This window comes from Tenacibaculum crassostreae, assembly GCF_964512405.1.
Taxonomy (GTDB): domain Bacteria; phylum Bacteroidota; class Bacteroidia; order Flavobacteriales; family Flavobacteriaceae; genus Polaribacter; species Polaribacter crassostreae.
This window is the reverse complement of record NZ_CAZELE010000003.1, coordinates 288,357-345,791: the sequence shown is the minus strand read 5'-3', so window position 1 is coordinate 345,791 and position 57,435 is coordinate 288,357. Positions and strand designations below refer to the sequence as shown.

The following is a 57,435-nucleotide window of genomic DNA, read 5'->3' as shown; positions in this document are numbered from 1 at the left end:
TTATTTGATGTAGAGTAGTTTCGTCTACTGTTTCTTTAAAATGAATACTCCCCAAATTAACCTCATCAAAATTTATCTGGTTTTTAGTTAACTCATCAGTAATAACTTTAATACAGCGAGGACACACCATATTTTTTATGTAAAGAATAGTATTCATTATTTTTGTTGTTTTAGATATCTAATTGATTGCTTCCGAAAATATATTTTAATGTTTTCGGAAGCTATGTTTTCTTAATGATCGTGATTAGAATGGTCATCAGAACTGTTCTCTCCAGATTGATTCATTTGCATACTATGATCATATTTGCAACATCCTGGTAAGCCGTTATATGCTTCTTCATTCCCTGCTACTTTTTCAGTATCATAACCAGATGCGGCAATAGCATTATGAATTGCCATGACGTTAGTCTTTGATTCATCAAAAGACACATCAATTTTCTTTTTGTTTCTATCCCAAACTGCACTAGTAACACCAGCTACTCCATTAGCAGCTTTTTCTATGGTGTTTTTACACATACCACAATTTCCTCTAACTCCAAAACTAGTATTGGTCATTGCAATAGTTTTAACGGCTTCTATTTTAGGCGAATCCTTAGTTTCTTTTTTTGCTTCGTTTTTACAGCTAGTAAATAGTACTGAAACTACTACTGCTACACTTAAAATTACTTTTTTCATTATCTTTATTTTATTAATTATTATTCTATTGTTTCTTTAACTTCTCCACACCTTAACATCGCATCTCCGAAATAGGGGTTTAATACTTTTTCCTCAAGACTTAACCAGTAAGCTCCTTTGTTGTTATTTGCCATAGGGCAGAATTGATGATATATTTTTTGATTAACACCAAATAATTGCACTGCCTTTGTAAGATGTGTCGATAAATGCTTAAAATGATCTCTTTGTTTTTTAATATCTGAAATACTTGAAATGGATTTCGCAGCAGATTTAATTTCTTTCTCCAACGGCATCCAATGACTGTGTGCGCTCTCGTCTTTCAACAATTTCATATCTACTTTGTTTAAACTAGATTGAAGTGTTGTTGCTGATATACTTGAAATATTAGCATCATCTTTTACCAAAGCATCTTTTAATTGAATATAATTCTCGAAAACACTTTTTAGTTGGTTTTGAAATTTGGCAGATACTTCTATTCTTTCAACAGCTTCATTCATACTATGTCCTGCGTGTTCGTCCATTGTATTTTGATTGTTCATCATCGATTTTTTACCTTGTAATTGTGCCGCGGCATCAATAGTAAATGTACCGTTGGTAACAATTTCATCTCCTTTTTTCAAGCCTTTTATCACTTCATAATTTTCTCCAATCTCATTGCCTAATTTTACTTCACGCATTTCAAATACAGGTTGGTCAGAACTTGTTTTCACATATACTACTGAACGTTCACCAGTCCATAAAACAGCGGAAGTAGGAACCGATAGTAATTCTTTCTTATCATGATTTATAACTTCAATTCTCCCTTCAACAAACATTCCTGGTTTAAAAGTATCTTTTGAATTTTTTAAAACAACTCTTAGACTTACCGTTCTGGTTTTGGTATTTAAAACAGGATCTATAAAATCTACTTTGGCTTTAAACTTCTTATTTGGATAAGCATTCGTCGTTATGGTAATTTCCTGTCCTTTATTGAATAAATCGATTTGATTTTCATATACATCAAAATTTGCCCAAACAGTATTTAAGTTAGCTATTTTAAGTAAAGGTTGTCCTTGTTTTATAGCAGCTCCTTCTTCAACCAACTTTTCTGAAACTGTACCTGAAACTGTTGCATATACTGGAAAATTCTCTTTTACCTTTCCTAAATTTTCAATTTGATTGATTTGCTTTTCTGAAAGTTTCCAGAGTTTTAATTTTCTACGTACAGCTTGGTATAACGCAGGTTGTGATTCTTTTAGAGACGCTGCGGTAATTAACTCTTGTTGTGCTGCAAATAATTCAGGAGAATAAATGGTAGCTAGCAACTGTCCTTTACGTACCTCTTCACCTACATAATTAACATTTAATCGTTCAATTCTTCCTGAAAAATAACTGACCTGCACAGCATTCGCTTCTTCATTTTCTACAATCTTTCCTGACAACTTTATGGTATTTCCTTCTGTCTCACTATCTCCTACAACAGAGGTTTGTACGTTTGCCAAAGCCATAGCATTTTTTGACAATTTAAATTCATCTGGACGTAATCCATCTGCTCCAGCTTCAGCAGGAATCAAATCCATACCACATATAGGGCAATCACCAGGTTCTGGTTGCATAATTTGCGGATGCATAGAACAAGTCCATTGCTGATTTGCAGCCGTAGTTTCATCATGATTATGAGTTGTTTTACCTTCAGATGAACCACCAAAAAGTAACCAGCCAAATAGCAAACCAGCTAATAATATTCCTAAATAGATTATGTATTTTTTCATCTTTATTTTTTTATTCGTTTTAATAATTTTCTAACTGATGGTGAAGATGTATACCACAATAAAAATCCACTTAATACGGTTATTAATCCTAAAAGTGAAAAGGCTCTTAATACGAGTGTATTGAAGTTGTCTCTACCTTCATAATCCATTGTGTGTGTCATCCATAAAAAATCGAACCATCTCCAACTTCGATGTCTTACGGTTTGAAACTTTCCATCCTTAACAGATACATATGCTTTTAGCGCTTCATCGGTATCATAAGAAATTACATAAGCAGGTAATAATCGCTCTCTATATTCGTGGTGTTTTCCTGTTTCTTTAATCTTTTCAATCGAAGCTACTTTTAAGCCACCTTTCATGTAGTTTTTAGCTATGTACAAAGCTTCTTCTTCAGAAATATTTTCTTTTAGACTACCATCCAAAGCATTGTATAATTGTTTCTTGTTTATCCAATAAAATGGAACACCATTAATATCTCTTAAAGCAATGGTATTAATTCCTCCAGAAATTTTTAATTCAGAAGGGCTCACGAGATTATTAAATGTTTTAGGCTGATACTCTGAATTCTTGAATTGGTCACCGTGAATATCGTCTATATTTGTCCAACTAAAATAAAGCCCACTGATTGTCCAAAATAGAAACTGAACACCTATAAAAATACCCAAATAACGATGAGTTTTTCTAATTTTTTGTGCTGTGTGTCTGTTAACCATTTTTTATTCTTTTACCTTAAAATCAAAACTTACAGTTACTTTTTCCCAGGCTAGAGAAATACTACCTTCATCATTACTAATCTTGCTAACTTTGTACTCTAAATGTTCTTTTATGTTATCAGAAATAGCGGGTTTAACCTTAAAGCGTAGTATATCATCCTTCTCATCATAATCATCTTTTCCATGTTGGTTCCAATTAGAATTAAAAATGATTGTCCACTCATCTTTCGATGGGATTGTAAAAAAACCATATTTCCCTTTAGGTAGTTCTTGTCCTTGAATAATTAAACCCTTATTGGTTTCTATCCATGTTGCCATATGGGCTCCTGCTTGCCATACTTTATCATAGGCTAATAAACCTCCAAAAATTATTCTATCTCTTACACCAGGTGATGAATAATCGATATGAATATGGGCATCACCAATCATTGCCATAGTAGAAGTATGAGGACTTAATACTTTTTTTGAAGGCTTTGATGAAGTTTCTGTTTTTGGTTGCTCTAAAGTTTCTTTGGTTTTTTTAGTCTCTTTTGCTTCTTGTTTACAAGACACAAAAAGAAACGTGCATAATAATAGGATAAAAAGAATACGTAGTCTCATATGATTTTATTTTTTATTTCTTGAAGAAGAATGTGTTTTGATGATTTTCCATTTGCCATCCATTTTCTTTAGAATGGAAGTTGCTACACCTTTTTTCTTAATAGTTCGAGAATTGCCCTTATCATTTGGATTTAAGGCTATAGTATAGATGTATGTTTCTGTAGTAAATGCATAGGGTGCATCTACTTTCACATCAATTTCATAATCTGAAAAAGTAAAGCTTTTAAAATGCCCTAATTCTGGACCTAGATGATGCTTTATATAATGTGCATAAGAACCTTCTACACCGCCTGACTCAAACACTTCAGAATCTTCAGAAAACAACTCAAACGTACCTTTTGTTGTTAAGTTTTGTAAAGCGTTTTTGTATGACTTCATTACTTCGATAACCTCTTGTTTATCTGTCATATTCTTACTGTTCTGCGCATTAGTAAAATTGACACTTGTTAGCAGAATAGTTACTAGTGTAATTAATTTAAGTATTTTCATAATAATAGTTTTATTCTAATTTTTTTCTTAGTTCTTTCATATAATCAAGAACCAAGGTCTTTTCAGATTTTGATAATTCAGCTTCCTTATGAATCAAAGTGTAAGAATCTAGAGGCATTTTATCACTTTCAATCTGTTTAATAATAGACCTTAGTTTACTTACTTTTCTTCGATTTGAAAGAGAACCCCACTCATTAAAATTTAACTCTGCTTTTCCCTCTTCAACATGATCTTCTATAAACCACGCTATTGGTTGAATTTTATTGTACCAAGGATATTTTGTGTTGTTACTGTGACAATCATAGCATGAGACTTGTAATATTGTTCCAATTTCTTTTGGTGTATTATTTAATATTAAAAAGTCATTTTTGGGTACAATACTACTTTGGTTTAGTTTTGTGGGTACAAATTGTATACCCACAAAACATACCAACAGAATAAGTGCTATGATTTTTACAACTCTCATTTAGTTAATTTCTTTTTGCACCTTTCCGCAGGTTAACATTTTATTACCATAGTAAGGGTTTTTTACATTTTTTTCCATACTTAACCATGCACCACCTCCATCATACATAGGACAAAACTGCTGATATAAAGTATTCTCTGTTCCTGTTATGGCAACCATATCTATAATATCCTTACTCAATACTTTAAAGTGCTCACGTTGATGCCCAATTTCACTTCTGCTAATATGTTCAGCATGTTCGGTAGCATCAGCGATAATATCTTTTAATTCCTTCTGCTGTTCTGCACTATAGTTGTTCACTTTAAATGCTTTTAATGTGTTTTCTAATGTTTTACCAGCTTTGGCTGCCGCAGATTCATTTGTTGCTACTAAAGCATCTTTAAGAGCCATATAAGCAGTTAATACTTTTTGAGCATCAGTTGAGTTTTGAGCATCAGAAACTGTCTTATCAGTAGAAGCATTCATTTCATCATGATTCATCTCAGAATGTTCTGTATTAGTAGCAGTATTTTCTTTTATACCATTCTTACATGACATGGCTGTTAAACTTAAAGATGTCATTAATGTAATTGCTAAGATTAATTTTACTTTTTTCATTGTTGTTTGATTTAAAAATTATGTTTGTCTTTAGTTACTTAAATAGTTAATAATAGTTGTTTGTACGAAGTAGTCTTTTATCGATTCTATTTGATTCATCTGAAACTTTAACTGCAATTCTTGAATGTCTAAAACATCATTAAAATCAATCGTTCCTGTTTCATAGTTTTTAATTAGAATTTCTTCTGCGTCTTTAGCTTGTTTTAGATTTTTTGTCTGCGTATTATAGCTGATTCTCGAAGCAATTCTGTTATTTATCGCTTTAGAAAGTAATGTCTCTAGTTTGTTTAATCGTTCTTGCTTTTGAGACAATAATTCTTCTTGCATTAATTGATGCTGCTTCGTTTTAGATTTGTACTTCTTATTAAATATGGGAATTGACAATGATACCATTGGCATTACAATATCTTTTCCGTTATCAGAAAAATTCATATTCGGACGTTCTGAAACAGCGATATAATCCAAACCAAAACCAATCATCGGGCTGCTTTCTTTTTGGTTTAACAGTTCTGATTGTTCAACAGATTGGTACAGTTTATCGTACTTACTAAGTTCTGGATGTAGTTCCAATTTTTTAACATCAATCTCATTTTTCTCTAAAGGAATATCTAACTCTTTAACGACTTCAACAACAGTAGTACTTTCTCTATTTAAGAGTTTGTTGAGTGCCGTTTGTTCAGCCAAATATTTTTGTGCTAGTACTTGTTTTAACTGCTCCAGTTCATTTTGTCGCATTTGTAATCGCAATACATCTACAGCAGATGCTTTTCCTACTTCTACAGAAGTCAATGCCAAGGTTTCATACGTCTTAAGCAATTCGATATTCTTTGTGAGTACATCTTGTTTTGCCTGAATAGTGTACAATTTATAATACGATTGAGATACATCTGTAATCAATTGACGTTTAGCAATAACAATGTCTTCATATTTAGCATCTGCTAAAGAATTCACATAGTTTTCTCGTGCTGTAATGGAACCAAACCACGGAAGCATTTGTTTTGCGGATATTTTAAAACGTTGTGCTCCAGTTCGTGTTTCTGGTTCGCTTGCAAAATAACCTATACCAAATTGCGTATTGGGTAATGTATTGACTTCGTTTACTTTTTCTGAAGCAATGGCATGTTGCAGTTCAAACTTTTGAATTTTAGGATTGTTCGCCAATGCCTCATTAATAAGTGATTGTAATTCTTGTGCGTTGGAAAAACAACTAAAAACAAGAATAAATAGTACGGATAATATATTTTTAGTTTTCATTATTTTTCTTTCTTTTTAATAAAAATTCTTCTCGCAAACTGTATAACACAGGTAGTAAAAAATAGGATGTAACATCGATTATCATACCTCCAAAAGCAGGAATTGCCATAGGTATCATGATATCACTTCCACGTCCTGTAGATGTTAGTACAGGCAATAATGCTAACACCGTTGTTGCCGTTGTCATTAAACATGGTCTGATACGTTTTTCACCAGCTTCTACAACCGATTTTCGTATATCTAATTTTGTGGTAGGCTGATTTTTACTAAACGTTTGTTTTAAATAGGTTGCCATAACCACTCCGTCATCAGTAGCAATACCAAACAAAGCAATAAAACCTACCCAAACAGCAACACTCAAGTTTATTGGGTGCATTTGGAATAATTCTCGAATGTTTTGTCCAAAAACGCTAAAGTTTAGAAACCACGATTGCCCATAAAGCCACATCATTATAAATCCACCAGCAAAAGCCACAATAATTGCGGTAAATACCATTAAAGAGGTAGTAGTAGAACGAAATTGGAAATATAAAATGATAAAAATGATTAATAATGCTAACGGTACCACCACAGAAAGTGTTTTCTCTGCTCGTATCTGATTTTCATACGTTCCTGTAAACTGGTAATTGATTCCTTTTGGAACTACGAGTTCACCATTATCTATTTTTTCTTGAATAGCTTTTTGTGCATTTTCAACAACGGTTACCTCTGCAAAATCGTTCAATTTATCAAACAATACATAACCTATTAAAAAGGTATCTTCACTTTTAATCACTTGTGCACCTTGCTCGTAGCGAATGGTTGCTAATTCACTTAAAGGCACAGAACTTCCACCGTTAACTGGCACGTAAATTTGCTGTAAATCAGTTGGGCTAGTTCTTAATTCTCTAGGATAACGTACACGTACTCCATAACGTTCTCGTCCCTCAACAGTTTGCGTAAGTGACATACCGCCAACGGCAACTTTTAAGACATCTTGCACCTCTTGAATAGAAATGCCATAACGTGCTATTTTTTCTCTGTCAATATCAATTAATAAATAGGGTTTTCCTACAATCCTATCGGCAAAGACAGCTTCTTTTTTAACCCCTGTAACATCTTTTAAAATGTCTTCCAGTTGTACACCAAAGGCTTCAATTTCTTTTAAATTTTGTCCTTTTACTTTTATCCCCATGGGTGCACGCATCCCTGTTTGCAACATTACCAATCGGGTCTCTATAGGTTGTAATTTTGGGGCAGAAGTAACACCTGGTATTTTAGTAGCTTTTACGATTTCATTCCAAATATCATCGGTAGATTTAATGTTAGGTCGCCAGTTTCGGTAAAACTCACCGTCATTATCTTCTATTAATTCATCAGTAGAAACATCAGAAAATATAATCTTAGAAGTAGCATCTGTTGAATTTGGATTTGCAACCGTTTCTCCATTTTTCAACATAAACAATCCGTCGTTATTTACTTTATAGCGTTGACGTTCTCCATTGCTGTTAAGTGCATATTCGGGTTTGTAAATAATTACATTTTCATACATTGAAAGTGGAGCAGGGTCTAATGCAGAATCGGTTCGTCCTGCTTTACCAACTACTGTTTTTATTTCAGGAATACTAGCAACACCCATATCTAACTGCTGTAAAACACGTTTGTTTTCTTCAACTCCAGAATGTGGCATTGAGGTTGGCATTAGTAAAAATGATCCTTCATTTAACGAAGGCATAAACTCTTTACCTGTGTTTTTGAATATTAAAAATCCAAGAATGGTAATCGTTGTTGGTATTGCTAAAAAGAGCATTTTGTTTGCTAGTGCCCATTGTAAAATTTGAGCATAGTATTTTCTTAATAACGAAAACGCACCCAGCAATCCGAAACAAATAATGGCTACAAACAATAGGTTTAACAATAAACTTTTGCCTACGCCTAAAGGTCTCCAATGTTCCGCTAATAAAAATACAATTGCCGCCGATGCAATAACAATATTGATAAGGTTTACTTGTTTGTCAGAAACTTTTTCTTGTAGTTTTAAAATTCCTGTAATTCCAAAAGCGATTAAAAGCATTCCTAACCAATACCCAAAGAAAATAGATAAAACACCCAAGATTATTAGTGCTGCATTAATGACATAAGAGAGTTTTTTAGTAGTACTTCTTCTTTTAAAAATGATAGTTGCAAATGGCGGAATTAGAAACAGCGCTACCACTAATGCCATAATAAGTGCAAAAGTTTTGGTAAAAGCCAACGGACTAAATAATTTACCTTCAGCACCAACCATAGTAAATACGGGTAAAAAACTAATAATAGTAGTCATTACTGCGGTAACGATTGCGCCAGAAACTTCGGCAGTGGCATTGTAAACCACGGTATTAATTGGGAGATTATTTCTGCTTTTTTCTAAATGATTTAAAATATTTTCGGATAGAATTACCCCCACATCTACCATAGTTCCAATAGCAATAGCTATTCCAGATAAGGCTACAATGTTTGCATCAATACCAAAGGTTTTCATCGCTATAAAAACCATTAAAACTGCTACAGGTAATAAACTGGAAATTAATATGGAAGCTCTTAAATTATATACCATTACAATAATTACTAAAATGGTAATGAGTATTTCTAAAGTCAGAGCTTCGTTAAGTGTTCCTAGTGTTTCTTGTATAAGTTCTGAGCGATCGTAAAAAGGCACAATGGTTAACTGCGAAGTGGTTCCATCTGCCAATACTTTTGAAGGCAAACCTGCGCTTAACTCTTTTATTTTTTCTTTGGTGTTATTAATTACCTCTAACGGATTTGCACCATAACGAGCCACTACAACACCTCCTACAACTTCTGCACCCTCTTTATCTAAAATCCCTCTACGTGTTTTTGCTCCAAGGGAAACTTTAGCTATATCTTTAATTTTTATTGGTGTATAATTGGCAGATGAAACCACTGCATTTTCTATATCTTTTATAGATTTTACATACCCCAAACCACGCACTAAATATTCTACCTGATTAATTTCTATGGTTTGCGCTCCAATATCTTGATTACTCTGTTTTACAGCTTGTACAACATGATGTAAACCAATATTGTATTGTCGCATTAATTCAGGGTTAACGTCAATTTGATATTCTTGAACATATCCTCCAATTGATGATACTTCTGAAACACCACTTGCCGATGATAAAGCGTATTTTACATAGTAATCTTGTATACTTCGTAGTTCGTGTAAATCCCAACCACCTGTTACGTTTCCGTCTTCATCTCTACCTTCTAAAGTATACCAATATACTTGCCCTAAACCTGTGGCATCGGGTCCTAAAGTTGGACTTACACCATCGGGTAATAAGTTACTTGGTAGCGAGTTGAGTTTTTCGAGAATACGTGAACGACTCCAGTAAAACTCAACATCTTCTTCAAAAATGATATAGATACTAGAAAAACCAAGCATAGAAGAGCTACGGATAGTTTTAACACCTGGTATTCCTAACAATGATGTGGTTAACGGGTAAGTAACTTGGTCTTCTATATCTTGTGGAGAACGACCAGTCCATTTAGTAAAAACTATTTGTTGATTTTCTCCAATATCTGGAATAGCATCAACGGCTACAGGATTACTTGGTAAAAAACCAGTATCCCAGTTAAAAGGTGCATTTACAGTTCCCCATCCTAAAAACAGAATGAGAAGTAATATGGCTACGAGTTTGTTTTCTATTAGAAATTTTATGCTTTTGTTTAGCATTGCTTTAATTTTTAAACTTTAGACATTGATATTTAGAAAATATCACATACAGAAAAGTACCCTAATGAATAGTATTCACAGGATAGTGCAGTCTATTGTTTAAAAATCAAATTAAATAAGTCTCGTCAAGTTTATAGATTTCCTTGACGACTAAAGGAGGTTTATAAAGTCTATAAAGCGTTTTATCTTCTTCTACACTTTCAAATAAATTGATGTAAGTATATACAAAAGAAGCAATAAAAACTTGCTGGTCAAATGAAAGAGAAGAATGAGATACTTTTAATTCATCCTGACCATCAATTGTAACTTGTTTATCGGTACAACAATTTTTCTTTGTAACAGAGCACTCTGAGTTTGAATTTGAAGTAGATGCTTTCATATTCATTCCGCAATTTTTTGCTTTTTTGAAAATGGCAGTATCTACCAAAGTATCACCGCAATAATGCATATCTATGGTAAAAGAAACCGTAGAAAGTAAGACCATTATAGCCATTACAAAAGATATTATTTTATGAAATACTTGTTTCATTCTATATGCAAAGTTATGAAAATCAATTAGAACTTCGTGTAAACTTAGTATATCATAAGCATTTCACTAGTTCAAACAATCATTATAAAGTACAAATTTATGACAACAACAGAAGTAAGTTGTGCATAATTTTGATTAAGATTTATCACAAAAATTATATAGTTCAAAGGTTTTTGAAACCTGAATAACTACCAAAAAACGTTAAAATATGTTAAATTTTATGAATTTGAGAAAAGTGTGCACAAAGTGTGCATTTTTAGAAACAAGAAAGGCTTCCAGTTTCCTGAAAGCCTTATTATTCCTGTGATCGCGACAGGATTCGAACCTGTGACCGTCTGCTTAGAAGGCAGATGCTCTATCCAGCTGAGCTACGCGACCATTATTCGTCGGGGTGGCAGGATTCGAACCTGCGACCTCCTGCTCCCAAAGCAGGCGCGATGACCGGGCTACGCTACACCCCGATAAATGGGTCATCTGCAATTTTTTGCGGAGAGACCGGGATTCGAACCCGGGCATCGAAAAACGATGACAGCTTAGCAGGCTGCTGCATTACCACTCTGCCACCTCTCCTTAATTCTTACCGAAGCGTGAATTAAAAATTGCGAGTGCAAATGTATAACTATAAATACGTTTCTACAAACTTTTTATTGAAAAAAATTAGCTATTCTGGATACTCAACTCGTAAGTGATAGATATTCATTAACTTATTCTTAATAATTTTTTTAATTTTTTCTATCTCTCTAAACGTAATATCAGAATTGATAAACTGATTTTCGTTTTTTTGCTTGTCAATTATCTTATCAATCAACTCATCGATTGATTGTGCTGTTGGAGTTTTTAAACTTTTCGAAGCTGCTTCTGCAGCATCACACATCATTAAAATTGCGGTTTCTTTTGAAAACGGAATAGGTCCTTGATATTGAAACTTCTTTACATCAACATCAGGATTGTTTTCTTTTTCTCTTTTATAGAAATAATACGTTACACTTGTACCATGGTGCGTTCGTATAAAATCAATAATTCTATCTGGTAACTTATGTTTTTTTGCTATTTCTATCCCGTTAATTACATGATCTAGAATAATACGAGCGCTATCTTCAGGTAATAAATCGTTATGTGGATTAACTCCTGTAGATTGATTCTCTGTGAAATACATCGGATTCACCATTTTTCCAATATCATGATACAACGCCCCAGTTCTAACTAACATGGAGTTCGCTCCTATTTCGTTAGCTGCCGCCTCTGCTAAATTTGCTACCTGCATAGAATGTTGAAAAGTTCCAGGAGCTTTCTCGTTCAAATCTCTCAGTAATTTTGAGTTGGTGTTTGACAGTTCTAACAAAGTAACATCAGAAACCAATCCGAATAACTTTTCATAAAAATAAATAAAGAAAACTGCTAAGAAAGATAGCAATCCGTTTGCTGCAAACAATCCGAAGTACAACCAATTAATCTTATCTGCATTTCCTTCTTTTAAAATAGAAAATGCAAAATAAGTTAACATGTATATTAGAGTAATTTGACCTATTGAGATAAATAGGCTCGCTCTTTTATACAGCTCAGAAACCGTTAAAATAGTTACAATTCCTGCAATAATATGTAAGTAAATAAATTCAAAACTATTCGGTACAATAAACCCTAATAGCAACACAGTTAACACATGTGTAAACAAACCTAAACGAGCATCAAAAAAAGCTTTTAAAACGATTGGCAAAATACTTAAAGGAACCACATATAAATAATCTGAATTGTATTTAATCACCATAGTTTGCACAAAAATCATTAAAAAAACATTGAAGAAAATGAACGTTACTTTGTTATTATCATTAAAAATTTCGAGTCTATATCTTTCTAAAAAAAGCAGTAACATCAATAAAGCAAAAGCTACCAAAATAGTGTACCCAAAAACAATCCAGTTATAATTGGATTTTGTCCAAATTTGTGAACTTGAGGCAACTTCATACGATTTTAATACATTGTATTTTCTTCCTTCAACAATATCGCCTTTTAAAATAATTAGCTCTCCTTTCGATACTTTTCCTTTTGCGTAAGAAATACTTTGTAGGTTTTCGTTCAACTCTTTTTCACTGTACTTAAAATCATAGGTAACATTAGGTTTTAAATTACTCGACAAGTAGTTTAAAAGCAATCGCTGTTTATAATATTCCTGATTTTGTGTATTCAATCGTAAAAATCCTAAAACATCTTTAGATTGTATTAATTTTGAAAACGGGACATCGTCTATCGAATTCCCATTTCTTAAAACAACAACTTCTTCCCTACTGGCTTTATCTGTACTTGCATCATCAAGAAAACCGTAGGTGTAAACTTTATCAATAATAGCTTCACCCTCTTTTAATAAATTTTTTATTGAGTTTATTGACAAGGAGTCTAACGAACTTACTTCTTTAACAAAAGAATTAAGCACTTCGTTTTTCACAGAAGCATCAACTTCAAAATATTTTTTTGAACTTGACGCTAACTCTTTTTTTTCAGCAGCAATTTCTTCAGAAGTTTTTTGAATAGCAAAATCGAAAGGAGCATATAAATTATCGTATTGCCAAGGTTTTCCTTGCGGAAAATCATATTTAAATTGTCCTCCTTTTGGAAACAAATACACAATAGCTACCACAGTTATTAAAAACAAAAGTACTTTGTAAATTATCGTATTGTTTTTATACAACCTGTTGATTAAATCGTTCATTTTATATGTTTATAAAATGTAAATATAACCTTTCTCTATTATTTGAGTACTTGTTATAAAATGGTTATTTTCGCAAGACAAATCTTAACACAATATATTCTTAAATCTAAAACCTTAGATTAAATAGGTTTATAAAAAGAATAAAATTAACAATATAACACATGAAAGAAGTAGTAATAGTATCTGTAGCTAGAACACCAATTGGTAGTTTTTTAGGAACTTTATCAACTATACCTGCACCAAAATTAGGTGCTGTAGCTATAAAAGGAGCTTTAGATAAAATCAATCTAAAACCAGAAATGGTTGAAGAAGTTTTTATGGGGAATGTAGTTTCGGCAGGTTTAGGTCAAGCACCAGCACGTCAAGCAGCTATTTTTGCGGGAATTCCTGATACAGTACCTTGTACTACTGTAAACAAGGTTTGCTCTTCTGGAATGAAATCTATTATGTTAGCAGCCCAAACAATCTCTTTAGGTGATGCCGAAATCGTAGTAGCTGGTGGTATGGAAAACATGAGTATGATTCCTCATTACCAACACGCCAGAACTGGTTCTAAATTTGGTCCTATCAAAATGGAAGACGGAATGCAAAAAGACGGATTAGTTGATGCTTATGAGCAAGTAGCTATGGGTGTTTGTGCTGATGAATGTGCTGTTGAATATGAGTTCTCAAGAGAAGACCAAGACGCTTTTGCTGTTGAATCATACAACCGTTCTGCTAAAGCTTGGAGTGAAGGTAAATTTGCTGATGAAATTGTTCCTGTTGAAATTCCTCAACGTCGTGGTGAGCCTATTATCTTTTCTGAAGATGAAGAATATAAAAACGTAAAAATGGATAAAATTCCTGCTTTACGTCCTGCTTTTACAAAAGAAGGAACTGTAACTGCTGCTAATGCTTCAACAATTAATGATGGTGGAGCTGCTTTAGTATTAATGTCTGCCGACAAAGCTGCTGAATTAGGCTTAACTCCGTTAGTAAAAATTAAAGGATATGCTGATGCTGCTCACGAGCCAAAATGGTTTACTACTGCACCAGCAAAAGCTTTACCAAAAGCATTAGCAAAAGCTGGAGTTTCTATTGATGATGTAGATTATTTTGAGTTAAACGAAGCTTTCTCTGTTGTTGGACTAGCAAACATGAAAATTTTAGGTTTATCTACTGATAAAGTAAATGTAAACGGTGGGGCTGTTTCACTTGGGCATCCATTAGGAGTTTCAGGAGCTAGAATTATCATCGCTTTAACTTCTATTTTAAAACAAAATAACGCTAAAATTGGTGCTGCTGGTATTTGTAACGGTGGTGGTGGTGCTAGTGCAATGGTTATAGAAAGAATTTAATTTACTTAAAAACCTCAACTAGTAGATGTCTTTCGGAATTTGTAATTTAAGTATTGTTCCTCTTCGATTAGAACCTTCTGATGCTTCAGAAATGGTAAATCAAGTGCTGTTTGGTGAGCACTTTGAAATTATAGAAAAATCTAAAAAATGGAGTAAAATTCGTTTAGATTTTGATAATTATGAAGGGTATATAGATAACAAACAATACGAAGAAATATCTGAAAACATTCACACACTTTTATCAAAAGAGAAAAAGCATTACGCTCGTGAATTAATCGATTTTATCACAGATAATAATAACAATCTGACAACAATTCCAATGGGAGCACAACTTCCATTTTTTAAGGATAATAAAATCAGTATTAATAACACTTCTTTTTCTTATGATGGCAAAGTAAGTGACAGTAAATTAGATAAATCTGCTATTATTGAAACTGCCTTTTTGTTTTTAAATGTTCCGTATTTATGGGGAGGAAAATCTCCATTTGGAATAGATTGCTCAGGATTTACACAAACAGTATATAAATTGTGCGGTTATAATTTACTTCGTGACGCAAAACAGCAAGCAACTCAAGGTGAAGTTTTAAGTTTTATTGAAGAAAGTGAACCTGGTGACTTGGCTTTTTTTGATAACGATGAAGGGATTATTACTCACGTTGGAATTATTATGAATGACTATAACATTATTCACGCTCACGGTAAAGTTCGTATTGATAAATTAGACCATAGCGGCATTTATAATGTAGACACACATCAACATACGCATAAACTAAGAGTTATCAAACGTTTAATTGATTAACACTTAAACTAAGAACATAAAAAAACCGAAACTTTAAAGTTTCGGTTTTTTTATTTATTAAGATTTCTCTTATTATTTCATTGACTGATATAAATCTCTGTACTCAGTAGCTTTATCACTCATTTCTAAAACTTCATATAAATTCATTAAAGTTTTAACAGTGTCAATACTTCTACTTAAACCATCAGCTTTTTCTAAAAATGGTAACGCTTCTTTATAAACTTCTTTTTGTTTTAAAGCTAACTCATCGTACTTCTTAAAATTAGATAAGTTCTTGTTCATTTCTTCGACAATAGCTTTCTCTTGATCTAAAATAGCTACCGCTAAGTTCATATAAGCATCAGCATAATCTGGCTTTAACTCAATTGCTTTGTTGTAGTATTTTTTAGCATCATCCATTCTACCTTGGTTGAAATTTACAACCCCTAAGTTAAAGTATAATGTAGGATTTTCTGGATCTAAAGCAACTGCTTCACTCATTAATTCACCGAATTTATCCATTTTACCCATATCGACATATAACTGAGCTTCATTTAAAATTAAATTTAAATCCTTTGGATTAGATTCACGAGCTTCTTTAAACGCAGCAATAGCTTCGTCAGTTTTACCTTGCTCTTTTAAAATTAAAGCAATGTTTTTAACGATAGTAGCAGATTTTGATTCTGAAGTTTTAGTTTCAGGTTTAACATAGCTACCTGACTTAACCATTAAATCTCTTCTTGCTTTATCGTTACCAAAACTTTCTACTTTACCTGTGGCTTTATCAATAGCTACATATTGTTTTTCAACACCTGTATATCCAACTTTTTGTAATTCTTTATAATACTTCATAGCTTTGTCATAATCTTGAGCTTGAGTTGCAGAAATCGCAGCATTATAAGCAAACGAAGTGTCTGTTGGACTTAACACATACGTTAAATAAAAATTATCCGCTGCGTTTTTATAGTCTTTTTTGTTATTATATAAATCTACTGCTTTGTTAGACACCTCTTGAATCATTTGATTTAAAATAGGCTGAGCTTCGCCAGCATATTTATTTTCCTTCATTGCTAATAAAGCATTTAAAGATTCCGCTGCTCCTTTATAGTTTTTTTGAGCTGCTAATGCTTTACCTTTTAAGAAATAAAACTTAGACTTATACTTATCTTCTCCACTCATCATTACAGAACCTTCTACAGCATTAAGAGTACTTAAAGCCGATGTAAAATCCTGTTTTTTTATTGCCTTCTCCGCGTCTTTTAATTCTGATTTTTGGGCTACAGCTCCCAACGACATTAATCCTAAAGAAAGAGCTAAAATTTGTTTTTTCATTGTAAGTTATGATTTTATTTATTGTTGTTCTTGACTTTCGTTTGTACCATTTTCAATTTCCGTGCCATTTTCTTCTTCGTCTTTTTCATGCATAACTTTTGCCACTGCAGCAATATCGTCGTTATCTTTAATATTGATTAACCTAACTCCTTGAGTTGCACGTCCCATAACACGTAAATCTTCAACAGCCATACGAATGGTTAATCCAGATTTATTGATAATCATTAAATCATTGGTATCATCAACATTTTTGATAGCCACTAAATTACCTGTTTTTTCTGAGATATTCAACGTCTTAACCCCTTTACCTCCACGGTTAGTGATACGATAATCTTCTAAACTAGAACGTTTACCATATCCTTTTTCAGAAACTACTAAAATATCACTCTCAGTATCATTTACAGCAACCATACCAATCACCTCATCATTATCATGTGCTAAAGTAATACCACGAACTCCAGAAGCTGTTCTTCCCATTGGTCGTGTTTTTTCTTCTTCGAAACGAATTGCTTTTCCTGACTTTAACGCTAGCATTACTTGGCTATCTCCTGTAGTTAATTTAGCTTCTAATAACTCATCACCTTCTTTAATAGTAATAGCATTAATACCATTTGCCCTAGGGCGAGAATATTGCTCTAAAGGTGTTTTCTTAACTTGACCTTTTTTAGTAGCCATAATAACATAATGATTATTGATGTAATCTTCATCTTTTAAATCACCTGTTACTAAGAATGCTTTTACTTTATCGTCTTGCTCAATATTAATTAAGTTCTGAATCGCTCTCCCTTTGGTATTCTTTCCTCCTTCGGGAACTTCGTAAACACGCATCCAGAATACTTTTCCTTTTTGAGTGAAGAACAACATATATTGATGGTTTGTACCTACAAATAAGTGTTCTAAGAAATCTTCATTACGGGTAGTTGCTCCTTTTTGTCCGCGACCTCCTCTATTCTGAACTTTGTATTCATCTAAATTGGTACGTTTAACATATCCAGCATGTGAAATAGTAACCACCACTTTAGAGTTCGGAATCATATCTTCAATACGCATATCACCTCCAGCATATTCAATTACCGAACGACGCTCATCTCCGTATTTATCTCTGATTTGAATTAACTCTTCTTTGATAATATCGTAACGTCTTGGTTCGTTTGCTAAAATATCTTTTAAGTCTGCGATTGTCTTAATGATTTCGTCGTACTCAGCACGTAACTTATCTTGCTCTAGTCCTGTTAACTGACGTAAACGCATTTCAACAATAGCACGTGCTTGAATTTCAGTCAACTCAAAACGCTCTATTAATTTTTCGCGAGCTTCATCTGCATTTGCAGAAGCACGGATAATCGCAATTACCTCATCAATATTATCCGAAGCAATAATTAATCCTTCTAAAATGTGTGCACGAGCCTCCGCTTTCTTTAATTCAAACTCTGTTCTACGAACAATTACTTCGTGTCTGTGCTCAACAAAATAATGAATTAACTGCTTTAAGTTTAATTGCTCAGGACGTCCTTTTACTAAGGCAATATTGTTAACACTAAACGATGTTTGTAACTGTGTATACTTGAATAATTTGTTTAGAACAATGTTAGGGATTGCATCACGCTTTAATACATACACAACACGCATTCCTTTACGGTCAGACTCATCACGAATACTTGAAATTCCTTCTAATTTCTTTTCATTTACCAAGTCAGCAGTTTTCTTAATCATTTCTGCTTTATTAACTTGATAAGGAATTTCTGTTACTACGATACACTCACGACCTTTTACCTCTTCAATCGTAGCCTTTGCACGCATAACTATACGTCCGCGACCTGTATGAAAAGCTTCTCTTACACCATCGTACCCATAAATAATTCCTCCAGTAGGAAAATCAGGAGCTTTGATGTGTTGCATTAACTCATCAATTTCAATATCACGATTGTCGATATAAGCAACTGTACCATTAATAACTTCTGTTAAGTTATGTGGCGCCATATTTGTTGCCATACCTACGGCAATACCTGACGCTCCGTTTACTAATAAGTTTGGAATACGAGTTGGTAACACGGTTGGCTCCTGTAAAGTATCGTCAAAGTTTAACTTATGATCTACAGTTTCCTTTTCAATATCAGATAACATTTCTTCTGATATTTTTTGCATACGCACCTCGGTATAACGCATTGCTGCTGGAGAATCACCATCAACCGAACCAAAGTTCCCTTGCCCATCAACCATCATATAACGCACACTCCAATCTTGTGCCATACGCACCATTGAGTCGTACACAGAAGTATCTCCATGCGGGTGATACTTACCTAGCACCTCTCCTACAACTCTTGCAGATTTTTTATATGCTCCTGTAGCTTTAATTCCTAATTCATGCATACCAAACAACACCCTACGGTGTACTGGTTTTAAACCATCTCTTACATCTGGTAACGCTCTAGATACTATCACCGACATGGAATAATCGATGTATGCCGACTTCATTTGCTCTTCAATGTTGATAGGTATCAACTTTTCGCCATCTGCCATATATATTCTTTTAAAATATTAGTATTTATTTTCGTCAAAAAAGTGAATTTTACACTCGATAAAACTCACTTTTAAAATGCCTTTTTAATTGCTGCATTTTCTAAAACATTGCAAGATACTACAACCCTCAGTTTTACACAAAAAATATCCTTATTCTTTTAAGATACTTATTAACAATTTCGCAGGGTTTTAAACATAAAAACACTTCTTTTTACTCGTCAGAATGTCAGCAAAAAAGTATTGGCACCTTTTTTGTAATTTTTACCAAAAAAACTTACTAACTTTACAAAGACAGAAAATAAATTTATGGACGATAATTTTTCACCACAAGTTAGAGATGTAATTACTTTTAGTAAAGAAGAAGCCCTAAGATTAGGGCACGACTTTATTGGAACAGAACATCTTTTGTTAGGTTTGATACGAAAAGGTGACGGGAAAGCCATCGAAATATTAACAACTTTTGATGTAGATTTAGATTTAGTACGCAATAAATTAGAAAAGTTAAATCCAACTACCCCATCTATAGCAAACTCACAACGAAAGAGTTTACATCTTACAAGACAAGCAGAAAAAGCTATAAAAACAACGTTTTTAGAAGCTAAATTATACCAAAGCAATGCGATTGACACTGCTCATTTATTGTTGTGCATTTTACGCAACGAGAATGACCCTACAACCAAACTACTTCAAAAGTATGATGTAGATTATGAGCAAGCAAAAAGTTTATATAAAGAGCTACATGTAGAAGACGATAATTACATTTCTCCTATAAGCGAAACACCATCTGACGATGAATTTTCAGATGAAAAGAGTAATCCTTATGGACAACAACCTCAAAAAGGAAAGCAAGTAAAAAAATCTAAAACTCCTGTTTTAGATAATTTTGGGCGCGATTTAACCGCTTTAGCCGAAACTGGTAAACTTGACCCTGTTGTTGGTCGTTTGAAGGAAATAGAACGTGTTTCTCAAATTTTAAGTAGAAGAAAGAAAAACAATCCGATGTTAATTGGTGAACCTGGGGTTGGTAAATCAGCTATCGCAGAAGGATTAGCATTGCGTATTGTTAACAGAAAAGTTTCTCGAATTTTATTCGACAAACGTATCGTTTCTTTAGACTTAGCTAGCTTAGTTGCTGGAACAAAATATCGTGGTCAGTTCGAAGAACGTATGAAAGCGTTAATGAACGAACTTGAAAAAAATGACGATATTATTTTATTCATTGATGAAATCCATACCATCGTTGGTGCTGGTGGGGCTACAGGTTCGTTAGACGCTTCTAACATGTTAAAACCTGCTTTAGCAAGAGGTGAGATTCAATGTATTGGTGCCACTACACTCGATGAATACAGAACAAATATTGAAAAAGACGGTGCTTTAGAACGTCGTTTTCAAAAAGTAATTGTAGATCCTACAACTGTTGAAGAAACTATTCAAATTTTACACAATATTAAAGGTAAATACGAATCACATCACCATGTGTCTTTTACCGATGAAGCTATTGAAGCTTGTGTAAAGTTAACCAATCGTTATATGACCGATCGTTTTTTACCAGACAAAGCGATTGATGCCTTAGACGAAGCTGGATCAAGAATCCATATTACAAATATTGTAGTACCTCAGCAAATATTAGAATTAGAAGCTAAGCTTGAAGAAATTCGTGAACGCAAAACTAAAGCAGTTAGCGGGCAAAAATATGAGGAAGCGGCAAAACTTCGTGATGATGAAAAAAATATTGAAACAGCATTAGAATCTGCTCAACATCAATGGGAAGAAGATTCTAAGCTACATCGTGAAACTGTTACCGAAGACAATGTTGCCGAAGTAGTATCGATGATGACAGGAATTCCTGTAAATCGTGTTGCTGAAGCAGAAAGTAACCGTTTAGCCGAATTACCTCAATTAATTAAAGGTAAAGTCATCGGTCAAGAAGAAGCGGTTACCAAAGTTGTAAAAGCTATTCAACGTAACCGTGTTGGATTAAAAGACCCTAACAAACCAATTGGTTCATTTATTTTCTTAGGTTCTACAGGAGTTGGTAAAACACAATTAGCAAAAGTATTGGCTCGTGAATTATTTGATTCTGATGATTCTTTAATTAGAATTGACATGAGTGAATACATGGAAAAATTTGCCATTTCTCGTTTAATTGGTGCACCTCCTGGGTATGTTGGTTACGAAGAAGGTGGTCAATTAACCGAAAAAGTACGTCGCAAGCCATATTCAGTGGTCTTATTAGATGAGATTGAAAAAGCGCATCCAGACGTATTTAACATGCTTTTACAAGTATTAGATGATGGACATATTACTGATAGTTTAGGAAGAAAAATCGATTTTAGAAACACCGTTATTATCATGACTTCTAATATCGGAGTTCGTAAATTAAAAGATTTTGGCGGAGGTGTTGGTTTTGGAACTTCATCTAAAAAAGAACAAGAAGATGCAAATGCTCGTAGTATTATTGAAAACGCCTTGAAAAAGTCGTTTGCACCTGAGTTCTTAAACCGTATTGATGACGTGATTATCTTTAACTCGTTAGAGCGTGAAGATATTCATAAAATTATCGATATTGAATTAGATAAGTTATTAAAACGTATTGACGATTTAGGTTACAAACTTACGTTAAGCGAGAAAGCCAAAGATTATATCGCTGATAAAGGTTTTGACAAACAATACGGAGCACGTCCTTTAAAAAGAGCAATTCAAAAGTATATTGAAGATGCTTTAGCTGAAGAAATCGTGAACTCTAAACTAGACGAAGGAGATTCAATTTTCATGGATTTAGACGAGCAAACTCAAAAACTCCTCATCTCTATTGAAAAAGGTGAAAAACCTACAGAATCTCGTACCGAAATAGACGAGGACAATTAAAAATTAATTTTTTGACAATAAAAAACTCCAACTTAAATTTAAGTTGGAGTTTTTTACTTTTATATTGAGCTTTTCTTAAAACAATTCTATTGCTTCTATAGTTAAGTTATTAATAAAGCTTTCTGCGTTTTTTATATCATTATGTAACACTCTGTCATCTTCTACTAAAGGAACATCTTGCCTAAACATACTTACAAAAGAAGTTAAAAATTCAGAAGTACTATTATTTCTAAAAGACAATCCTTGTGAGGCATTCATCAACTCAATAGCTAAAATAGACTCCACATTATCAATTACTTTTTTAGCTTTTACAGCCGCATTTGCTCCCATACTCACATGATCTTCTTGTCCGTTACTCGACACTATAGAATCGATGCTTGATGGTGTACAAAATTGTTTATTCGCACTTACAATACTTGCTGCTGTATATTGCGGAATCATAAATCCGCTATTCAATCCTGGATTCGAAACCAAAAATGCTGGTAATCCTCGTAAACCAGAAATTAACTGATAGGTTCTTCTTTCCGAAATATTTCCTAATTCTGCAACTGCAATTGCTAAATAATCTAAAGCCAACGCCAATGGTTGTCCGTGAAAATTCCCTCCCGAAATTACCATATCTTCATCAACAAATACATTTGGATTATCGGTTACTGAATTGATTTCAGTTACAAATGTTTTCTTTACAAAATCTAACGTGTCTTTAGTTGCTCCATGTACTTGTGGCATACATCTAAACGAATACGGGTCTTGTACATGTTCTTTTGGTTGCTGAATCAGTTCACTATCTTCTAATAATTCTGAAATACGTTTTGCTGTTGCTAATTGTCCATTATGCGGACGCACTAAATGAATCAATTCATTAAAAGGTTCAATTCTACCATCAAAAGCTTCTAAAGAAACAGCTCCAATTACATCAGCTAAATACGATAATTTATAAGCTTTTAATAAATTATGAACTCCGTAAGCACTCATAAATTGAGTTCCGTTTAACAACGCCAATCCTTCTTTAGACTGTAAATTGATTTTCTCCCAACCAAACTTCTCTAATAATACTTCTCCTGAAATTCGTTCACCATCAACATATACTTCTCCTAAACCAATTAATGGTAATGATAAATGTGCTAATGGAGCCAAATCTCCCGAAGCCCCTAACGAACCTTGGGCATAAACAACCGGAAGAATATCATTGTTATAAAAATCAATCAAACGATTTACAGTAGCTAACTGTACTCCAGAATGTCCATAACTTAACGATTGAATCTTTAATAACAACATCAATTTCACAATCTCTTGAGGCACTTCTTCTCCTGTACCACAAGCATGACTCATCACTAAGTTTTCTTGTAACTGTTGTAAATTCTCACCGCTAATTTTTACGTTACATAAAGAACCAAATCCGGTATTAATTCCATAGATAGGGTCGCTATGGATTTTCATTTTTTCATCAAGATAAGAACGACATTTTTGTATCTTGTTTCTTGACTCGTCAGACAATGAAATCTTTTTATCTAGTAATAAAATACTATAAATATCTTCTAAACCTATTGGTTGTGAACTTATTATATGTGTAGTATCCATTTTCTTCTTTTTAAAGGTGTACAAAGAACCTAAAAAAAGATAAATTTTCATGGACTTTTATTGTAAAAAATAACTTGACAAACAAATAATATGTTAATTTCTTTGATAAAAACGTTAAATAAAGTAACTTCGACGCCTTAAACACCATATTTACTAATACACGAGACAATGAAAAAACTAGTACTTTTAGCCCTCATAGGAGTTACCATAATTTCATGTAAGAAGGAGGAGCCAGTAAAAGATTATTTAATTTTATCTGGTAAGATTGAGAATTTTAAAAAGAGAAATGTCTCTTTATCTGGTTTTAATTTCAACAAAAAAATAGATTTCGACAGAAAAACCGGTTCTTTTGTTGATACTTTAAAAATTAACCATGATGGATATTATACCCTTATAGTTGATAAAAAACCTATAAACTTATATTTAACCAAAACAGACGATACAGGTCTGGTTTTCGACTTTAAAAATGTTGACATCATTAACTTTGAAGGTAAAAATGCTAATATAAATAGCTATTTTCTTGAAAAACAAAAAACCTGGAAAGACATAATTGTTAATGCTAATCAGTTTTTTGCGCTTGAAGAAGAAGAGTTTTTAAGTAAAACTGAAGAATATAAAGATGCTTTAACAGAGCTTTCTATTTCTAAACAATTGCCTGCAGACTTTTTAAAGCACGAAGTTAAAAACATTGATTACGAATGTTTAAGAAATTTGTATAACTACGAAGATTATCATGCTACTTTAACTCGTAATAATGATTTTAAAGTATCAGAAAATTTCCCTAATCCTATAGAAAACTTTAACTTTAGTAGTGGTGAAGATTATATTAATTCATTCTCATATAGAGCTTTATTAGAAAGTGAATTAAAAAACATTGCTAGAGAAAAAAACAAAGAAGGAGAAGATTACTATTTAACTTATTTAGAAACTATTCAAACAGAGGTTTCTGATACTATTGCAAAGAATGACTTACTTTACAAAGACGCTCAATCTAGCATTACCTATGCAAGTGATTTAAAAGAGTTCTATAGAAAATTTATGGCATATTCTACCAATGAAGCTCATAAAAAAGAAATTACTGCAGATTACAACATGCTTAAAGCAACTGCTAAAGGGCAACCAGCTCCTAAGTTTAAAAACTATATAAATTATGACGGAGGTACTACATCTATGGATGATTTATTAGGAAAAGGAAAATACCTATATATTGATGTTTGGGCAACATGGTGTGCTGTTTGTAAAAGAGAAATTCCTTTATTAAAAAGACTAGAGCAAGTTTACCATGGTAAAAACATTGAGTTTGTAAGTATAAACGTTGATGCTAAAGGAAACGAAGAGAAATGGAAAGAAACTATTCAAGATAGAGAAATGACTGGTATACAGTTAATGGGAGGTGACACTAACCTAAAGCTAGACTGGACCAAAGACTTCTTAATTAAAGGCTTGCCAAGATTTATCTTAATTGATCCTGATGGAAAAATTGTAAGTCCAAATGCACCTGCTCCATCAGAAGGTGAACGTTTAATTAATATGTTTGACGAATTAGAAATCTAATCAAAAGCATAAAAACACATAAAAAAACCGCTAAAATTTTAGCGGTTTTTTTTATTGTAACATATTAAGCCTTCTTAAAACCTATTATCTCCATCTAAGATATCACCTAAACCTCCTAAAATACTTCCTTCTCCTCTATCTCCTTTTCCAGTTTGTGGTGCCATAGCTAAGACTCTTCCCGCCAATCTACTAAATGGTAATGATTGAATATATACTGTACCAGGACCTCTGAGCGTTGCAAAAAACAATCCTTCACCTCCAAAAACAGTATTTTTAATCCCTCCTACAAATTCAATATCGTAATCTACTCCTTGAGTAAAACCAACAATACAACCCGTATCAACTTTTAATATTTCACCAGGTTGTAATACTTTCTTCGCCATAGTACCTCCAGCATGCACAAACCCAATTCCATCACCTTCCATTTTTTGCATTATAAAACCTTCACCACCAAACAATCCTCTACCCAAACGTTTTGAAAATTCAATTCCAATAGAAACTCCTTTAGCCGCACATAAGAATGCATCTTTCTGACAAATAAATTTCCCACCAAACTCGGTTAAATCAATCGGAATGATTTTCCCTGGATATGGAGACGCAAAAGAAACTTGTTTTTTTCCTTGACCTATATTGGTAAACACTGTCATAAACAAACTTTCCCCTGTTAAGATTCTTTTTCCAGCAGAAAAAATCTTACCTAACAAACCTTTTTCTTGATTTGAGCCATCTCCAAAAATGGTATTCATTTGTACTCCATTATCCATCATCATGAAGCTTCCGCTCTCAGCAACCACTCCTTCTTGTGGATCTAATTCTATTTCTACATATTGCATTTCTTCTCCAAAAATGCGATAATCTATTTCGTGTGCATTCATAAGTTTTAGTTTTTATCTATTAGACATCAAAATCAGTTTTTTGTTACGATTTCACCTTTAAACTCCATTCGTATTCAAATTTAGACACCGAAATTCCTTCTTCATTAAAACCTTCAGAAGTTACAATCACCGTTTGCCCCTCACCTGTCTCAATCGCTTTTTGAATCGTTTCTCTAATTAATTTTCCTTGATTACATTCAAAACGAATTTTACCTGTTGCCTTTTTTGTAAACATTCCATTCATATTAGTAACTAACATTGAAATCTTTTTATTTGATGCATCAATCTCTTTCATCACTAAAATTCCAGTAGAAAGTTCGGACGCCATTCCTTGTACTGCCCAAAACATCGATTTAAACGGATTCTGATTCACCCATTTATGAGTGACTTTCACCTCAGCAGTGTCATCAGAAAGAGACGAAACTCTCACTCCTGTAAAAAAAGCAGATGGTAATTTAAATAATAAAAAAGCATTTATTTTTCTTGGTGTAAACTTCATTTTATTAGAATTTACAGCCAATGTAGCGCTTTTTATTTAATTTTTTAAGAAAACTGAAATGTTAAATTTTGTTAATTTTAAGTACTATGTATTGCATAATACCATTTAAAAGATATATATTTGCAAAGTAAAGTATTATATAATTCATATTATTATGCAACATAACAACCAAAACACCAATGCTTTTTTAATACATATTTCTGCTTTAGCAGGATATTTATTTCCTCTGGGAAGTATTATAACTCCATTAATCTTATGGCAAACATTAAAAGAAAGAAGTCCGTTTTTAGATGATAATGGTAAAGAAGCTGTAAACTTTAATATTAGCTATAGTTTATACATGTTTATATTAAGTGCTTCTTTTGTTCCGATTTTTATTGGGAATATTTTTGATGGGTTCAATGGTTTCCACATCGATTTTGGTGATCATCATGGATACAGGGGTTTATTTGGCTTTATCAGTTTAGCTTCCGTAGTATTTATCATTGGACTTATTAAAGTAGCTTTAATAATTATAGCAGCAATGAAAGCCAATAAAGGCGAAATGTATCATTATCCGCTTACAATAAAATTTATAAAATAACCATAAACCGCATTACATGAAGATAGAAAACACTAAAGCACAAATGCGTAAGGGAGTTTTAGAATATTGCATCTTATCAATTTTAAAAAATGGTGATGCTTATACTTCAGAAATACTCTCTAACCTAAAAAGTGCAGAAATGATTGTGGTTGAAGGAACCATATATCCGTTACTTACCCGCCTAAAAAATGCAGGACTGTTAAGTTACCGATGGGAAGAATCAACCTCTGGACCACCAAGAAAATATTACGTACTAACAGAAAATGGCGGAATGTTTTTGAAAGAATTAGACAAAACATGGATTAATTTAGTAACTGCAGTAAACCAAGTAACAAGCACAAAATCAACTAAAGATGAATAAGACAATAAATATAAACCTTGGCGGATTTTTCTTCCATATAGATGAAACTGCCTACCAAAAATTAAAACGATATTTAGATGCTATAGCTCGTTCGTTAAGTGATGATCCGCAAGGAAAAAATGAAATCATTGCCGATATCGAAGCTCGTATTAGCGAATTGTTATCAGAAAGAATTACCGATGCTCGTCAAGTGGTAAATGAAAATGACATTGAAGAAATCATTGCTATTATGGGGCAACCAGAAGACTATGCTGAAGCTGAAGAAGCTTATTCAGAAAACGCATCGTATAGTTATAAAAGAAACCAACCTAACAAAAAAATGTTTAGAGATGGTGACGATAAATTCTTAGGCGGTGTAGCTTCAGGTTTAGGACACTATTTTAATATTGATGTAGTTTGGATTCGTTTAGCATTCCTTATTTTAACTTTAGCAGGATTTGGTTTCGGTATAATTGGATACATCATTCTATGGGTATTATTACCAGAAGCCAAAACAACTTCTGAAAAATTACAGATGGAAGGTGAAGCTGTAAATATTGATAACATCGAAAAAAAAATTCGTACCGAAATTGATAACCTTTCATCAAAAGTAAAGGAAGGCGCCCATGAAATATCAGATAAAATCTCAAATGCTGATTATCAAAAGTTACGTAACCAAACTAAATCAGGATTACAAGATTTTTTAGACACCATGGGTAAAATATTACTAACGCTATTTAAAGTGTTTGGTAAGTTCATGGGCGTTTTATTAATATTTATCGCTGGTATTACCATAATTTCATTACTATTAACTCTTTTTTCAGTTGGTAGTTTAGAGTTCTTAAATTTTGATGGTGACATGATTCACTATCCACCATTCTTTTACGATTCGTCTTTACCAAACTGGTTGTTAATGACATTTGTGTTCTTTTTAATAGGAATTCCGTTTGTAGTTTTATTTGTTTTAGGATTACGAATTTTATCTCCTAACATTAAAAGGTTAAGCACAACAGCCATCTTAACATTATTTGGTCTTTGGTTAGTTTCTTTATTAGGGGTTGGTTTTGCTGGAATAGAATATGCAACTTCACATGCTTATAGTGGAACTCATGTTACAAAGCACAGCATTACTTATAATCAAGAAGAACCTCTAAAAATAAGAGTGGTTAACGATGATAATATCCATTACAACCACAGTTTACGTAACCGTAATAATTCATTACCAGTTAGTGTAAACGACAAAGAAATGAAATACTCTAACGATGTAAATATTGATGTTCGTAAAAGCGAAACAGGTAATGCTTATGTTGAAATTAAGAAAACTTCTAAAGGAAAAAAACGACAAAATGCCAATACAAATGCAGAAGCTATTCAATACGAATTTAAGAGTGATAATAATGTAATTGTATTTGATGCTTTCTTTTTAAGTGAATACAAAAACATGTGGAAAGATGAAGAAATTGAAGCAATTGTTTACATTCCTGAAGGAACAACCATTTATTTTGAAGGATCTTCACGTAACTTTTTAGATGATGTAAAAAACACTGAAAATATTTATGATCGTGATATGGCAAACCATCATTTTAAAATGACATCTAAAGGTTTTGAATGTATGGATTGTGATGACGAAGACAGTAACAACGACGATTCTAACGATTGGAATTCTAACAATAATGATGATGTAAGTTTTTTATTCGACAGTACAATCAACGATGTAAAAGCAGAATTGATTATCACAAAAGAAACTACCAAAAAACAATTAGAAGAGCTTGTAAGTTGGTTTAAAAACAAAAAAAATATTGATATTGATTTTTCCGACACTGAATTTCATCCTGATGGAAAAATAAAAGCATATTCTTTAACTGTTGATTGCAACGATGGTTTTAACGGACAAAGTTCTTTTAAAGGAATTATTGTAAACGATGGTAAACACGGGTTTACAAGAAAGTATAACGAAGAAGACAAAAGCTTAGCTTTTAAAATTTGGTAATTGCATAAACTGAAAAACTATGAACAACTTATTCGACTTCTTCTTTAAAGGAAATTTCTTTATGAAAATAGTTACGCTGTTATACACCCTATTGCTATCGTGGGTTATGAACGGACAAGTGCATGAAATTCCTAAATACAAACCAATTGATATTGATTTACACAATCAAATTGTAAAAATGGATAGTATTTTCTTTAACGCTTATAATACTTGCGACATGAAAACACAAGCAGCTATATTAAGTGACGATATTGAGTTTTTTCATGACAATAGTGGATTGTCAACATCAAAAAAAGACATTATTGATTCTACAGAAAAAAATATTTGCGGTAAAGTAACTCGTACCTTAATAAAAGGGAGCGTTGAAGTATATCCGATAAATAATTACGGAGCAGTTCAAGTAGCATATCACAAGTTTTTCAACAATCGTGAACCTGATGCTAAATCAATCCCAAGCAAATTCATAATTATTTGGAAAAAAGAAAACAGCAAATGGCTTATAACAAAAGTTATTAGCTTGCATTAAAATATAGCCTTTGCTAACAACATTAGTACATTGGTTAGCTAACTCCGATGATACTAATACTTGGTTTTATTAGTTTAAAAGCCAAAGCTTAATAGCTTTGGCTTTTTTTGTACTTTTACTGAAAGTAATAAAATTTTAAATTGCTACTCTAAGTTTAAAAATTCTTTCAGAAAAAGTACTAAAAATTGAATAATAACATTATAAATTTTGATTCTAAATTTAAGTTTCAAAATTCGAATACCAACAAATTATCAGAGTTAAAACCAGCCGGCACAAAACTCATTTTAGAGCCTAAAACTAGCTTAATCGACCTTTTAAAACTAACCTTATTTGATTTAGTTTTAAAGAAAGTATTAATCATAAAAAAAACACTAAAAAAATCTCATCCTAGAGATCCTTACCTAAGAGAGTACATCATAGTAGAAACAGGTAAAAATTTTTCAAAATATCAACCAGATCAATTTGAAAAAACATTTATTAGTAGAATTGATGAAGAAAGTTATTTCCATCTTAGATCTTATCTTACAGGTATCTATAAAGATATAGAATCAGAATACAAGTATAAAAAAAGTATTATTCTTGATTTAAATATCAATATTTATTACAAAAACAATATAATCTATCAATTATTTTCTTTGTTAAAAGTAAATGATATTGGACAATCATTAAAAAATGATATTACTACATTTTTAAATCAAGTAGATAAAGAAATCGGCGATTTAGTAGAAAATAAACCTGAAAAAGCTTTAGAATTAATACTTTTTTTAAAAGGAAATATATTCTTGCTCGAAAACTTAAACTTTGAAATATTTGAAAAACTAAAACCTTTTCTACCCATTACTCAAAGCCACAACGATGAATATGATTTAGATTTATTTTTGTTTGACTTTTATGACGATTCTGATTTATCTATTTCTGATATTTCATATAATCTTACAGAAGTTTTTGACTCTATAGATGATTATTTTGATTCAGGAAGTAATTGGGATGGTGATTATGATTTTTATATTGACTGATACAATACATAAATATCTTAAAATAAACCTTTTAATCCCCAACATCATTCATTTTTTAGTAAATTTAACTCTAAATAATTCATTATGAAGACACAAGAGAATATCGCTAATGAATTTGATGAGTTTGCAAAAGACTACACAAACGATATGATTCGTTGTGTACCTTATTATCTAGAATTAATCAACAGTTTTAGTAAACATTTACCAAAAAACTTTCAGCCTACTTCAGTTTTAGATATTGGATGCGGAAATGGTAATACTACAGCACAACTTGTTTCTCTTTTTCCAAACGCAACCTATACACTTTTAGATGCGTCTTCAGAAATGATTGAACTCTGCAAAAAACGATTTAAAAACCACACCATAATCTGTGAAAACAACTACTTTAAAAATTTTAACTTTAAAGAAAACACATACGATTTAATCATCGCTGGATTTAGCATTCATCATTGTAACGAACAGGAAAAACAAGACCTCTTTAAGAATATTTATAAATCATTAAAAAAAGGTGGACTATTTTCTTGTAGCGATTTAATGATTACTAAAACCAATCCTAATCATTTCAACTTACTTAAAAAGTGGGAAAACTTTGTTATTAATAATTATCCGAATAGAGAAAAATGGGAATGGTTGATGGACCATTATGCTACTTTCGACAATCCTACTGATTATCAAAAACAAATTGAATGGTTAACAGCTGTTGGGTTCACTAAAATTACACTTCCTTTTCAAGAAGAAAACTATTGGGTTCATTTGCAAGCACAAAAAATTTAAGCCCTAAAAACGGTTTTTTTTATAATCTCACCCCAACAACAAAGTCAAATTGACTTTTAAAAATCCATTTTTCAATCAAAATTTCATTTTTTTATTTTAAAAAAAGCAATTTAAAAATCAAACAGACACAAAATAAATCAATATTAAATAAATTTCACTCTTTTAAACGTGATTAACAATTAAATTTATTTTTTTTGCAAGAAAAACATAAAATATGTCATCTAAGAGTATAGTAAGTTCTAACGATACCGAAAAGTTATTTGTATCATCAGAATATATTCGTAACCGCTTTGCTACTGTAATGTCTGACATGTACAAAAGCGAAGTACCTCTTTATGGAGAATTATTAGATTTAGTAAATGGTATTAACGAAACTATTCTATCAGAATCTGAAGAAATAAAAAAGCAATTAGAAAATACTGGAGAAGATACAAGGCTAAATATGGAGCGTCATGGAGCCATTCGTTTAGGTAAACCGTCAGAATTATTTACGATGAGACGTTTATTTAAAGTAATGGGAATGTTTCCTGTTGGATACTACGATTTAGCAACCGCAGGTGTTCCTGTGCACGCTACAGCGTTTAGAGCTATCGAAAACACTACGCTTAATCAAGCTCCGTTTAGAGTTTTTACTTCTTTATTACGTTTAGATTTAATTGATGATGCTCAACTTAGAGCTAGCATAGATACTATTTTAGAAAATCGTCAAATTTTTACAGAAAAAACACTAAAATTAATTGATAAGTCTGAAAACCAAGGAGGTTTAACTAAAGAAGATGCCGAAACTTTTGTGCAAGAAGCTTTAGAAACTTTTAGATGGCATGATACCGCTACAGTAGATTATGAGATGTATAAAGCTTTATTGGGGCAACATCGATTAATTGCTGATGTTGTTGCCTTTAAAGGACCTCACATTAACCACCTAACACCAAGAACTTTAGACATCGACAAGGTGCAAATTAGTATGGAAGCTCGTAATATTCCTCCAAAAGATAATATTGAAGGACCGCCAGCAAGAAAATGCCCTATTTTATTACGTCAAACAAGCTTTAAAGCCTTAACTGAAAAAGTAACATTTAAAAATCAAGTTGGTAATCAAGAAATGGGAGAACACAAAGCTCGTTTTGGTGAAATTGAGCAACGTGGTGCAGCTGTTACTCAAAAAGGTCTAGACTTATATAATGAGTTATTAGAAAAAACACGTAGAGCCATTGGTGGATCACCAACTGCTGAAAATGCAGATGAATACAACAACTTATTAGCTGAAAACTTTAAAGAATTTCCTGATAGTTACAATGAGCTACAATCGCAAGAATTAGCCTATTTTCATTATTTCACTACTGATAAAGTAAAAAGCATCTCTAAAGACAAAAACTATACTAAAGCTGATGTAAACCAATTATTACAAGAGGGCTATGTAACAATAGAACCTATGGTTTACGAAGACTTTTTACCAGTAAGTGCTGCAGGAATTTTTGCCTCTAACTTAGGTACAGACGATGCAAAGAGAGAATATGAAGGAACTTCAAACCAATCATTATTTGAAAAAGATTTAGGTGAGCCTGTTTACAACTTAATGAAATGGTATGAAGATAAACAAGATGAAAGCATTCAAGAATGTTTAGCGAAAATAAATGCTTAACATATCATAGTATTTAAATAACATAATCGTATATCAATATTTTCGACTATATTTTTTTAAATTACGTTTATTCTAACATAACAAAACTATTCTTTTGAAAAATCAGTTTGATTATATCGATAAACAAATTTTAAAAGCCTTACGTTCTGATGCTCGTAAGGCTTACTCACAAATTGCTGAGGAATTAAAAGTTTCTAACTCTTTAATACATCAACGTATTAAAAAACTAACCGATGCAGGTGTTATAAAAAATGCCGAATTTGTTTTGGATGAAAAACGATTAGGATACAATACAAAATCGTACACTGGTATTCGTTTACGTGAAGCTCGATTCGCTAAAAGTGTTATGGAAGAATTAGAAAAAATACCAGAAATAACTGAATGCAATTTTGTTTCTGGTAACTACGCTATCTTCATTTTAATTTTCGCAAGAGATAACGAGCATCTTCAAAAAATATTATACGACAAAGTCCATTTAATAAACGGTGTTGCGGGTACTGATACTTTTATTTCTTTCGACACTGGTTTTAAACGTAATGTTCCAATAGAATAAAAATATGAATACTACTGCAGCGGTTTTATGGACAGGAGGAAAAGACTGTGCTTTGGCATTTCATAAAGCACAATATGCCGGATATAACATCACACATTTAGTAACATTCGCTCCAGAAAACCCAGATTTTAAAGCGCACAACTTAACTCTTATTCAACAACAAGTTAAAGCTATTGGTTTGCCACATTTGTTACTAACAGTAAAACCACCAATGCAAGAGAGTTATGAAAGTGCGATAGCCACTCTAAAAAATCAATATAAAATTGAAACATTAATTACGGGAGATATTGATGAAGTTCAAAATCATGATAATTGGATTGAAAAATGCTGTCAAAAATCAGGAATGTTTGTTTACAATCCATTATGGAAAAAAGATAGAAACGGACTTCTTACCAATCTAATTGAAGAAAACTTTAAAGTCATTTTTTCATTAGTAAAGAAGCCTTTTTTCAATCAAAATTGGGTTGGAAAAGTAATAGATTCATCAATTATTGAAGAATTAAAGAAATTAAATATTGATATTTGTGGAGAAAATGGAGAATACCATACTATGGCAATCAATGCTCCTTTTTTTTCAGAAGAAATAAAAATAGATTCACACACTGTTACAGAACATGAACACTATTTTTATCTTACAAACCACTAACCATCATAAGGTGTAAACCATGATACAGAAAACACAACTACAAAGTTTAGAAAAATCTTTAAGCGGAGAAGTATTCTTTGACGATTTACATAAAAACATATATGCTACCGATGCTTCGGTATATCGTAAAATTCCATTAGCAGTTGCTTATCCTAAAAACAAAAAAGATATTCAGCTATTAATTGAGTTTGCTACCAAACACCAAACAACGTTAATTCCTAGAACTGCAGGAACTTCTTTAGCTGGCCAATGTGTTGGGGATGGAATTGTAGTAGACGTTTCTAAACACTTCACCAATGTGTTAGCTTTTGACGAACAAGCAAAGACGATTACAGTTGAACCAGGGATAATTAGAGATGATTTAAATCGTTTTTTAAAACCTTTCGGATTGTTTTTTGGCCCTAATACCTCGACGTCTAATCGTTGTATGATTGGTGGAATGGTTGGTAATAATTCTTCAGGAAGCACCTCTATCCGTTACGGAGTAACGCGTGATAAAGTAGTTTCTATTGAAGGTGTTTTAAGTGATGGTTCGGAAGCGACTTTCGAAGAAGTTTCTTCTCAAGAATTTAGAACAAAATCTTTACAAGATACTCTTGAAGGAAAAATTTACAAGTCTATTTTCTTTGAATTAAGCTCAAAAGAAAATCAAGAGGAAATAAAAAAAGAGTTTCCAAAAGAAAGTATTCATAGAAGAAATACGGGATATGCAGTTGATGAATTTTTAACTTCTGATTTGTTTGGAGGAACAGAAGCTACCATAAATCCTGCTAAATTTTTAGCAGGAAGTGAAGGAACTTTAGTTTTCTCAACCGCAATTACCATTCAGTTGGACAACTTACCTCCTACCCAAAGCATTATGGTTTGTCCGCATTTCACGAGTGTAAACGAAAGTTTAAAAGCTACGGTTACTGCTATGAATCACAAGCTATATGCTTGTGAGTTGATGGATAAAGTAATTTTAGATTGTACTAAAAACAACCGTGAGCAAGCTAAAAATCGCTTTTTCTTACAAGGAGATCCAGAAGCTGTTTTGATGTTAGAAGTTTCAGCGGATACCATTGAAGAAGCCGAAATTTTAGCAGATAAACTCATTCAAGATTTAAAAGTTAATAACTCCGGATATCATTTTCCAAAGATATATGGTGACGATATTGCCAAAGTACATGAATTAAGAAAAGCTGGTTTAGGCTTGTTAGGAAATATTGTGGGTGACATGAAAGCAGTTGCGTGTATTGAAGATACTGCAGTTGCTTTAGAAGATTTACCTGAATATATCGAAGAGTTTACTCAAATAATGGATAAGTATCAGCAAGAAGCTGTGTATTATGCTCATGCTGGTGCTGGCGAATTGCACTTGCGTCCAATCTTAAACTTAAAAAAACAGGAAGACGTAGTGCTTTTTAGAAAAATTACTACTGAAACTGCTGAATTGGTAAAGAAATATCAAGGTTCTTTTAGTGGTGAACATGGAGACGGAATTGTTCGTGCTGAGTTTATTCCGTTAATGATAGGAGATAAAAACTATCAATTATTACGAAGAATTAAAAAAGCATTTGACCCGAATAACGTATTCAACAAAGGAAAAATTACCGATGCTTTTCCTATGGATCAAAGTTTACGTTATGAAATAGATAGAAATGAACCTGAAATAGAAACCATTCAAGATTTTTCTGATAGTGAAGGAATTTTAAAACTTGCTGAAAAATGTAACGGTTCTGGTGATTGTAGAAAATCTCCTGAAGCTGGTGGCACTTTATGTCCGAGTTATAGAGCCACCAAAAACGAATCGGAAACCACACGTGCAAGAGCGAATATGTTACGTGAAGTTTTAACCAATAATACTGCTAAAAATAAGTTTGATTCTAAAGAGCTTAAACAGGTTCTGGATTTATGTTTAAGTTGTAAAGCCTGCGCTAGTGAATGTCCGAGCAATGTAGATATAGCCTCTATGAAAGCAGAGTTTTTATATCAATACCAAGAAACGAACGGATACTCTTTTAGAAGTAAATTATTTGCTAACAATGCTAAATACAATAAGCTTGGAAGTAAATTTCCAGCATTAACAAACTTCTTTACCAATACTACTTTAGCTAAAAAAGTTATGGGAGTTGCAACCCAACGTTCTGTACCTAAATTAGCGAAACAACCTTTAGAGGTTTGGTTAAAAAATCATCAAACAAAACCAACAAATAAAACCGTTTATCTTTTCAACGATGAATTTACGAATTACTACGACGCAGAAATCGGTAAAGATGCAGTAGTTGTGTTAGAAAAATTAGGCTATGAAGTGAAAACCGTTCAACATGAAGAAAGTGGACGCAGTTATATTTCAAAAGGTTTTTTAAAAGAAGCGAAAGAAATAGCTAATAAAAATGTAAGAATTTTTAAAGATTTAGTATCAGATAAATCACCTTTAGTCGGAATTGAACCTTCAGCTATTTTAACGTTTAGAGATGAATACTTGCGAATCGCAAGTGATAAAGTAGCTGCCAAAAAACTTTCTGAGAATTGCTTTACTATCGAAGAATTTTTAGCTTCTGAACATAAAAAAAGCAACATCAATACTTCTTTATTTACTTCTGAAAAAAAAGAGTTAAAGATACACGGACATTGCCATCAAAAAGCATTATCGAGTACGCATGCATCTTTTTCAATATTGAACATTCCTAAAAACTATAAAGTTACCATTATGAATACAGGATGTTGCGGAATGGCAGGTTCTTTTGGATATGAAAAAGAACACTACAAAGTAAGTATGCAAGTGGGTGAAGACACCTTGTTTCCTAAAGTACGAAACTGTTCAGAGACAACAGAAATTGTGGCTGCAGGAACCAGTTGTCGTCATCAAATTTATGATGGAACTAAACGCATTGCTAAACACCCAGTAACCATTTTAAAAGAATCACTCTTATAAAACATTGATTTTCATTTGATTATTTCGTACATTTAAGAAATTCTAATTTTAAATGTACGATCATGGCGAGCAATAAAATCATTTTTAACAATGCACTGTTAATTTTTGCAGGCATTGTTGGTTTCTTTTTACTTATGAAGATTTTAGGTTTAGATAATGTTTCTGAATTACGATTTCTAAATTTTGCTTTTGTGCTTTGGGGTATAAACAGAGCTATAAAAACAAATATTATTAAAAACCATGAATCTTTATACTTTAGCAATTTTCTACTAGGAGTTGGAACCTCAATTGTAGCAGTAGCTTTAACGATTATCAGCTTAATTATTTATGTTGATTTTATAGACCCAAAGTTTATGACTGTTCTTGAACAATCTTCTTTTTGGGGACAAAATTTAAGTTTACCACTAGTCGTGTTTGCCTTAGCAATTGAAGGTGTTGCTTCTTCAGTAATTTGCTCTTTTATATTGATGCAATACTATAAGAACTATAAAGTTTCTAATACGTTGGCTGTTTAATTAGTTTTTGGTAAAAAAACTTCAGCCATCATACAACGGGCACTTCCACCTCCGCAAGTTTCGATAGTTTGTAATGAGCTATGAACTATTTTTGTGTGCTTTTTTAAAGTTTGTAACTGCTGATTTGTTAATGACTCAAATGCAGAAGTACTCATTACCAAATAACGTTCGTTATTAGCACCTATAACTTGCAACATATTTCCTGCAAATTGAGTTACTTGCTCTTCTGAAATAGCAATAACTTCTTTTTTATCTGCTTTTAAATGTTTAAGTACGTTTTTCTTTTCTGGTTTATCAACTACTGAATCTAAACACACTACTGCAAAAGTTTCACCAACACACATCATAACATTGGTATGGTATATTTCTTCTCTTCTACCATTAACCGTTTGTTTTGCTGTAAATAGTACTGGTGTGTACTCAAAATCTTCACAAAACTCTATAAACAACTCTTCATCTGCACGAGGTGACAAAGCACAATAAGCTTTCCTATTTTGTCTATCTAAAACCATACTTCCTGTTCCTTCAAGATAAATTTCTTCCTCTTCAGCCTCAGAATAATCAACTACATTTTCAATTACAAAACCTTTCTCTTCTAAAACTTCTAATACATCTTCTCTACGTTCAAAACGACGATTTTCTGCAAACATCGGATAAATAGCTACATCTCCATTATTATGAAAAGAAATCCAGTTATTTGGAAACAATGCATCAGGCGTATCGGGTTGTTTTGTATCCTCAATTACCACCACTTCTACTCCAACAGCTAGCATTTTTTTTACAAAAGCATCAAATTCTTCTTGAGCTTTCACATTGATGGATGCAGGCAACATTCCTGACATTTGTTGTTGATAAAAATTATTTACAGCAGTTTGCTCATTCATCCTGAAACTAGCAGGACGAATCATTAAAATTGTATTGGTAGTTTGTTGCATAATGCGAAGGTAAAAAACTTCTATTTCAGTCCGCCTTTTAAATTTATAAAAGTAGTGTCTTCTAATTGTTTTTCAAGAAGATCGATTGCTTGTTGACTTCGTATTCCAGATTTACAATAAACCACAACAGGTTTATTGATTGCTATTTCTTTGTATCTGTTAGAAAGTTCTCCTAACGGAATATGTTGCCCTTCAATATGGTATTGTTCTCTTTCCCATACTTCTCGAACATCTAATAAATTATAGTTAGACAGTTTGTTTTGTAGTTCTTCTTGAGTTATTTCGTTTGCTGCTTTTTTTATTCCGCAGAAAAATTCATAATCATCATCTAACTCGGTAACTTCTGCTCTTTTGGTCTTTTCAAACTTCAGAATCATTTGACGCATGCTTAACGTATCGTACATCAATAATTTGTTCACTAAAACATCACCTATACCGCAAATAATCTTAATAACTTCATTTGCTTGTAAACCACCTATAATCCCTGGTAAAACACCTAACACTCCAATTTCTGAGCAATTTGGAGATTCCTCTGGTTTTGGTGGATTTGGATATAAACAACGATACGTTGCACTTTCTTTGTAATTGAATACGCTTACTTGTCCTTCAAACTTAAAAATAGCCCCATATACCAATGGTTTATTAGTAAGTACTGCTGCATCGTTAGTTAAATAGCGAGTTGCAAAATTATCGCTCCCATCTACAATTACATCATATTGTTTAAATAAAGCTACAGCATTGACAACTGTTAATTTTTCTTTATAAACGTTGAATTGAACAAAAGGGTTTAGTTTAGATAAACGTTTTGAAGCAGTTTCTGCTTTAGAATTACCTATATCTTCAATAGTATATAAAATTTGACGCTGTAAATTACTTTGGCTAACAACATCGTCGTCAATAATACCTATTCTGCCAATTCCTGCAGCTGTTAAATATTGCAATACAGGACACCCTAAACCTCCTGCTCCAATTACTAAAGCTTTAGCTTTCTTGAGTTTTAGCTGTCCTTCTTTTCCAATTTTATCGAGGATAATATGGCGGTTGTATTGTTTTTGTTCTTCTGTAGTTAACATACAACTAAATTACAAAAGAAAAGCTCACTTTTAGTGAGCTTTTCTTTAGATACTTTGTATTTTTTTTGTGACTTCTTCAAGGACTTCAAAGGCAGTTTCTGCCATTTTATTTCCTTTTAAATCTAATAACGGATTTACTTCAACAAACTCTACACAAGCTACTTTTTTGCTATCTAATAAACCGTTAATAATTTTAATAATTTCGAATTGATCGAATCCTTTTGGCACGGGAGTTCCTGTTCCGTAAGAAATCATGTCGCAATCCATCGCGTCAACATCAAATGACACATAAATTACATCGCAATCAGTTAATTTTTCTAAAGCTTCGTTTACACAAACATCTAATCCACGATAACGAACTTCATCAACCATGTAGTTTTTAATACCATACTTTTCCATTTGTTTATCCTCTGGTTCTTCAGTATCTCGAACTCCAAAGAAAACAATGTTTTCTGGTAAAACTTTTTGACCAAGTATACCAATGTTTTTCATACGATCCCACAACTCAATTGTTTCTCTACTAACATCGTTGATTTGATAATCTAGGTTGTCGTCTCCAATAGCTGCTCCTAAAGGCATACCGTGAATATTTCCTGATGGCGACGTATATGGTGTATGTAAATCTCCGTGAGCATCAATCCAAACTACTCCTACTTTTTGGGTTGGATACGCAGCTTTAACTCCGCTAATTGTTCCCAAGGCTGAAGAGTGATCTCCTGAAATTACAACTGGAAACTTACCTTCTTGTAAATTTACTTTAACATGGTTGCTTAAACGCTTACATTGATTAAAAACACTATCAATACGTTTAGCAAAAGAGTTATTTACTTTATTGTAAATTGATTCATTTTCAGTAATTACATCTTCGAACTCGAACGAATCGAAATAGTTACTTTTCTTATTAATTGCAGCTATTTCAATAGCATCAATCCCCATATCGGAACCGCGTGTTCCTGCTCCAATATCTGATCTGTTTTTGATAATTTTAATTTCTTTCATCATCAATTATATTAAACAAAAAAATGCCATTTAATAATTTAAATGACATCTTTTTAATGTTTTACCTTTTATCTATATCTACAAACTTCCTTAAGTTTTCTCCAGTATAAATTTGACGTGGACGACCAATTGGTTCTTTACCTAAACGCATTTCTCTCCATTGAGCAATCCATCCTGGTAAACGACCTAAAGCAAACATTACAGTAAACATTTCTACTGGAATTCCCATTGCTCTATAAATGATTCCTGAATAGAAATCTACGTTTGGATATAATTTTCTATCAACAAAGTATTGATCTTCTAAAGCTTCTTTTTCTAAGCCTTTAGCAACATCTAAAATAGGATCTTGTACTCCTAAATCTCCTAATACTTCATCCGCAGCTTTCTTAATAATCTTAGCTCTTGGATCGAAGTTTTTATATACTCTGTGTCCGAATCCCATTAAACGGAAAGGATCTTCTTTATCTTTTGCTTTACCCATGTACTTTTTAGTATCACCACCATCTTCTTTGATAGCTTCTAACATTTCAAGTACTGCTTGGTTTGCTCCACCGTGTAAAGGCCCCCATAAAGCTGAAATACCAGCAGATATAGAAGCAAATAAACCTGTATGAGCAGAACCAACAATTCTCACAGTAGAGGTAGAACAGTTTTGTTCGTGATCAGCATGTAAGATTAATAATTTATCTAAAGCATTAACCAATACTGGGTTTAACTCGTACTCGTCATTTGGTCTTTGGAACATCATTGTTAAAACATTCTCTACATAACCTAACTTTCGAGAACCATAGTGTAATGGTAACCCTTGTTTTTTACGCATTGTCCAAGCTACTAAAACTGGGAATTTACCCATTATTTTACAGATAGCTTTGTACATATCTTCTTCAGAATCTACGTTTACAGAAGACGGATTAAATGCAGTTAACGCCGATGTTAACGATGATAATACTCCCATTGGGTGAGCATTCTTTGGAAACGCATCAATAATTTTTTTGATATCATCATCAACAATAGCTTGATCTAAAATATCTGCGTAAAATTTATCTAGTTGCTCTTTGGTTGGTAATTCTCCAAAAATTAATAAGTAAGCAACTTCTAAGAAATCAGCTTTTTCAGCTAATTCTTCAATAGAATATCCCCTATATCTTAAAATTCCTTCTTCTCCGTTTAAAAATGTAATAGCACTTTGACAAGATCCTGTATTCTTATAACCTGGATCAATAGTTACAACTCCACCTGTAGCCCCTCTTAAAGACTTAATATCTATTGCAACCTCATTCTCTGTTCCTTTAATTAACGGGAACTCATAGCTGTTTTCGCCAATTTGTAATTTTGCTGTATCTGACATTTTTAATACTTGTTTTTTATTATTCGAAGTGAATTGCGAAGATACCATTTTTTATAGTATTTTAAAAGCTCGATTTGATAGATTTTTAGTATAAAAAAATAAGATTTCCTTTTCTATACTTTTACTATTTCAATTACAAATCAAACCCTAAGTTAAGCTGTAACATTAGCGGAAAATAGTATCCGTTACCATTTACATCAAAATAGTAAATTGGTCCCATATCAAATAGCAAATGGAAATTTTTACCATACTTACGTTGAATACCCCAAGTTGGTCCTACTGCAAAATCTAAACCATCGGTTCCATTAGAATTTCCGAATAACGACTCTCCTCTTGTTAAGAATCGTGCAGACACAAAGTTTCCTGAGTTATTTGTGGTATTTAATCCTTTGTTCTTTCGTTTATCAAAGTTATAAAACCATTTATGCTGTATATCTAAAAACGGATTGAATGATGTAATAGCGCCCGAAGAACTTACTGTTTTGTCAGTATGTGGATAGCTTACACTATAACCCAAACCAATACCAATGGAAAGCGTAGATGTATTTCCGGTAGACATCTCATATTCGACTCCTGGATTTAAAAAGTTAATTCTCCAAACATTTTCTGTTTGCTTTTCTTGAGAAAATAAGGTTGTAGCAATTAAACTGAAAGATAATAGTAGTATCTTTTTCATAGTAGTTAATTTTTTAAGTTTATAATTCATTTCCTTTATCAAAAACAATACCATATAAAAACTAAAAAAGCTCATACAAATGTATGAGCCTTAAAATCAATATATAAAATAAATTATTTTACTTTGAATGCTTTTTCTTGTGGATAATACGCTACATCTGCTAATTGCTCTTCAATTCTTAATAACTGATTGTATTTTGCCATACGATCTGAACGAGAAGCAGAACCTGTTTTAATTTGTCCGCAGTTTAATGCTACTGCTAAATCTGCAATTGTATTGTCTTCTGTTTCTCCTGAACGGTGACTCATTACCGACGTATATCCTGCATTGTGTGCCATATTCACCGCAGCAATCGTTTCAGTTAACGTACCTATTTGATTTACCTTAATTAAAATTGAATTTGCAGTGTTATTTTCAATTCCTCTTGATAAACGCTCTACGTTTGTTACAAATAAATCGTCACCCACTAATTGAACTTTATTACCAACCTTTTCAGTTAATAACTTCCATCCATCCCAATCATTTTCATCCATTCCATCCTCAATAGAAATAATAGGGTATTTTTCACATAATTCAGCTAAGTAAGATGCTTGCTCTTCAGAAGTTCTAACAGCTCCTTTATCTCCTTCAAACTTCGTGTAATCGTATTTTCCGTTTACATAAAATTCAGCCGAAGCACAATCTAAAGCAATCATAACTTCTTCTCCGAATTTATAACCTGCATTTTTAGTTGCTAAAGCAATAGTTTCAATAGCGTCTTCTGTTCCATCTAACGTTGGCGCAAAACCACCTTCATCTCCTACTGCTGTAGATAAATTACGATCGTGTAAAACTTTCTTTAAGTTATGGAAGATTTCAGAACCTATTTGCATAGCTTCAGTAAAGTTTTTAGCTTTTACTGGCATAACCATAAACTCTTGAAATGCAATTGGAGCATCTGAATGCGAACCTCCATTGATAATATTCATCATAGGCACCGGTAAGGTATTTGCAGAAACGCCACCAATATACCTGTACAATGGTAAACCTAACTCGTTAGCTGCTGCTTTTGCTACTGCTAGTGAAACTCCTAAAATAGCATTGGCTCCTAAAACTGATTTGTTTTTAGTTCCATCTAAATCAATCATCATTTGGTCGATCATGTTTTGTTCAAAAACAGATGTTCCTAATAATTCCTGAGCAATTACAGTGTTTACGTTTTCAACCGCTTTTAATACTCCTTTACCCATATAATCATTTCCTCCGTCACGTAACTCAACTGCTTCGTGCTCTCCTGTTGATGCTCCTGATGGTACTGCAGCTCTACCTATAACACCGTTTTCAGTAGTTACATCTACTTCAACAGTGGGATTACCTCTTGAATCAAAAATTTGACGTGCGTGAATGTTGATTATCATACTCATAGTTGTTTATTTTTAATGTAGAATCCCGTGAAATATACTCACGGGAATCTATTGTGTTTTATTTAATTTCTTTTTATGCTTTTACTTTATTGATGTTTTCAATAAACTGGTCAAATAAATATTCTGCATCATGAGGTCCTGGACTTGCTTCTGGGTGGTATTGTACAGAAAAAACATTTTTAGACTTCATTTTGATACCTGCCACTGTGTTGTCATTCAAATGTACATGAGTGATTTCAACATCAGGATGCGCTTCTGTTTCTTCTCTATTGATAGCAAAACCGTGGTTTTGAGAAGTTATTTCACCTTTACCTGTTACTAAATTTTTCACTGGATGGTTAATTCCTCTATGTCCATTATGCATTTTGTAAGTAGAAATTCCATTTGCTAAAGCAATTACTTGGTGTCCTAAACAAATTCCGAATAAAGGTAAATCTTTTTCAATAATTTGTTTTGCAGTATTTTGAGCATCAACTAACGGTTCAGGATCTCCAGGTCCATTAGAAATGAAATATCCGTCAGGATTAAAATCGCTAATTTGCTCAAAACTAGCATTGTAAGGATATACTTTTACGTAAGCTCCACGCTTAACTAAGTTTCTTAAAATGTTCTTCTTGATACCAATATCTAATGCTGATATTTTAATCGGAGCATTTTCATCTCCAACAAAGTAAGGTTCTTTCGTTGATACTTTTGAAGCCAACTCTAACCCTTCCATATTTGGAGTTTCAGCTAATTGCTTCTTTAATTCATCTATTTTATCTACTTCTGTAGAAATGATAGCGTTCATTGCTCCGTTGTCTCTAATATAAGAAACTAATGCACGTGTATCTACATCAGAAATTGCAACTAAATTGTGCTTTTCGAACCAATCGTATAAGTTACCATCAGAATCGACACGAGAGTGTGTAAAACTAAAGTTACGACAAATTAATCCAGAAATTTTAATTCCTTCAGATTCTACTTCTTCATTGTTTACCCCGTAATTACCAATGTGTGCATTGGTTGTTACCATTAATTGACCGAAATAAGAAGGATCGGTAAAAATCTCTTGATATCCAGTCATACCAGTATTAAAACAAATTTCTCCAGTAGCTGTACCTTCAATTCCGACAGATTTTCCGTAGAAAATAGTTCCGTCTGCTAATAGAACTAATGCTTTTTTACGTGTTTGATATTTCATTTAGTGTGTTTAGTGTGTTGTGTAATTCGTGTGCAAAAATATATAAAAAAAGGGATAAACCTTAAATGTTTATCCCTTTGATATGATTTGAATGGTGTTTCATTCTTATTCTTCTTCTTGAGAAGTTTGAGTTTCAACAGCAGCTTCAACTTTCTTCGCTCCACCACGACGGCTACGACGAGTACTCTTTTTAGCTTTGTCTCCTTTTGGATTGTATAACTCGTTGTAATCAACTAATTCTACCATTGCCATTGGAGCGTTATCTCCTTGACGGTTTCCTAATTTGATAATACGTACATATCCTCCTGGTCTGTCTCCTACTTTTACAGAAATTTCTTTGAATAATTCTGTAACAGCTTCTTTACTACGTAAGTAACTAAATACTGTTCTACGGTTGTGAGTTGTATCTTCTTTAGATTTTGTAATTAAAGGTTCAACAAACTTACGTAAAGCTTTAGCTTTAGCTTCTGTAGTATTGATTCGCTTGTGCTCGATTAAAGAACAAGCCATGTTAGATAACATCGCTTTTCTGTGCGCTGTTTTTCTACCTAAATGATTAAATTTCTTTCCGTGTCTCATGACATTTGGTTTTAGCTCTCATCTTGCTACAACCCGTTAGGGGAGCAAAATATGAAAGGTTAATCTTTATCTAATTTGTATTTGCTTAAATCCATTCCGAAATTTAAACCTTTGTTAGCCACTAACTCATCTAATTCAGTTAATGATTTTTTACCAAAGTTTCTGAACTTCATTAAATCGCTCTTGTTAAATGATACTAAGTCTCCTAGAGTATCTACTTCTGCAGCTTTTAAACAGTTTAAAGCACGGACTGATAAATCCATATCAACTAATTTCGTCTTTAATAACTGACGCATGTGTAATGATTCTTCATCATATGTTTCAGTTTGTGCGATTTCATCAGCCTCTAAAGTGATACGCTCATCAGAGAATAACATAAAGTGGTGAATTAAAATCTTAGCTGCTTCAGTTAAGGCATCCTTTGGATTGATAGAACCGTCAGTATCGATATCGAAAACTAATTTTTCGTAATCGGTCTTTTGCTCTACACGGAAATTTTCAACAGCATATTTTACATTCTTAATTGGAGTGTAAATAGAATCTGTAAAAATTGTTCCTAAAGGAGCACCAGCTCTTTTGTTTTCTTCTGCTGGTACGAAACCTCTACCTTTTTCAATGGTAATTTCAGCATTGAATTTTACTGATTTATCCATGTTACAAAGTACTAACTCTGGGTTTAATACTTGAAAACCTGAGATAAATTTTTGTAAATCTCCAGCTGTTAATTGCTCTTGTCCTGATATTGCGATAGATACTGTTTCTCTGTCAGATTCTTCAATCTGTTTCTTAAAACGAACTTGTTTTAAGTTTAAGATAATTTCAGTAACGTCTTCTACAACACCTGAGATTGTTGAAAATTCGTGATCTACACCATCAATACGTAATGATGTAATTGCGAATCCTTCTAATGAAGATAATAATACTCTTCTTAAAGCATTACCAACTGTTAATCCAAAACCTGGTTCAAGAGGTCTAAATTCGAATCTTCCTGAAAAATCAGTAGACTCAATCATGATTACCTTATCAGGTTTTTGAAAATTTAAAATTGCCATATTAATTTGTTTTCTTCGTTTTGATTGTTATTTAGTTGCGCGGTTTATAAGTTTGAAGAAATACGAATAAACCCTTTGGCTAAATACCAATATAATTAATTTATTACTTAGAGTATAATTCTACGATTAATTGCTCTTTAATGTTCTCTGGAATTTGTAATCTTTCTGGAGCTTTTACAAAAGTTCCTGATTTTAAATCAGCATTCCAAGTTAACCACTCGTAAACAGCGCTATTAGCAGCTAATGCATTTTCGATAGCTTCTAATGATTTAGATTTTTCTCTTACTGCAACTACATCTCCTGCTTTTAATCTGTAAGAAGGAACGTTAACGATATCACCATTAACAGTAATGTGACGATGAGATACTAACTGACGAGCAGCACTACGAGATTTAGCGATCCCTAAACGGAAAACAACGTTGTCTAAACGAGATTCACATAATTGTAATAACACCTCACCAGTAATTCCTCCTGATGCTTGTGCTTTCTTAAATATGTTACGGAATTGACGCTCTAAAATACCATAAGTATATTTAGCTTTTTGCTTCTCCATTAATTGGATAGCATATTCCGATTTTTTACCTCTACGCTTAGCGGCACCGTGTTGTCCTGGAGGGTAATTTCTTTTTTCGAAGTTCTTATCGTCTCCGAAAATTGCTTCGCCAAACTTACGAGCAATCTTAGTTTTTGGTCCTGTATATCTTGCCATTTCTAATTAATTTAGTAGGGATTATGAATTAAGGCGTACTCCTTCGATAATCTTTTAATCCTACTGTTGTTAAAATACTTTTTACTTGTGCACAAAAGTGCACTAAATAAAGTATAAGTTGAATTACTTCAACTTATACTCTACGTCTTTTAGGTGGACGACATCCGTTGTGTGGAATTGGAGTAACATCGATGATTTCAGTTACTTCGATACCAGCATTGTGGATAGATCTGATAGCAGATTCTCTACCGTTACCTGGTCCTTTAACATACACTTTTACTTTACGTAAACCAGCTTCTTTTGCAACTTCTGCACAATCTTCTGCTGCTAATTGAGCTGCGTAAGGAGTGTTCTTTTTAGAACCTCTGAAGCCCATTTTACCTGCAGATGACCAAGAAATTACATCACCTTTTTTGTTTGTTAAAGAAATAATAATATTGTTGAACGATGCAGTTACGTGAGCTTCACCAACTGATTCAATTACAACTTTACGTTTTTTTGTTACTTTAGACTTTGCCATAATTCTTTACTATTAGTAAAAAATAATCAATGATTATTTTTTCTTGTTAGCTACAGTTTTTCTCTTACCTTTTCTTGTACGAGAGTTATTCTTCGTTCTTTGTCCTCTTAATGGTAAACCAAGTCTGTGACGAATACCTCTTTGACATCCGATGTCCATTAAACGTTTAATGCTTAATTGAACTTCAGAACGTAACTCACCTTCAATAGTGTAAGTTCCTACTTGCTCACGAATTGCTGCAATTTGATCATCAGTCCAATCTTGAACTTTGATACTTTCATCTATGTTAGCAGCAGCTAAAACCTCTTTAGCTCTGCTTTTTCCTATACCAAAGATGTAAGTTAAAGCGATAACACCTCTTTTATTCTTTGGAATATCAATACCTGCGATTCTTGCCATAACTACCCTTGTCTTTGTTTAAATCTAGGATTCTTTTTGTTTATTACATATAATCTGCCTTTTCTGCGTACAATTTTGCAGTCGGCACTTCTTTTCTTTAATGATGCTCTTACTTTCATCAGTGTGTGTTTTTAATATCTGTAAGTAATTCTTGCCTTTGATAAATCATATGGGCTCATTTCTAACTTTACCTTATCTCCTGGTAAAAGTTTAATATAATGCATACGCATTTTTCCTGAAATGTGAGCCGTAACAATATGTCCGTTCTCTAATTCTACACGGAACATCGCATTTGATAATGCTTCTGTAATTGTTCCATCTTGTTGAATTGCTGATTGTTTAGCCATACTATTTTAATGATTTTCTGTTACTGTTACCTGTTTTCATTAAACCATCGTAACGACTGTTTAATAAATACGAGTTAATTTGCTGAATAGTGTCTATTGCAACTCCTACCATAATGATTAATGAAGTTCCACCGTAAAACATTGCCCAGTTTTGAGTTACCCCAAACTTTACAATGATTGCTGGTAAAATAGATAAAGCCGCTAAGAAAATTGATCCTGGTAATGTAATTTTAGACAATACTGAATCTAAAAAGCTAGCTGTTTCTTCACCTGGTTTGTACCCTGGAACAAAACCATTACTTCTCTTTAAGTCCTCCGCCATTTTATTCGTTGGAATTGTAATAGCCGTATAAAAGTAACTAAAGACAATAATTAATAAAGCAAATATAACGTTGTACCATAATCCGTTAATATCAGTTAAACTATTAAATGCTGGATATTTTTGCCCTAATGCTATTGGTAAAAACATGATAGCTTGTGCAAAGATAATTGGCATTACCCCAGCAGCATTCAATTTTAATGGAATGTACTGACGTGCACCGTCAACATCTTTAATGTTTGTAACTGCTGTACGACGTGCGTATTGAACTGCTACTTTACGTACCGCTGTAACTAATAATACGGTTAACAAGATTACTACAAACCAAACTATTAATTCGATTAAAATCATCATAATTCCTCCTGCTCCAGCAGTTTGCTTAGAAATTAACTCTTGCATGAATGCAGCTGGAAAGTTTGCGATAATACCTACAGTAATTAATAACGAAATACCGTTACCAACTCCTTTATCAGTAATACGCTCTCCTAACCACATTGCAAAAATTGTTCCTGCACTTAAAAGAATAATAGATGATACCCAAAATGTTGCTCCTGTTACTAAGAATGCTTCAGGCGGTAACCCCATTTGATTTTGGATAACTCCAATATACGTAGGTGCTTGAAACAATGTAATAGCAATAGTAAGCCATCTTGTAATTTGCGTAATCTTCTTACGTCCACTTTCTCCATCTTTTTGTAGTTTTTGTAAATATGGTACCGCGATACCCATTAATTGAACTACAATCGATGCAGAAATATAAGGCATTATACCAAGTGCCATTACTGACGCTCTAGCAAATGCCCCACCTGTAAATGCGTTTAATAAACCTAAAAGTCCACTGTCAGTACTGTCTTTTAACGCTGATAACTGTGTAGGGTCTATTCCTGGTAACGGAACAGCCGCCATAAAACGGTATACAGCAATTAAACCTAAAGTTAAAAGTAATTTTTCTTTTAACTCTTCAATCTTCCAAATGTCTTTTAAAGTATTTATAAAATTCATCATTTACAATTATTATAAAGTTACTGCTTCACCTCCTGCTGCTTCGATAGCTGCTTTTGCTGATGCTGTAAACTTATGTACAGTTATATTTAATTTAGCCTTTAACTCTCCACCACCTAATATTTTTACTAAGTCGTTTTTACGAGCTAATCTGTTTTCAACTAAAACATCTAAATTAACTGTATCTGTTATCTTTCCGTTATCTACTAATGATTGTAATTTGTCTAAATTCACACCAACATACTCTTTACGGTTAATGTTAGTGAAACCAAATTTAGGCACACGTCTTTGAAGTGGCATTTGTCCTCCTTCAAATCCTACCTTACGAGAATAACCAGAACGAGATTTAGCTCCTTTGTGTCCTCTTCCTGCAGTAGTAGCTTTACCAGAACCTTCTCCACGTCCTACACGCTTCCCTTTGTTCTTAGTAGCTCCAGCTGCTGGTTTTAAGTTGTGTAAACTCATCTTTTATTGTCTTATTTAATTTCTTCAACAGAAACTAAGTGTGAAACTTTATTTACCATACCCAAAATTGTAGCTGTTGCATCATGCTCTACAGTTTGGTTCATTTTACGTAAACCTAACGCCTCTAACGTTCTTTTTTGATTTTTAAGGCGACCGATTTGACTTTTTACTTGTGTAACTCTAATTTTACTCATCGTCTTAAATTTTAACCGTTAAAAACTTTCTCTAAAGAAATACCTCTTTGCTTAGCAATAGTTGCTGCGCTACGTAACTGTAATAAAGCATCAAAAGTTGCTTTTACTGCGTTGTGAGGGTTTGATGATCCTTGAGACTTAGATAATACGTCTTTTATACCTACAGCTTCTAATACTAAACGTACAGCACCCCCGGCAATAACTCCGGTACCGTGTGAAGCTGGCTTGATGAATACTTTTGCTCCACCAAATTTACCTTTTTGTTCGTGAGGTAAAGTTCCATCTAAAATAGGGATACGCACTAAGTTTTTCTTAGCATCTTCTACTGCTTTTGCAATTGCAGAAGACACATCTTTAGACTTTCCTAATCCGTGACCTACAACACCGTTACCATCACCAACTACTACGATAGCAGAGAAACCAAATGCTCTACCTCCTTTAGTTACTTTAGTAACACGTTGTACTCCTACTAATTTATCTACAAGCTCTAATCCGCTTGGTTTTACTCTTTCTACGTTTTTATATCCTAACATAATATAATTTCTTAAAATTTTAAACCAGCTTCTCTTGCAGCGTCTGCTAATACTTTAACTCTACCGTGGTATAAATACCCGTTACGATCAAAAGCAACAGTATCAACACCAGCTTTTACAGCTTTCTCAGCGATAGCCTTTCCTACTGCTGTTGCTGCTTCTGCTTTAGAACCAGATGTAATTTCTTTATCTCTTGAAGATGCAGATGCTAATGTTACACCAGCAACGTCATCAATTAACTGAGCATAGATTTCTTTGTTACTTCTAAATACTGATAATCTTGGTTTAGCAGCTGTACCAGTAACGATTTTTCTAATTCTATACTTAATTCGTTGTCTTCTTTCAAGCTTTGATAATGCCATAATAATTTCTCTTAATTTATTATGCAGATTTACCTGCTTTTCTTCTTAATACTTCTCCTACAAACTTAATTCCTTTTCCTTTGTAAGGCTCTGGCTTACGGAAAGAACGAATTTTTGCTGCAACTTGACCAACTAATTGCTTGTCATGTGAAGTTAATTTTACGATTGGGTTTTTACCTTTTTCAGATACTGTTTCAACCTTAACTTCTGGAGCTAAATCTAAAATAATGTTATGAGAGAAACCTAAGGCTAAATCTAATTTTTGACCTTGGTTAGATGCTCTATATCCAACACCTACTAACTCTAATTCTTTAGTAAATCCATTGCTTACACCTTCAACCATGTTATTGATTAAAGCACGGTATAAACCATGTGCAGCTCTATGATCTTTACTATCTGATGGTCTTTCTAAAGTGATTGTACCATCTTCTAACTTTACAGTAATACCAGAAGATAACTCTTGAGTTAACTCTCCTAATTTACCTTTTACTGTTACCACGTTTCCGTCTACTTTTACTTCAACACCTTGTGGCAATGCGATTGGATTTTTTCCTATTCTACTCATCTTACAAAATGTTTTTTAGTATACGTAACATAATACCTCTCCACCAACGTTTTCTTGTCTTGCTTGTTTGTTTGTCATTACACCTTTAGATGTAGAAACAATAGCAATACCTAATCCGTTTAATACTCTTGGCATTTCTTTAGCGCCAACGTACTTACGTAAACCTGGTGTTGAAATTCTTTGAATCTTTCTGATTACTGATTCTTTCGTATCACGATCGTATTTTAAAGCTATCTTAATAGTTCCTTGTACTTTATCGTCATTGAACTGATAACTTAAAATGTAACCTTGATCGAACAAAATTTTCGTCATTTCCTTCTTCAATTTTGAAGCAGGAACTTCAACTACTCTGTGGTTAGCTGCAATAGCATTTCTCACACGAGTAAGAAAATCCGCGATTGGATCTGTATACATAGTTAATTAAATTGCGGTTTTGGTTTTTAGCAATGGTGTTTTATCTTGTAAAACACTGATACTAAACCTGAAACCAGTTAATATTTATTTATTTCGTTTTCTTAGGCAAAACTCGCAAGCATTATATCTGTTAAAATATTTACTTACAAGGCGTAATTTACCCTTTGAAAACAGTGTGCAAATATACATAAACTTTTTAAAAATCAAACCATTTTAATAATTATCATTTTGAATCCCAATTTATTGCAGATTTTTCAACAGATTTACTATAAAACATACTCCTATTTTTAACATAAAAATTGAATAAAAATAGTGGTTTGATTAAACACAAAAAGGCGTATAACTTAATTGTTATACACCTTTTATTTTATAATTAAGAGCTGTTACCAGCTTGCCTTAGTTACTCCTGGAATTAATCCTTGGTTAGCCATTTCACGGAAAGTAACACGTGAAATTCCGAACTGACGCATGTATCCTTTTGGACGTCCAGTTAGTTTACAACGGTTGTGCATTCTAATTGGTGATGCGTTTTTTGGTAACTTTTGTAATGCTTCGTAGTCTCCAGCTTCTTTTAAAGCTTTTCTCTTTTCAGCGTACTTAGCAACCATTTTAGCTCTTTTGCGCTCACGCGCTTTCATTGATTCTTTAGCCATCTTATTAATTCTTTTTAAATGGTAATCCTAATTCTCCTAATAATGATTTAGCTTCCTTATCAGTGTTTGCAGATGTTACGAATGTAATATCCATACCACTAATTTTCTTCACTTGATCAATATTAATCTCTGGATAGATGATTTGTTCAGTAATACCTAAGTTGTAATTACCTCTACCATCAAAACCGTTAGCTTTGATTCCGTTAAAGTCTCTTACACGTGGTAAAGAAGCGGTAACTAATCTATCTAAAAATTCGTACATTTTATCTCCTCTTAACGTAACTTTTGCACCAATTGGCATTCCTTTACGTAATTTGAAGTTTGCAACGTCTTTCTTAGAGATTGTAGATACTGCTTTTTGACCTGTAATTGTAGTTAACTCGTCAATAGCGTATTCTATTAATTTCTTATCTGCTATAGCTGCACCAACACCTTTACTTACAACGATTTTTTGTAATTTAGGTACTTGCATTACATTGCTATAACCAAATTCATCAGTAAGAGCTTTGATAACTCTGCTCTTGTACTCTTCTTTTAATCTTGGTACGTAACTCATGGTTATATTGCTTTATCTGATTTTTTTGAAACTCTTACTTTCTTATCTCCTTCTACTTTATATCCAACTCTTACTGCTTCACCGTTTTCAACTAAAGCAACGTTTGATATGTGTAAAGGAGCTTCTTTTTTTACAATTCCTCCTTGTGGATTCGCTGCTGAAGGTTTTGTGTGCTTAGACACCATGTTTACACCTTCTACTACAACTCTATCCTTATCTTTGATGATTTGTAAAACTTTACCTTCAGATCCTTTGTGATCTCCTGCTATAACTTTAACAGTATCTCCTGATTTAATTTTAAATTTTTTCATTTTAAAATCTGATTTTATAACACCTCAGGTGCTAATGATACTATTTTCATAAATTGTTTCTCACGTAATTCACGAGCCACAGGACCGAATACACGTGTACCTCTCATTTCCTCTGCAGGATTTAATAATACACAAGCATTGTCATCAAATCTGATATATGATCCGTCTTTACGTCTAACTTCCTTCTTAGTACGAACAACAACTGCACGAGATACTTGACCTTTTTTTACAGTTCCGTTTGGAGTTGCAGACTTTACAGTTACTACAATTTTATCTCCAACACTAGCGTAACGCTTTTTTGTTCCTCCTAAAACTCTAATCACTAAAACTTCTTTTGCTCCAGTGTTATCTGCGACTTTTAATCTTGATTCTGTCTGTAACATATTATTTAGCTCTTTCTAGGATTTCTACTAATCTCCAACGCTTAGATTTACTCATAGGTCTTGTTTCCATGATCCTTACAGTATCACCTTCGTTGCAATCGTTATTCTCGTCATGTGCAACGTACTTCTTCGTTTTTAATACGAACTTTCCGTACATTGGGTGCTTTACTCTTTTTACCTCGCTAACTACGATAGATTTCTCCATTTTGTTGCTAGATACTACACCGATTCTCTCTTTTCTAAGATTTCTTTTTTCCATCTTTAAAACTGACTAGAATTATTGTAATTCTCTTTTAGTTAACTCTGTAGCAATTCTTGCCACAGTTTTTCTTAAGCTACGTAACTCTAATGGGTTTTCCAATGGAGTTATGGCGTGAGCCATCTTAAGATCAGTATAATTTTTCTTCAACGCCCCTAGCTTGTCTTGTAAGTCAGCTGTTGATAATTCTTTAATTTCTGATTGTTTCATGATCTAAATAGAATTAAGCGTTATAATCAAAATCTCTTGCTATTACAAACTTCGTTTTTACAGGAAGTTTTTGTGCTGCTAAACGTAAAGCTTCTTTTGCTACTTCCATTGGTACTCCACCAACTTCAAACAAAATTCTACCTGGTTTTACAACAGCTACAAAATGATCAGGTGCACCTTTACCTTTACCCATACGTACCTCTAATGGTTTCTTAGTGATAGGTTTGTCTGGGAAAATTTTAATCCAAAGTTGCCCCTCTCTTTTCATATAACGAGTTGCCGCAATACGAGCTGCCTCAATTTGACGAGAGGTAAGTAAGTTCTGGTCTAAAGATTTAATACCAAACATTCCGTTAGAAAGTTCAGTACCTCTACCAGAGTTACCTTTCATATTTCCTTTCGCCTTCTGTACCTTACGGTATTTTACTCTTTTTGGCTGTAACATTTTTAATTTCTTTTAAAAATTATTTTCTTCTGCGAGGTTGACGTTTACCACCACCTTTGTTATTAGAATTACCTTTTTGTTTAGATAAACCTACTAACGGAGATAATTCACGTTTTCCATAAACCTCACCTTTCATAATCCATACTTTCACACCAATTCTTCCGTATGTAGTATGTGCTTCAACAAGTGCATAATCGATGTCTGCTCTGAAGGTAGAAAGAGGAATTCTTCCTTCTTTGTAATGCTCAGAACGTGCCATTTCAGCTCCGTTTAAACGACCTGATAATTGCACTTTAATTCCTTCTGCATTCATTCTCATTGCAGCAGCAATCGCCATCTTTGTAGCTCGCTTGTAAGAAATTCTGTTTTCGATTTGACGTGCGATACTAGCTGCAACTAAGTTTGCATCTAATTCTGGACGCTTAATTTCGAAAATGTTAATTTGAACTTCTTTTCCAGTAATTTTCTTAAGCTCTTCTTTTAACTTGTCTACCTCTTGACCTCCTTTACCAATAATGATACCTGGACGTGCAGTAGTGATAGTAACGGTTACAAGTTTTAAAGTACGCTCAATAATAATACGAGAAACACTTGCTTTTGATAAACGAGCGTTGATATACTTTCTGATTTTATCATCTTCAGCAATCTTATCTCCGTAGTCATTTCCACCATACCAGTTAGATTCCCATCCTCTGATAATTCCTAAACGATTTCCTATTGGATTTGTCTTTTGTCCCATTTCTACTTTGATTAATTACTGTTATTTTTAGTTCCTAACTCTAAAGTTACGTGGTTAGAACGCTTACGAATTCTGTGTGCACGCCCTTGTGGAGCTGGTCTTAACCTTTTTAACATACCTGCGCTATCAACACAAATTGATTTTACATATAATCCAGCATCTTCAATACTTACATCTTCATTTTTAGCTTGCCAGTTAGCAATTGCTGATAATAATAACTTTTCTAAGTTACGAGATGCTTCTTTTGAACTGAATTTTAAGATTTGTAATGCTTTTTCAGCTTCTACTCCTCTTACTAAATCTGCTACCAAGCGCATTTTTCTTGGTGATGTAGGACAATTAGTTAATTTAGCGAAAGCTCTAGACTTTCTAGCTTCTTTTAACTGTGTTGCCATGTTATGTTTACGACTTCCCATAATTTCCTACTATTTTTTACCTTTATTTTTTGCACCAGCGTGCCCTC

Annotated in this window: 63 protein-coding genes and 3 tRNA genes (2 of these 66 running past the window's edge); 15 read left to right on the top strand and 51 right to left on the bottom strand. The window is 32.9% G+C overall.

Annotated elements, in window-relative coordinates; all coding sequences use genetic code 11:
* The 15 genes from ACKTST_RS03870 to ACKTST_RS03800 all read right to left on the bottom strand — a co-directional run.
* Nucleotides 1-157: the 5' end (the start) of an AraC family transcriptional regulator gene (locus ACKTST_RS03870; RefSeq protein WP_348718384.1), read on the bottom strand. It extends 422 nt beyond the left edge of the window; only the first 157 of its 579 coding nucleotides appear in the window; it begins with the start codon at nt 155-157; its stop codon lies beyond the left edge, outside the window.
* 74 nt (nt 158-231) lie between these two features.
* A complete protein-coding gene (locus ACKTST_RS03865; protein WP_348718383.1) occupies nt 232-675 on the bottom strand; it encodes a heavy-metal-associated domain-containing protein in 444 nt (147 codons plus the stop codon).
* A gap of 20 nt (nt 676-695) precedes the next feature.
* Entirely contained in the window at nt 696-2,426 is a 1,731-nt protein-coding gene (locus ACKTST_RS03860; protein ID WP_348718382.1) for an efflux RND transporter periplasmic adaptor subunit, read from the bottom strand.
* Nucleotides 2,427-2,428: 2 nt separating this feature from the next.
* Entirely contained in the window at nt 2,429-3,139 is a 711-nt protein-coding gene (locus ACKTST_RS03855) for a PepSY domain-containing protein (RefSeq protein WP_408046456.1), read from the bottom strand.
* A 3-nt stretch (nt 3,140-3,142) separates the two neighbouring features.
* Complete coding sequence (locus ACKTST_RS03850; RefSeq protein WP_348718380.1) at nt 3,143-3,739, bottom strand: DUF2911 domain-containing protein; 597 nt, start codon at nt 3,737-3,739, stop codon at nt 3,143-3,145.
* A 6-nt stretch (nt 3,740-3,745) separates the two neighbouring features.
* Nucleotides 3,746-4,228 (bottom strand): YybH family protein, encoded by a 483-nt coding sequence (locus ACKTST_RS03845; protein ID WP_348718379.1) that lies wholly within the window; start codon nt 4,226-4,228, stop codon nt 3,746-3,748.
* Between the two features lie 10 nt (nt 4,229-4,238).
* Nucleotides 4,239-4,694 carry a heme-binding domain-containing protein gene (locus ACKTST_RS03840; RefSeq protein WP_348718378.1) on the bottom strand — a complete coding sequence of 152 codons (456 nt, stop codon included), beginning with the start codon at nt 4,692-4,694 and terminating at the stop codon, nt 4,239-4,241.
* Nucleotides 4,695-5,291: a DUF3347 domain-containing protein gene (locus tag ACKTST_RS03835; protein ID WP_348718377.1), complete on the bottom strand. Its 597-nt coding sequence runs from the start codon at nt 5,289-5,291 to the stop codon at nt 4,695-4,697.
* A gap of 30 nt (nt 5,292-5,321) precedes the next feature.
* Nucleotides 5,322-6,545 (bottom strand): TolC family protein, encoded by a 1,224-nt coding sequence (locus ACKTST_RS03830; protein ID WP_348718376.1) that lies wholly within the window; start codon nt 6,543-6,545, stop codon nt 5,322-5,324.
* Nucleotides 6,535-10,260 carry an efflux RND transporter permease subunit gene (locus ACKTST_RS03825; protein ID WP_348718375.1) on the bottom strand — a complete coding sequence of 1,242 codons (3,726 nt, stop codon included), beginning with the start codon at nt 10,258-10,260 and terminating at the stop codon, nt 6,535-6,537. The genes ACKTST_RS03830 and ACKTST_RS03825 overlap by 11 nt, the downstream gene beginning before the upstream one ends.
* Nucleotides 10,261-10,366: 106 nt before the next feature.
* A complete protein-coding gene (locus ACKTST_RS03820) occupies nt 10,367-10,789 on the bottom strand; it encodes an HYC_CC_PP family protein (protein ID WP_348718374.1) in 423 nt (140 codons plus the stop codon).
* A gap of 304 nt (nt 10,790-11,093) precedes the next feature.
* Nucleotides 11,094-11,167 (bottom strand) — tRNA-Arg (locus ACKTST_RS03815).
* A gap of 8 nt (nt 11,168-11,175) precedes the next feature.
* Nucleotides 11,176-11,250, bottom strand: a tRNA-Pro gene (locus ACKTST_RS03810).
* A gap of 26 nt (nt 11,251-11,276) precedes the next feature.
* Nucleotides 11,277-11,359 (bottom strand) — tRNA-Ser (locus tag ACKTST_RS03805).
* Between the two features lie 91 nt (nt 11,360-11,450).
* The gene (locus ACKTST_RS03800) at nt 11,451-13,493 is read right to left on the bottom strand and encodes an HD family phosphohydrolase (RefSeq protein WP_408046455.1); all 2,043 of its coding nucleotides are present in this window, start codon (nt 13,491-13,493) and stop codon (nt 11,451-11,453) included.
* Between the two features lie 161 nt (nt 13,494-13,654).
* Here ACKTST_RS03800 and ACKTST_RS03795 point away from each other — a divergent pair, with 161 nt between their 5' ends.
* The gene (locus ACKTST_RS03795; RefSeq protein WP_408046454.1) at nt 13,655-14,830 is read left to right on the top strand and encodes an acetyl-CoA C-acyltransferase; all 1,176 of its coding nucleotides are present in this window, start codon (nt 13,655-13,657) and stop codon (nt 14,828-14,830) included.
* A 25-nt stretch (nt 14,831-14,855) separates the two neighbouring features.
* Nucleotides 14,856-15,629, top strand: a complete 774-nt coding sequence (locus ACKTST_RS03790) for a C40 family peptidase (protein ID WP_408046453.1) — start codon at nt 14,856-14,858, stop codon at nt 15,627-15,629.
* Nucleotides 15,630-15,701: 72 nt separating this feature from the next.
* On the opposite strand, the gene ACKTST_RS03785 is transcribed toward ACKTST_RS03790, so the two are convergent.
* A complete protein-coding gene (locus tag ACKTST_RS03785) occupies nt 15,702-16,940 on the bottom strand; it encodes a tetratricopeptide repeat protein (protein ID WP_408046452.1) in 1,239 nt (412 codons plus the stop codon).
* Between the two features lie 18 nt (nt 16,941-16,958).
* Nucleotides 16,959-19,460 (bottom strand): DNA gyrase subunit A, encoded by a 2,502-nt coding sequence (gene gyrA / locus ACKTST_RS03780; RefSeq protein ID WP_408046451.1) that lies wholly within the window; start codon nt 19,458-19,460, stop codon nt 16,959-16,961.
* Between the two features lie 306 nt (nt 19,461-19,766).
* Here gyrA and ACKTST_RS03775 point away from each other — a divergent pair, with 306 nt between their 5' ends.
* Nucleotides 19,767-22,328 carry an ATP-dependent Clp protease ATP-binding subunit gene (locus ACKTST_RS03775; protein WP_408046450.1) on the top strand — a complete coding sequence of 854 codons (2,562 nt, stop codon included), beginning with the start codon at nt 19,767-19,769 and terminating at the stop codon, nt 22,326-22,328.
* A gap of 75 nt (nt 22,329-22,403) precedes the next feature.
* On the opposite strand, the gene hutH is transcribed toward ACKTST_RS03775, so the two are convergent.
* Nucleotides 22,404-23,909, bottom strand: a complete 1,506-nt coding sequence (gene hutH, locus ACKTST_RS03770; protein ID WP_408046595.1) for a histidine ammonia-lyase — start codon at nt 23,907-23,909, stop codon at nt 22,404-22,406.
* Between the two features lie 168 nt (nt 23,910-24,077).
* Here hutH and ACKTST_RS03765 point away from each other — a divergent pair, with 168 nt between their 5' ends.
* Nucleotides 24,078-25,463 (top strand): TlpA family protein disulfide reductase, encoded by a 1,386-nt coding sequence (locus tag ACKTST_RS03765; RefSeq protein WP_408046449.1) that lies wholly within the window; start codon nt 24,078-24,080, stop codon nt 25,461-25,463.
* A 74-nt stretch (nt 25,464-25,537) separates the two neighbouring features.
* Here the strand turns inward: ACKTST_RS03765 and ACKTST_RS03760 are convergent, their stop codons facing one another.
* Complete coding sequence (locus tag ACKTST_RS03760) at nt 25,538-26,338, bottom strand: TIGR00266 family protein (RefSeq protein WP_408046448.1); 801 nt, start codon at nt 26,336-26,338, stop codon at nt 25,538-25,540.
* Between the two features lie 43 nt (nt 26,339-26,381).
* Nucleotides 26,382-26,837, bottom strand: coding sequence for a DUF4442 domain-containing protein (locus ACKTST_RS03755; protein ID WP_408046447.1), 456 nt, complete (start codon nt 26,835-26,837; stop codon nt 26,382-26,384).
* Between the two features lie 154 nt (nt 26,838-26,991).
* Here ACKTST_RS03755 and ACKTST_RS03750 point away from each other — a divergent pair, with 154 nt between their 5' ends.
* The 11 genes from ACKTST_RS03750 (at nt 26,992) to ACKTST_RS03700 (ending at nt 38,339) form a co-directional block, all read left to right on the top strand.
* A complete protein-coding gene (locus ACKTST_RS03750) occupies nt 26,992-27,420 on the top strand; it encodes a DUF4870 domain-containing protein (protein WP_408046446.1) in 429 nt (142 codons plus the stop codon).
* A gap of 16 nt (nt 27,421-27,436) precedes the next feature.
* Nucleotides 27,437-27,781 carry a PadR family transcriptional regulator gene (locus ACKTST_RS03745; protein ID WP_408046445.1) on the top strand — a complete coding sequence of 115 codons (345 nt, stop codon included), beginning with the start codon at nt 27,437-27,439 and terminating at the stop codon, nt 27,779-27,781.
* Entirely contained in the window at nt 27,774-29,750 is a 1,977-nt protein-coding gene (locus ACKTST_RS03740) for a PspC domain-containing protein (RefSeq protein WP_408046444.1), read from the top strand. The genes ACKTST_RS03745 and ACKTST_RS03740 overlap by 8 nt, the downstream gene beginning before the upstream one ends.
* A gap of 19 nt (nt 29,751-29,769) precedes the next feature.
* Nucleotides 29,770-30,276: a nuclear transport factor 2 family protein gene (locus ACKTST_RS03735; RefSeq protein WP_408046443.1), complete on the top strand. Its 507-nt coding sequence runs from the start codon at nt 29,770-29,772 to the stop codon at nt 30,274-30,276.
* 185 nt (nt 30,277-30,461) lie between these two features.
* The gene (locus tag ACKTST_RS03730; RefSeq protein WP_408046442.1) at nt 30,462-31,292 is read left to right on the top strand and encodes a hypothetical protein; all 831 of its coding nucleotides are present in this window, start codon (nt 30,462-30,464) and stop codon (nt 31,290-31,292) included.
* 84 nt (nt 31,293-31,376) lie between these two features.
* Nucleotides 31,377-32,066: a class I SAM-dependent methyltransferase gene (locus ACKTST_RS03725; RefSeq protein ID WP_408046441.1), complete on the top strand. Its 690-nt coding sequence runs from the start codon at nt 31,377-31,379 to the stop codon at nt 32,064-32,066.
* 214 nt (nt 32,067-32,280) lie between these two features.
* On the top strand, nt 32,281-33,708 hold the full coding sequence (gene hglS, locus ACKTST_RS03720) for a 2-oxoadipate dioxygenase/decarboxylase HglS (RefSeq protein ID WP_408046440.1): 1,428 nt from the start codon (nt 32,281-32,283) through the stop codon (nt 33,706-33,708).
* Between the two features lie 94 nt (nt 33,709-33,802).
* Nucleotides 33,803-34,261 (top strand): Lrp/AsnC ligand binding domain-containing protein, encoded by a 459-nt coding sequence (locus ACKTST_RS03715; protein ID WP_408046439.1) that lies wholly within the window; start codon nt 33,803-33,805, stop codon nt 34,259-34,261.
* Nucleotides 34,262-34,265: 4 nt separating this feature from the next.
* Nucleotides 34,266-34,907 (top strand): Dph6-related ATP pyrophosphatase, encoded by a 642-nt coding sequence (locus tag ACKTST_RS03710; protein WP_408046438.1) that lies wholly within the window; start codon nt 34,266-34,268, stop codon nt 34,905-34,907.
* A 19-nt stretch (nt 34,908-34,926) separates the two neighbouring features.
* Nucleotides 34,927-37,824: an FAD-binding and (Fe-S)-binding domain-containing protein gene (locus tag ACKTST_RS03705; RefSeq protein WP_408046437.1), complete on the top strand. Its 2,898-nt coding sequence runs from the start codon at nt 34,927-34,929 to the stop codon at nt 37,822-37,824.
* Nucleotides 37,825-37,886: 62 nt separating this feature from the next.
* A complete protein-coding gene (locus tag ACKTST_RS03700) occupies nt 37,887-38,339 on the top strand; it encodes a hypothetical protein (protein ID WP_408046436.1) in 453 nt (150 codons plus the stop codon).
* Here the strand turns inward: ACKTST_RS03700 and ctlX are convergent.
* From ctlX to rpsS, 31 genes are all read right to left on the bottom strand, one after another.
* The gene (gene ctlX / locus ACKTST_RS03695; RefSeq protein WP_408046435.1) at nt 38,336-39,274 is read right to left on the bottom strand and encodes a citrulline utilization hydrolase CtlX; all 939 of its coding nucleotides are present in this window, start codon (nt 39,272-39,274) and stop codon (nt 38,336-38,338) included. The two genes, ACKTST_RS03700 and ctlX, sit on opposite strands and share 4 nt — an antisense overlap.
* Nucleotides 39,275-39,294: 20 nt before the next feature.
* Nucleotides 39,295-40,347, bottom strand: a complete 1,053-nt coding sequence (moeB, locus tag ACKTST_RS03690; RefSeq protein WP_408046434.1) for a molybdopterin-synthase adenylyltransferase MoeB — start codon at nt 40,345-40,347, stop codon at nt 39,295-39,297.
* Between the two features lie 45 nt (nt 40,348-40,392).
* Nucleotides 40,393-41,346 (bottom strand): arginase, encoded by a 954-nt coding sequence (locus ACKTST_RS03685; protein WP_408046433.1) that lies wholly within the window; start codon nt 41,344-41,346, stop codon nt 40,393-40,395.
* A 61-nt stretch (nt 41,347-41,407) separates the two neighbouring features.
* A complete protein-coding gene (locus ACKTST_RS03680; protein WP_408046432.1) occupies nt 41,408-42,694 on the bottom strand; it encodes a citrate synthase in 1,287 nt (428 codons plus the stop codon).
* Between the two features lie 133 nt (nt 42,695-42,827).
* The gene (locus ACKTST_RS03675) at nt 42,828-43,370 is read right to left on the bottom strand and encodes a hypothetical protein (RefSeq protein WP_408046431.1); all 543 of its coding nucleotides are present in this window, start codon (nt 43,368-43,370) and stop codon (nt 42,828-42,830) included.
* A gap of 113 nt (nt 43,371-43,483) precedes the next feature.
* Entirely contained in the window at nt 43,484-44,773 is a 1,290-nt protein-coding gene (eno, locus tag ACKTST_RS03670; RefSeq protein ID WP_408046430.1) for a phosphopyruvate hydratase, read from the bottom strand.
* 73 nt (nt 44,774-44,846) lie between these two features.
* Nucleotides 44,847-45,956: a glutamine-hydrolyzing carbamoyl-phosphate synthase small subunit gene (carA, locus tag ACKTST_RS03665; RefSeq protein WP_408046429.1), complete on the bottom strand. Its 1,110-nt coding sequence runs from the start codon at nt 45,954-45,956 to the stop codon at nt 44,847-44,849.
* Between the two features lie 105 nt (nt 45,957-46,061).
* Nucleotides 46,062-46,535: a 50S ribosomal protein L17 gene (gene rplQ, locus ACKTST_RS03660; protein ID WP_408046428.1), complete on the bottom strand. Its 474-nt coding sequence runs from the start codon at nt 46,533-46,535 to the stop codon at nt 46,062-46,064.
* A gap of 59 nt (nt 46,536-46,594) precedes the next feature.
* Nucleotides 46,595-47,587 (bottom strand): DNA-directed RNA polymerase subunit alpha, encoded by a 993-nt coding sequence (locus tag ACKTST_RS03655; protein WP_408046427.1) that lies wholly within the window; start codon nt 47,585-47,587, stop codon nt 46,595-46,597.
* 103 nt (nt 47,588-47,690) lie between these two features.
* Nucleotides 47,691-48,296: a 30S ribosomal protein S4 gene (rpsD, locus tag ACKTST_RS03650; protein ID WP_408046426.1), complete on the bottom strand. Its 606-nt coding sequence runs from the start codon at nt 48,294-48,296 to the stop codon at nt 47,691-47,693.
* 133 nt (nt 48,297-48,429) lie between these two features.
* A complete protein-coding gene (gene rpsK / locus ACKTST_RS03645; protein ID WP_133534553.1) occupies nt 48,430-48,816 on the bottom strand; it encodes a 30S ribosomal protein S11 in 387 nt (128 codons plus the stop codon).
* 33 nt (nt 48,817-48,849) lie between these two features.
* Nucleotides 48,850-49,215 carry a 30S ribosomal protein S13 gene (gene rpsM, locus ACKTST_RS03640; RefSeq protein ID WP_408046425.1) on the bottom strand — a complete coding sequence of 122 codons (366 nt, stop codon included), beginning with the start codon at nt 49,213-49,215 and terminating at the stop codon, nt 48,850-48,852.
* Nucleotides 49,216-49,217: 2 nt separating this feature from the next.
* On the bottom strand, nt 49,218-49,334 hold the full coding sequence (gene ykgO / locus ACKTST_RS03635) for a type B 50S ribosomal protein L36 (protein ID WP_010181906.1): 117 nt from the start codon (nt 49,332-49,334) through the stop codon (nt 49,218-49,220).
* A gap of 12 nt (nt 49,335-49,346) precedes the next feature.
* Complete coding sequence (infA, locus tag ACKTST_RS03630) at nt 49,347-49,562, bottom strand: translation initiation factor IF-1 (RefSeq protein WP_004568721.1); 216 nt, start codon at nt 49,560-49,562, stop codon at nt 49,347-49,349.
* Nucleotide 49,563: 1 nt separating this feature from the next.
* Nucleotides 49,564-50,883, bottom strand: a complete 1,320-nt coding sequence (gene secY, locus ACKTST_RS03625) for a preprotein translocase subunit SecY (RefSeq protein WP_408046594.1) — start codon at nt 50,881-50,883, stop codon at nt 49,564-49,566.
* A 12-nt stretch (nt 50,884-50,895) separates the two neighbouring features.
* Complete coding sequence (rplO, locus tag ACKTST_RS03620) at nt 50,896-51,348, bottom strand: 50S ribosomal protein L15 (protein ID WP_408046424.1); 453 nt, start codon at nt 51,346-51,348, stop codon at nt 50,896-50,898.
* Nucleotides 51,349-51,359: 11 nt separating this feature from the next.
* A complete protein-coding gene (gene rpmD / locus ACKTST_RS03615; protein ID WP_028890743.1) occupies nt 51,360-51,542 on the bottom strand; it encodes a 50S ribosomal protein L30 in 183 nt (60 codons plus the stop codon).
* Between the two features lie 11 nt (nt 51,543-51,553).
* Entirely contained in the window at nt 51,554-52,078 is a 525-nt protein-coding gene (gene rpsE, locus ACKTST_RS03610; RefSeq protein ID WP_408046593.1) for a 30S ribosomal protein S5, read from the bottom strand.
* Between the two features lie 8 nt (nt 52,079-52,086).
* The gene (gene rplR / locus ACKTST_RS03605) at nt 52,087-52,437 is read right to left on the bottom strand and encodes a 50S ribosomal protein L18 (RefSeq protein ID WP_408046423.1); all 351 of its coding nucleotides are present in this window, start codon (nt 52,435-52,437) and stop codon (nt 52,087-52,089) included.
* Nucleotides 52,438-52,456: 19 nt separating this feature from the next.
* Nucleotides 52,457-53,002, bottom strand: a complete 546-nt coding sequence (rplF, locus tag ACKTST_RS03600) for a 50S ribosomal protein L6 (RefSeq protein WP_408046422.1) — start codon at nt 53,000-53,002, stop codon at nt 52,457-52,459.
* Between the two features lie 15 nt (nt 53,003-53,017).
* Nucleotides 53,018-53,416 (bottom strand): 30S ribosomal protein S8, encoded by a 399-nt coding sequence (gene rpsH / locus ACKTST_RS03595; RefSeq protein ID WP_408046421.1) that lies wholly within the window; start codon nt 53,414-53,416, stop codon nt 53,018-53,020.
* Nucleotides 53,417-53,799: 383 nt separating this feature from the next.
* Entirely contained in the window at nt 53,800-54,069 is a 270-nt protein-coding gene (rpsN, locus tag ACKTST_RS03590; RefSeq protein ID WP_408046420.1) for a 30S ribosomal protein S14, read from the bottom strand.
* 4 nt (nt 54,070-54,073) lie between these two features.
* Nucleotides 54,074-54,625: a 50S ribosomal protein L5 gene (rplE, locus tag ACKTST_RS03585; protein WP_028890737.1), complete on the bottom strand. Its 552-nt coding sequence runs from the start codon at nt 54,623-54,625 to the stop codon at nt 54,074-54,076.
* A gap of 2 nt (nt 54,626-54,627) precedes the next feature.
* Nucleotides 54,628-54,936 carry a 50S ribosomal protein L24 gene (gene rplX, locus ACKTST_RS03580; RefSeq protein ID WP_028890736.1) on the bottom strand — a complete coding sequence of 103 codons (309 nt, stop codon included), beginning with the start codon at nt 54,934-54,936 and terminating at the stop codon, nt 54,628-54,630.
* Between the two features lie 14 nt (nt 54,937-54,950).
* Nucleotides 54,951-55,319, bottom strand: a complete 369-nt coding sequence (gene rplN, locus ACKTST_RS03575; RefSeq protein WP_132793408.1) for a 50S ribosomal protein L14 — start codon at nt 55,317-55,319, stop codon at nt 54,951-54,953.
* 1 nt (nt 55,320) lies between these two features.
* Entirely contained in the window at nt 55,321-55,578 is a 258-nt protein-coding gene (gene rpsQ / locus ACKTST_RS03570) for a 30S ribosomal protein S17 (protein WP_028890734.1), read from the bottom strand.
* Nucleotides 55,579-55,596: 18 nt separating this feature from the next.
* Nucleotides 55,597-55,788, bottom strand: a complete 192-nt coding sequence (rpmC, locus tag ACKTST_RS03565; protein WP_320417884.1) for a 50S ribosomal protein L29 — start codon at nt 55,786-55,788, stop codon at nt 55,597-55,599.
* A 13-nt stretch (nt 55,789-55,801) separates the two neighbouring features.
* Nucleotides 55,802-56,233, bottom strand: a complete 432-nt coding sequence (gene rplP, locus ACKTST_RS03560) for a 50S ribosomal protein L16 (RefSeq protein WP_133534561.1) — start codon at nt 56,231-56,233, stop codon at nt 55,802-55,804.
* Nucleotides 56,234-56,252: 19 nt separating this feature from the next.
* Nucleotides 56,253-56,972, bottom strand: a complete 720-nt coding sequence (rpsC, locus tag ACKTST_RS03555; RefSeq protein WP_408046419.1) for a 30S ribosomal protein S3 — start codon at nt 56,970-56,972, stop codon at nt 56,253-56,255.
* Nucleotides 56,973-56,983: 11 nt separating this feature from the next.
* Entirely contained in the window at nt 56,984-57,388 is a 405-nt protein-coding gene (rplV, locus tag ACKTST_RS03550; protein WP_408046418.1) for a 50S ribosomal protein L22, read from the bottom strand.
* A 9-nt stretch (nt 57,389-57,397) separates the two neighbouring features.
* Nucleotides 57,398-57,435: the 3' end of a 30S ribosomal protein S19 gene (rpsS, locus tag ACKTST_RS03545; RefSeq protein ID WP_024740610.1), read on the bottom strand. It continues 241 nt past the right edge of the window; only the last 38 of its 279 coding nucleotides appear in the window; the start codon falls outside the window, past its right edge — the gene reads right to left on this strand; its stop codon occupies nt 57,398-57,400.

What these genes read in the sequence shown, in the direction of transcription:
- ACKTST_RS03865 (WP_348718383.1), bottom strand. Translation starts at nt 675, where the DNA reads ATGAAAAAAGTAATTTTAAGTGTAGCAGTAGTAGTTTCAGTACTATTT.
- ACKTST_RS03860 (WP_348718382.1), bottom strand. Translation starts at nt 2,426, where the DNA reads ATGAAAAAATACATAATCTATTTAGGAATATTATTAGCTGGTTTGCTA.
- ACKTST_RS03855 (WP_408046456.1), bottom strand. Translation starts at nt 3,139, where the DNA reads ATGGTTAACAGACACACAGCACAAAAAATTAGAAAAACTCATCGTTAT.
- ACKTST_RS03850 (WP_348718380.1), bottom strand. Translation starts at nt 3,739, where the DNA reads ATGAGACTACGTATTCTTTTTATCCTATTATTATGCACGTTTCTTTTT.
- ACKTST_RS03845 (WP_348718379.1), bottom strand. Translation starts at nt 4,228, where the DNA reads ATGAAAATACTTAAATTAATTACACTAGTAACTATTCTGCTAACAAGT.
- ACKTST_RS03840 (WP_348718378.1), bottom strand. Translation starts at nt 4,694, where the DNA reads ATGAGAGTTGTAAAAATCATAGCACTTATTCTGTTGGTATGTTTTGTG.
- ACKTST_RS03835 (WP_348718377.1), bottom strand. Translation starts at nt 5,291, where the DNA reads ATGAAAAAAGTAAAATTAATCTTAGCAATTACATTAATGACATCTTTA.
- ACKTST_RS03830 (WP_348718376.1), bottom strand. Translation starts at nt 6,545, where the DNA reads ATGAAAACTAAAAATATATTATCCGTACTATTTATTCTTGTTTTTAGT.
- ACKTST_RS03825 (WP_348718375.1), bottom strand. Translation starts at nt 10,260, where the DNA reads ATGCTAAACAAAAGCATAAAATTTCTAATAGAAAACAAACTCGTAGCC.
- ACKTST_RS03820 (WP_348718374.1), bottom strand. Translation starts at nt 10,789, where the DNA reads ATGAAACAAGTATTTCATAAAATAATATCTTTTGTAATGGCTATAATG.
- ACKTST_RS03800 (WP_408046455.1), bottom strand. Translation starts at nt 13,493, where the DNA reads ATGAACGATTTAATCAACAGGTTGTATAAAAACAATACGATAATTTAC.
- ACKTST_RS03795 (WP_408046454.1), top strand. Translation starts at nt 13,655, where the DNA reads ATGAAAGAAGTAGTAATAGTATCTGTAGCTAGAACACCAATTGGTAGT.
- ACKTST_RS03790 (WP_408046453.1), top strand. Translation starts at nt 14,856, where the DNA reads ATGTCTTTCGGAATTTGTAATTTAAGTATTGTTCCTCTTCGATTAGAA.
- ACKTST_RS03785 (WP_408046452.1), bottom strand. Translation starts at nt 16,940, where the DNA reads ATGAAAAAACAAATTTTAGCTCTTTCTTTAGGATTAATGTCGTTGGGA.
- gyrA (WP_408046451.1), bottom strand. Translation starts at nt 19,460, where the DNA reads ATGGCAGATGGCGAAAAGTTGATACCTATCAACATTGAAGAGCAAATG.
- ACKTST_RS03775 (WP_408046450.1), top strand. Translation starts at nt 19,767, where the DNA reads ATGGACGATAATTTTTCACCACAAGTTAGAGATGTAATTACTTTTAGT.
- hutH (WP_408046595.1), bottom strand. Translation starts at nt 23,909, where the DNA reads ATGGATACTACACATATAATAAGTTCACAACCAATAGGTTTAGAAGAT.
- ACKTST_RS03765 (WP_408046449.1), top strand. Translation starts at nt 24,078, where the DNA reads ATGAAAAAACTAGTACTTTTAGCCCTCATAGGAGTTACCATAATTTCA.
- ACKTST_RS03760 (WP_408046448.1), bottom strand. Translation starts at nt 26,338, where the DNA reads ATGAATGCACACGAAATAGATTATCGCATTTTTGGAGAAGAAATGCAA.
- ACKTST_RS03755 (WP_408046447.1), bottom strand. Translation starts at nt 26,837, where the DNA reads ATGAAGTTTACACCAAGAAAAATAAATGCTTTTTTATTATTTAAATTA.
- ACKTST_RS03750 (WP_408046446.1), top strand. Translation starts at nt 26,992, where the DNA reads ATGCAACATAACAACCAAAACACCAATGCTTTTTTAATACATATTTCT.
- ACKTST_RS03745 (WP_408046445.1), top strand. Translation starts at nt 27,437, where the DNA reads ATGAAGATAGAAAACACTAAAGCACAAATGCGTAAGGGAGTTTTAGAA.
- ACKTST_RS03740 (WP_408046444.1), top strand. Translation starts at nt 27,774, where the DNA reads ATGAATAAGACAATAAATATAAACCTTGGCGGATTTTTCTTCCATATA.
- ACKTST_RS03735 (WP_408046443.1), top strand. Translation starts at nt 29,770, where the DNA reads ATGAACAACTTATTCGACTTCTTCTTTAAAGGAAATTTCTTTATGAAA.
- ACKTST_RS03725 (WP_408046441.1), top strand. Translation starts at nt 31,377, where the DNA reads ATGAAGACACAAGAGAATATCGCTAATGAATTTGATGAGTTTGCAAAA.
- hglS (WP_408046440.1), top strand. Translation starts at nt 32,281, where the DNA reads ATGTCATCTAAGAGTATAGTAAGTTCTAACGATACCGAAAAGTTATTT.
- ACKTST_RS03710 (WP_408046438.1), top strand. Translation starts at nt 34,266, where the DNA reads ATGAATACTACTGCAGCGGTTTTATGGACAGGAGGAAAAGACTGTGCT.
- ACKTST_RS03705 (WP_408046437.1), top strand. Translation starts at nt 34,927, where the DNA reads ATGATACAGAAAACACAACTACAAAGTTTAGAAAAATCTTTAAGCGGA.
- ACKTST_RS03700 (WP_408046436.1), top strand. Translation starts at nt 37,887, where the DNA reads ATGGCGAGCAATAAAATCATTTTTAACAATGCACTGTTAATTTTTGCA.
- ctlX (WP_408046435.1), bottom strand. Translation starts at nt 39,274, where the DNA reads ATGCAACAAACTACCAATACAATTTTAATGATTCGTCCTGCTAGTTTC.
- moeB (WP_408046434.1), bottom strand. Translation starts at nt 40,347, where the DNA reads ATGTTAACTACAGAAGAACAAAAACAATACAACCGCCATATTATCCTC.
- ACKTST_RS03685 (WP_408046433.1), bottom strand. Translation starts at nt 41,346, where the DNA reads ATGAAAGAAATTAAAATTATCAAAAACAGATCAGATATTGGAGCAGGA.
- ACKTST_RS03680 (WP_408046432.1), bottom strand. Translation starts at nt 42,694, where the DNA reads ATGTCAGATACAGCAAAATTACAAATTGGCGAAAACAGCTATGAGTTC.
- ACKTST_RS03675 (WP_408046431.1), bottom strand. Translation starts at nt 43,370, where the DNA reads ATGAAAAAGATACTACTATTATCTTTCAGTTTAATTGCTACAACCTTA.
- eno (WP_408046430.1), bottom strand. Translation starts at nt 44,773, where the DNA reads ATGAGTATGATAATCAACATTCACGCACGTCAAATTTTTGATTCAAGA.
- carA (WP_408046429.1), bottom strand. Translation starts at nt 45,956, where the DNA reads ATGAAATATCAAACACGTAAAAAAGCATTAGTTCTATTAGCAGACGGA.
- rplQ (WP_408046428.1), bottom strand. Translation starts at nt 46,535, where the DNA reads ATGAGACACGGAAAGAAATTTAATCATTTAGGTAGAAAAACAGCGCAC.
- ACKTST_RS03655 (WP_408046427.1), bottom strand. Translation starts at nt 47,587, where the DNA reads ATGGCAATTTTAAATTTTCAAAAACCTGATAAGGTAATCATGATTGAG.
- rpsD (WP_408046426.1), bottom strand. Translation starts at nt 48,296, where the DNA reads ATGGCAAGATATACAGGACCAAAAACTAAGATTGCTCGTAAGTTTGGC.
- rpsK (WP_133534553.1), bottom strand. Translation starts at nt 48,816, where the DNA reads ATGGCAAAGTCTAAAGTAACAAAAAAACGTAAAGTTGTAATTGAATCA.
- rpsM (WP_408046425.1), bottom strand. Translation starts at nt 49,215, where the DNA reads ATGGCAAGAATCGCAGGTATTGATATTCCAAAGAATAAAAGAGGTGTT.
- ykgO (WP_010181906.1), bottom strand. Translation starts at nt 49,334, where the DNA reads ATGAAAGTAAGAGCATCATTAAAGAAAAGAAGTGCCGACTGCAAAATT.
- infA (WP_004568721.1), bottom strand. Translation starts at nt 49,562, where the DNA reads ATGGCTAAACAATCAGCAATTCAACAAGATGGAACAATTACAGAAGCA.
- secY (WP_408046594.1), bottom strand. Translation starts at nt 50,883, where the DNA reads ATGAATTTTATAAATACTTTAAAAGACATTTGGAAGATTGAAGAGTTA.
- rplO (WP_408046424.1), bottom strand. Translation starts at nt 51,348, where the DNA reads ATGAGTTTACACAACTTAAAACCAGCAGCTGGAGCTACTAAGAACAAA.
- rpmD (WP_028890743.1), bottom strand. Translation starts at nt 51,542, where the DNA reads ATGAGTAAAATTAGAGTTACACAAGTAAAAAGTCAAATCGGTCGCCTT.
- rplR (WP_408046423.1), bottom strand. Translation starts at nt 52,437, where the DNA reads ATGGCATTATCAAAGCTTGAAAGAAGACAACGAATTAAGTATAGAATT.
- rplF (WP_408046422.1), bottom strand. Translation starts at nt 53,002, where the DNA reads ATGAGTAGAATAGGAAAAAATCCAATCGCATTGCCACAAGGTGTTGAA.
- rpsH (WP_408046421.1), bottom strand. Translation starts at nt 53,416, where the DNA reads ATGTATACAGATCCAATCGCGGATTTTCTTACTCGTGTGAGAAATGCT.
- rpsN (WP_408046420.1), bottom strand. Translation starts at nt 54,069, where the DNA reads ATGGCTAAAGAATCAATGAAAGCGCGTGAGCGCAAAAGAGCTAAAATG.
- rplE (WP_028890737.1), bottom strand. Translation starts at nt 54,625, where the DNA reads ATGAGTTACGTACCAAGATTAAAAGAAGAGTACAAGAGCAGAGTTATC.
- rplX (WP_028890736.1), bottom strand. Translation starts at nt 54,936, where the DNA reads ATGAAAAAATTTAAAATTAAATCAGGAGATACTGTTAAAGTTATAGCA.
- rplN (WP_132793408.1), bottom strand. Translation starts at nt 55,319, where the DNA reads ATGTTACAGACAGAATCAAGATTAAAAGTCGCAGATAACACTGGAGCA.
- rpsQ (WP_028890734.1), bottom strand. Translation starts at nt 55,578, where the DNA reads ATGGAAAAAAGAAATCTTAGAAAAGAGAGAATCGGTGTAGTATCTAGC.
- rpmC (WP_320417884.1), bottom strand. Translation starts at nt 55,788, where the DNA reads ATGAAACAATCAGAAATTAAAGAATTATCAACAGCTGACTTACAAGAC.
- rplP (WP_133534561.1), bottom strand. Translation starts at nt 56,233, where the DNA reads ATGTTACAGCCAAAAAGAGTAAAATACCGTAAGGTACAGAAGGCGAAA.
- rpsC (WP_408046419.1), bottom strand. Translation starts at nt 56,972, where the DNA reads ATGGGACAAAAGACAAATCCAATAGGAAATCGTTTAGGAATTATCAGA.
- rplV (WP_408046418.1), bottom strand. Translation starts at nt 57,388, where the DNA reads ATGGGAAGTCGTAAACATAACATGGCAACACAGTTAAAAGAAGCTAGA.